Source organism: Neorhizobium huautlense (assembly GCF_002968575.1).
GTDB lineage: Bacteria > Pseudomonadota > Alphaproteobacteria > Rhizobiales > Rhizobiaceae > Neorhizobium > Neorhizobium huautlense.
Map to the genome: position 1 here is coordinate 164,033 of NZ_PVBM01000006.1, position 55,119 is coordinate 219,151.

General features: G+C 60.7%; 59 protein-coding genes (2 of these 59 only partly in view). 18 read left to right on the forward strand and 41 right to left on the reverse strand.

The window, feature by feature from the left end; all coding sequences use genetic code 11:
* From C5L12_RS09325 to C5L12_RS09340, 4 genes are all read right to left on the reverse strand, one after another.
* Window positions 1-912, reverse strand: partial view of a calcium-binding protein gene (locus C5L12_RS09325; RefSeq protein WP_105371759.1) — the 5' portion only. The gene continues 483 nt to the left of window position 1, outside the view; 912 of the gene's 1,395 nt are visible here — the first part of the coding sequence; the start codon lies at window positions 910-912; its stop codon lies beyond the left edge, outside the window.
* A 167-nt stretch (window positions 913-1,079) separates the two neighbouring features.
* The gene (locus tag C5L12_RS09330; RefSeq protein ID WP_245422822.1) at window positions 1,080-2,141 is read right to left on the reverse strand and encodes a magnesium transporter CorA family protein; all 1,062 of its coding nucleotides are present in this window, start codon (window positions 2,139-2,141) and stop codon (window positions 1,080-1,082) included.
* 204 nt (window positions 2,142-2,345) lie between these two features.
* Window positions 2,346-2,735 carry a hypothetical protein gene (locus C5L12_RS09335; protein ID WP_105371760.1) on the reverse strand — a complete coding sequence of 130 codons (390 nt, stop codon included), beginning with the start codon at window positions 2,733-2,735 and terminating at the stop codon, window positions 2,346-2,348.
* Window positions 2,736-2,816: 81 nt separating this feature from the next.
* The gene (locus tag C5L12_RS09340) at window positions 2,817-3,836 is read right to left on the reverse strand and encodes a YihY/virulence factor BrkB family protein (RefSeq protein ID WP_105371856.1); all 1,020 of its coding nucleotides are present in this window, start codon (window positions 3,834-3,836) and stop codon (window positions 2,817-2,819) included.
* A gap of 109 nt (window positions 3,837-3,945) precedes the next feature.
* Between C5L12_RS09340 and C5L12_RS09345 the strand changes: the two genes are divergently transcribed.
* Both C5L12_RS09345 and C5L12_RS09350 read left to right on the forward strand, forming a co-directional pair.
* Window positions 3,946-5,514, forward strand: coding sequence for a helicase HerA-like C-terminal domain-containing protein (locus C5L12_RS09345; protein ID WP_105371761.1), 1,569 nt, complete (start codon window positions 3,946-3,948; stop codon window positions 5,512-5,514).
* Window positions 5,515-5,585: 71 nt separating this feature from the next.
* Window positions 5,586-5,783, forward strand: a complete 198-nt coding sequence (locus C5L12_RS09350) for a hypothetical protein (protein ID WP_105371762.1) — start codon at window positions 5,586-5,588, stop codon at window positions 5,781-5,783.
* Window positions 5,784-5,804: 21 nt separating this feature from the next.
* On the opposite strand, the gene C5L12_RS09355 is transcribed toward C5L12_RS09350, so the two are convergent.
* The 4 genes from C5L12_RS09355 to C5L12_RS09370 form a co-directional block, all read right to left on the reverse strand.
* Window positions 5,805-6,107, reverse strand: coding sequence for an alkylphosphonate utilization protein (locus C5L12_RS09355; protein ID WP_105371763.1), 303 nt, complete (start codon window positions 6,105-6,107; stop codon window positions 5,805-5,807).
* A gap of 181 nt (window positions 6,108-6,288) precedes the next feature.
* Window positions 6,289-7,104: a VOC family protein gene (locus C5L12_RS09360; protein ID WP_105371764.1), complete on the reverse strand. Its 816-nt coding sequence runs from the start codon at window positions 7,102-7,104 to the stop codon at window positions 6,289-6,291.
* Window positions 7,105-7,161: 57 nt separating this feature from the next.
* Window positions 7,162-7,632, reverse strand: a complete 471-nt coding sequence (locus tag C5L12_RS09365) for a DUF1579 domain-containing protein (RefSeq protein WP_105371857.1) — start codon at window positions 7,630-7,632, stop codon at window positions 7,162-7,164.
* 43 nt (window positions 7,633-7,675) lie between these two features.
* Complete coding sequence (locus C5L12_RS09370) at window positions 7,676-8,428, reverse strand: DUF899 domain-containing protein (RefSeq protein ID WP_105371765.1); 753 nt, start codon at window positions 8,426-8,428, stop codon at window positions 7,676-7,678.
* 51 nt (window positions 8,429-8,479) lie between these two features.
* Between C5L12_RS09370 and C5L12_RS09375 the strand changes: the two genes are divergently transcribed.
* Window positions 8,480-8,938: a MarR family winged helix-turn-helix transcriptional regulator gene (locus C5L12_RS09375; protein ID WP_105371766.1), complete on the forward strand. Its 459-nt coding sequence runs from the start codon at window positions 8,480-8,482 to the stop codon at window positions 8,936-8,938.
* Between the two features lie 49 nt (window positions 8,939-8,987).
* Here the strand turns inward: C5L12_RS09375 and C5L12_RS09380 are convergent, their stop codons facing one another.
* Window positions 8,988-9,410, reverse strand: coding sequence for an organic hydroperoxide resistance protein (locus C5L12_RS09380; protein WP_105371767.1), 423 nt, complete (start codon window positions 9,408-9,410; stop codon window positions 8,988-8,990).
* A 137-nt stretch (window positions 9,411-9,547) separates the two neighbouring features.
* Between C5L12_RS09380 and C5L12_RS09385 the strand changes: the two genes are divergently transcribed.
* Window positions 9,548-10,012 (forward strand): MarR family winged helix-turn-helix transcriptional regulator, encoded by a 465-nt coding sequence (locus tag C5L12_RS09385; RefSeq protein ID WP_105371768.1) that lies wholly within the window; start codon window positions 9,548-9,550, stop codon window positions 10,010-10,012.
* Between the two features lie 139 nt (window positions 10,013-10,151).
* Window positions 10,152-11,354 (forward strand): MFS transporter, encoded by a 1,203-nt coding sequence (locus C5L12_RS09390; protein ID WP_105371769.1) that lies wholly within the window; start codon window positions 10,152-10,154, stop codon window positions 11,352-11,354.
* Between the two features lie 7 nt (window positions 11,355-11,361).
* On the opposite strand, the gene C5L12_RS09395 is transcribed toward C5L12_RS09390, so the two are convergent.
* The 4 genes from C5L12_RS09395 to C5L12_RS09410 form a co-directional block, all read right to left on the reverse strand.
* On the reverse strand, window positions 11,362-12,246 hold the full coding sequence (locus C5L12_RS09395) for an aminoglycoside phosphotransferase family protein (RefSeq protein WP_105371770.1): 885 nt from the start codon (window positions 12,244-12,246) through the stop codon (window positions 11,362-11,364).
* Window positions 12,247-12,297: 51 nt separating this feature from the next.
* Window positions 12,298-13,020: a L,D-transpeptidase gene (locus tag C5L12_RS09400; protein WP_105371771.1), complete on the reverse strand. Its 723-nt coding sequence runs from the start codon at window positions 13,018-13,020 to the stop codon at window positions 12,298-12,300.
* A gap of 217 nt (window positions 13,021-13,237) precedes the next feature.
* Window positions 13,238-14,062 carry a L,D-transpeptidase gene (locus tag C5L12_RS09405; RefSeq protein ID WP_105371772.1) on the reverse strand — a complete coding sequence of 275 codons (825 nt, stop codon included), beginning with the start codon at window positions 14,060-14,062 and terminating at the stop codon, window positions 13,238-13,240.
* Between the two features lie 73 nt (window positions 14,063-14,135).
* Window positions 14,136-14,603, reverse strand: a complete 468-nt coding sequence (locus tag C5L12_RS09410) for an Rrf2 family transcriptional regulator (RefSeq protein WP_105371773.1) — start codon at window positions 14,601-14,603, stop codon at window positions 14,136-14,138.
* A gap of 136 nt (window positions 14,604-14,739) precedes the next feature.
* On the opposite strand from C5L12_RS09410, the gene C5L12_RS09415 reads away from it, so the two are divergent.
* On the forward strand, window positions 14,740-15,624 hold the full coding sequence (locus tag C5L12_RS09415; RefSeq protein WP_105371774.1) for an NAD(P)/FAD-dependent oxidoreductase: 885 nt from the start codon (window positions 14,740-14,742) through the stop codon (window positions 15,622-15,624).
* Between the two features lie 7 nt (window positions 15,625-15,631).
* On the opposite strand, the gene C5L12_RS29045 is transcribed toward C5L12_RS09415, so the two are convergent.
* Both C5L12_RS29045 and C5L12_RS29050 read right to left on the reverse strand, forming a co-directional pair.
* Window positions 15,632-15,925 carry a LysR substrate-binding domain-containing protein gene (locus C5L12_RS29045; protein ID WP_280952518.1) on the reverse strand — a complete coding sequence of 98 codons (294 nt, stop codon included), beginning with the start codon at window positions 15,923-15,925 and terminating at the stop codon, window positions 15,632-15,634.
* A gap of 34 nt (window positions 15,926-15,959) precedes the next feature.
* Window positions 15,960-16,238: a LysR substrate-binding domain-containing protein gene (locus C5L12_RS29050; RefSeq protein ID WP_205839323.1), complete on the reverse strand. Its 279-nt coding sequence runs from the start codon at window positions 16,236-16,238 to the stop codon at window positions 15,960-15,962.
* A gap of 124 nt (window positions 16,239-16,362) precedes the next feature.
* Here C5L12_RS29050 and C5L12_RS09425 point away from each other — a divergent pair, with 124 nt between their 5' ends.
* The gene (locus tag C5L12_RS09425) at window positions 16,363-17,016 is read left to right on the forward strand and encodes an outer membrane protein (RefSeq protein WP_105371775.1); all 654 of its coding nucleotides are present in this window, start codon (window positions 16,363-16,365) and stop codon (window positions 17,014-17,016) included.
* 624 nt (window positions 17,017-17,640) lie between these two features.
* Here the strand turns inward: C5L12_RS09425 and C5L12_RS09430 are convergent.
* The 4 genes from C5L12_RS09430 to C5L12_RS09445 all read right to left on the reverse strand — a co-directional run bounded on the left by C5L12_RS09430 (window position 17,641) and on the right by C5L12_RS09445 (window position 22,889).
* On the reverse strand, window positions 17,641-18,594 hold the full coding sequence (locus C5L12_RS09430) for an alpha/beta hydrolase family protein (protein WP_105371776.1): 954 nt from the start codon (window positions 18,592-18,594) through the stop codon (window positions 17,641-17,643).
* An 86-nt stretch (window positions 18,595-18,680) separates the two neighbouring features.
* Window positions 18,681-20,312 (reverse strand): cisplatin damage response ATP-dependent DNA ligase, encoded by a 1,632-nt coding sequence (locus tag C5L12_RS09435; RefSeq protein WP_105371777.1) that lies wholly within the window; start codon window positions 20,310-20,312, stop codon window positions 18,681-18,683.
* Window positions 20,312-21,322, reverse strand: a complete 1,011-nt coding sequence (locus tag C5L12_RS09440) for a ligase-associated DNA damage response exonuclease (RefSeq protein ID WP_105371778.1) — start codon at window positions 21,320-21,322, stop codon at window positions 20,312-20,314. The genes C5L12_RS09435 and C5L12_RS09440 overlap by 1 nt, the downstream gene beginning before the upstream one ends.
* 43 nt (window positions 21,323-21,365) lie before the next feature.
* On the reverse strand, window positions 21,366-22,889 hold the full coding sequence (locus tag C5L12_RS09445) for an MDR family MFS transporter (RefSeq protein ID WP_105371779.1): 1,524 nt from the start codon (window positions 22,887-22,889) through the stop codon (window positions 21,366-21,368).
* A gap of 117 nt (window positions 22,890-23,006) precedes the next feature.
* Between C5L12_RS09445 and C5L12_RS09450 the strand changes: the two genes are divergently transcribed.
* Window positions 23,007-23,546, forward strand: a complete 540-nt coding sequence (locus tag C5L12_RS09450; RefSeq protein ID WP_105371780.1) for a MarR family winged helix-turn-helix transcriptional regulator — start codon at window positions 23,007-23,009, stop codon at window positions 23,544-23,546.
* A gap of 21 nt (window positions 23,547-23,567) precedes the next feature.
* On the opposite strand, the gene C5L12_RS09455 is transcribed toward C5L12_RS09450, so the two are convergent.
* Window positions 23,568-25,085 (reverse strand): sensor domain-containing protein, encoded by a 1,518-nt coding sequence (locus C5L12_RS09455; protein WP_105371781.1) that lies wholly within the window; start codon window positions 25,083-25,085, stop codon window positions 23,568-23,570.
* Window positions 25,086-25,311: 226 nt separating this feature from the next.
* Between C5L12_RS09455 and C5L12_RS09460 the strand changes: the two genes are divergently transcribed.
* Together C5L12_RS09460 and C5L12_RS09465 are read left to right on the forward strand one after the other, a co-directional pair.
* On the forward strand, window positions 25,312-26,679 hold the full coding sequence (locus tag C5L12_RS09460) for a TIGR03808 family TAT-translocated repetitive protein (protein ID WP_105371782.1): 1,368 nt from the start codon (window positions 25,312-25,314) through the stop codon (window positions 26,677-26,679).
* A gap of 103 nt (window positions 26,680-26,782) precedes the next feature.
* A complete protein-coding gene (locus C5L12_RS09465) occupies window positions 26,783-27,430 on the forward strand; it encodes a glutathione S-transferase family protein (RefSeq protein WP_105371783.1) in 648 nt (215 codons plus the stop codon).
* Window positions 27,431-27,436: 6 nt separating this feature from the next.
* Here C5L12_RS09465 and C5L12_RS09470 read toward each other — a convergent pair whose 3' ends face one another.
* Window positions 27,437-28,333 carry a LysR substrate-binding domain-containing protein gene (locus C5L12_RS09470; protein ID WP_105371784.1) on the reverse strand — a complete coding sequence of 299 codons (897 nt, stop codon included), beginning with the start codon at window positions 28,331-28,333 and terminating at the stop codon, window positions 27,437-27,439.
* A 104-nt stretch (window positions 28,334-28,437) separates the two neighbouring features.
* Here C5L12_RS09470 and C5L12_RS09475 point away from each other — a divergent pair, with 104 nt between their 5' ends.
* Window positions 28,438-28,638 (forward strand): hypothetical protein, encoded by a 201-nt coding sequence (locus tag C5L12_RS09475; protein ID WP_105371858.1) that lies wholly within the window; start codon window positions 28,438-28,440, stop codon window positions 28,636-28,638.
* A gap of 1 nt (window position 28,639) precedes the next feature.
* Here C5L12_RS09475 and C5L12_RS09480 read toward each other — a convergent pair whose 3' ends face one another.
* On the reverse strand, window positions 28,640-29,263 hold the full coding sequence (locus C5L12_RS09480) for a glutathione S-transferase family protein (protein ID WP_105371785.1): 624 nt from the start codon (window positions 29,261-29,263) through the stop codon (window positions 28,640-28,642).
* A 69-nt stretch (window positions 29,264-29,332) separates the two neighbouring features.
* Window positions 29,333-29,689: a DUF4406 domain-containing protein gene (locus C5L12_RS09485; protein WP_105371786.1), complete on the reverse strand. Its 357-nt coding sequence runs from the start codon at window positions 29,687-29,689 to the stop codon at window positions 29,333-29,335.
* A gap of 126 nt (window positions 29,690-29,815) precedes the next feature.
* Between C5L12_RS09485 and C5L12_RS09490 the strand changes: the two genes are divergently transcribed.
* The gene (locus tag C5L12_RS09490) at window positions 29,816-30,571 is read left to right on the forward strand and encodes a DeoR/GlpR family DNA-binding transcription regulator (protein ID WP_105371787.1); all 756 of its coding nucleotides are present in this window, start codon (window positions 29,816-29,818) and stop codon (window positions 30,569-30,571) included.
* Here C5L12_RS09490 and C5L12_RS09495 read toward each other — a convergent pair.
* Window positions 30,568-31,575 (reverse strand): asparaginase, encoded by a 1,008-nt coding sequence (locus C5L12_RS09495; protein WP_105371788.1) that lies wholly within the window; start codon window positions 31,573-31,575, stop codon window positions 30,568-30,570. The genes C5L12_RS09490 and C5L12_RS09495 overlap by 4 nt on opposite strands.
* 84 nt (window positions 31,576-31,659) lie before the next feature.
* Here C5L12_RS09495 and C5L12_RS09500 point away from each other — a divergent pair, with 84 nt between their 5' ends.
* The gene (locus C5L12_RS09500) at window positions 31,660-32,397 is read left to right on the forward strand and encodes a DUF3750 domain-containing protein (RefSeq protein WP_105371789.1); all 738 of its coding nucleotides are present in this window, start codon (window positions 31,660-31,662) and stop codon (window positions 32,395-32,397) included.
* Window positions 32,398-32,469: 72 nt separating this feature from the next.
* Here C5L12_RS09500 and C5L12_RS09505 read toward each other — a convergent pair whose 3' ends face one another.
* From C5L12_RS09505 to C5L12_RS09520, 4 genes are all read right to left on the reverse strand, one after another.
* On the reverse strand, window positions 32,470-32,616 hold the full coding sequence (locus C5L12_RS09505; protein WP_105371790.1) for a DUF1127 domain-containing protein: 147 nt from the start codon (window positions 32,614-32,616) through the stop codon (window positions 32,470-32,472).
* A gap of 204 nt (window positions 32,617-32,820) precedes the next feature.
* On the reverse strand, window positions 32,821-33,870 hold the full coding sequence (locus C5L12_RS09510; RefSeq protein ID WP_105371791.1) for a class I SAM-dependent methyltransferase: 1,050 nt from the start codon (window positions 33,868-33,870) through the stop codon (window positions 32,821-32,823).
* A 165-nt stretch (window positions 33,871-34,035) separates the two neighbouring features.
* Complete coding sequence (locus C5L12_RS09515; protein WP_105371859.1) at window positions 34,036-35,103, reverse strand: alpha/beta fold hydrolase; 1,068 nt, start codon at window positions 35,101-35,103, stop codon at window positions 34,036-34,038.
* 134 nt (window positions 35,104-35,237) lie between these two features.
* Window positions 35,238-35,690, reverse strand: a complete 453-nt coding sequence (locus tag C5L12_RS09520; RefSeq protein ID WP_105371792.1) for an Lrp/AsnC family transcriptional regulator — start codon at window positions 35,688-35,690, stop codon at window positions 35,238-35,240.
* Window positions 35,691-35,809: 119 nt separating this feature from the next.
* Here C5L12_RS09520 and C5L12_RS09525 point away from each other — a divergent pair, with 119 nt between their 5' ends.
* Window positions 35,810-36,790 carry a nucleoside recognition protein gene (locus tag C5L12_RS09525; RefSeq protein ID WP_105371793.1) on the forward strand — a complete coding sequence of 327 codons (981 nt, stop codon included), beginning with the start codon at window positions 35,810-35,812 and terminating at the stop codon, window positions 36,788-36,790.
* 366 nt (window positions 36,791-37,156) lie between these two features.
* Here the strand turns inward: C5L12_RS09525 and C5L12_RS09530 are convergent, their stop codons facing one another.
* From C5L12_RS09530 to C5L12_RS09540, 3 genes are all read right to left on the reverse strand, one after another.
* Entirely contained in the window at window positions 37,157-38,161 is a 1,005-nt protein-coding gene (locus tag C5L12_RS09530; RefSeq protein ID WP_105371794.1) for an NAD(P)H-quinone oxidoreductase, read from the reverse strand.
* Window positions 38,162-38,239: 78 nt separating this feature from the next.
* Entirely contained in the window at window positions 38,240-40,045 is a 1,806-nt protein-coding gene (locus C5L12_RS09535) for a bifunctional diguanylate cyclase/phosphodiesterase (protein ID WP_105371795.1), read from the reverse strand.
* A gap of 162 nt (window positions 40,046-40,207) precedes the next feature.
* Window positions 40,208-40,600: a VOC family protein gene (locus C5L12_RS09540; protein ID WP_105371796.1), complete on the reverse strand. Its 393-nt coding sequence runs from the start codon at window positions 40,598-40,600 to the stop codon at window positions 40,208-40,210.
* 251 nt (window positions 40,601-40,851) lie between these two features.
* Between C5L12_RS09540 and betC the strand changes: the two genes are divergently transcribed.
* Genes betC through betA form a run of 3 tightly spaced genes read left to right on the forward strand, consistent with a single transcriptional unit; the run spans window position 40,852 to window position 45,503 of the window.
* Window positions 40,852-42,375, forward strand: a complete 1,524-nt coding sequence (betC, locus tag C5L12_RS09545) for a choline-sulfatase (protein WP_105371797.1) — start codon at window positions 40,852-40,854, stop codon at window positions 42,373-42,375.
* A gap of 1 nt (window position 42,376) precedes the next feature.
* Window positions 42,377-43,840, forward strand: a complete 1,464-nt coding sequence (gene betB, locus C5L12_RS09550; RefSeq protein WP_105371798.1) for a betaine-aldehyde dehydrogenase — start codon at window positions 42,377-42,379, stop codon at window positions 43,838-43,840.
* 10 nt (window positions 43,841-43,850) lie between these two features.
* Window positions 43,851-45,503, forward strand: a complete 1,653-nt coding sequence (gene betA / locus C5L12_RS09555; protein WP_105371799.1) for a choline dehydrogenase — start codon at window positions 43,851-43,853, stop codon at window positions 45,501-45,503.
* A gap of 279 nt (window positions 45,504-45,782) precedes the next feature.
* On the opposite strand, the gene C5L12_RS09560 is transcribed toward betA, so the two are convergent.
* From C5L12_RS09560 to C5L12_RS09605, 10 genes are all read right to left on the reverse strand, one after another.
* Window positions 45,783-46,697: a HEPN domain-containing protein gene (locus tag C5L12_RS09560; RefSeq protein WP_342588629.1), complete on the reverse strand. Its 915-nt coding sequence runs from the start codon at window positions 46,695-46,697 to the stop codon at window positions 45,783-45,785.
* Between the two features lie 394 nt (window positions 46,698-47,091).
* The gene (locus C5L12_RS09565) at window positions 47,092-47,562 is read right to left on the reverse strand and encodes a DUF2214 domain-containing protein (protein WP_105371801.1); all 471 of its coding nucleotides are present in this window, start codon (window positions 47,560-47,562) and stop codon (window positions 47,092-47,094) included.
* 10 nt (window positions 47,563-47,572) lie between these two features.
* Complete coding sequence (locus C5L12_RS09570) at window positions 47,573-47,956, reverse strand: DUF6152 family protein (RefSeq protein ID WP_105371802.1); 384 nt, start codon at window positions 47,954-47,956, stop codon at window positions 47,573-47,575.
* 102 nt (window positions 47,957-48,058) lie between these two features.
* Window positions 48,059-49,420, reverse strand: a complete 1,362-nt coding sequence (locus C5L12_RS09575; protein ID WP_105371803.1) for a virulence factor family protein — start codon at window positions 49,418-49,420, stop codon at window positions 48,059-48,061.
* Window positions 49,417-50,736, reverse strand: coding sequence for a GNAT family N-acetyltransferase (locus C5L12_RS09580; protein WP_105371804.1), 1,320 nt, complete (start codon window positions 50,734-50,736; stop codon window positions 49,417-49,419). The genes C5L12_RS09575 and C5L12_RS09580 overlap by 4 nt, the downstream gene beginning before the upstream one ends.
* Before the next feature lie 205 nt (window positions 50,737-50,941).
* Complete coding sequence (locus C5L12_RS09585) at window positions 50,942-51,982, reverse strand: sulfate/molybdate ABC transporter ATP-binding protein (protein ID WP_105371805.1); 1,041 nt, start codon at window positions 51,980-51,982, stop codon at window positions 50,942-50,944.
* Window positions 51,983-51,997: 15 nt separating this feature from the next.
* Complete coding sequence (gene cysW, locus C5L12_RS09590) at window positions 51,998-52,867, reverse strand: sulfate ABC transporter permease subunit CysW (protein WP_105371806.1); 870 nt, start codon at window positions 52,865-52,867, stop codon at window positions 51,998-52,000.
* Window positions 52,860-53,717: a sulfate ABC transporter permease subunit CysT gene (gene cysT / locus C5L12_RS09595; RefSeq protein WP_105371807.1), complete on the reverse strand. Its 858-nt coding sequence runs from the start codon at window positions 53,715-53,717 to the stop codon at window positions 52,860-52,862. Before cysT ends, cysW begins: the two co-directional genes overlap by 8 nt.
* Before the next feature lie 13 nt (window positions 53,718-53,730).
* A complete protein-coding gene (locus tag C5L12_RS09600; RefSeq protein ID WP_105371808.1) occupies window positions 53,731-54,777 on the reverse strand; it encodes a sulfate ABC transporter substrate-binding protein in 1,047 nt (348 codons plus the stop codon).
* Window positions 54,778-54,825: 48 nt separating this feature from the next.
* Window positions 54,826-55,119 carry a hypothetical protein gene (locus tag C5L12_RS09605; protein ID WP_105371809.1) on the reverse strand — a complete coding sequence of 98 codons (294 nt, stop codon included), beginning with the start codon at window positions 55,117-55,119 and terminating at the stop codon, window positions 54,826-54,828.
* On the forward strand, window positions 55,103-55,119 hold the 5' portion of the coding sequence (gene greA, locus C5L12_RS09610) for a transcription elongation factor GreA (RefSeq protein WP_105371810.1). The gene runs 466 nt beyond the window's last position; 17 of the gene's 483 nt are visible here — the first part of the coding sequence; its start codon is at window positions 55,103-55,105; the stop codon falls past the right edge of the window. The genes C5L12_RS09605 and greA overlap by 17 nt on opposite strands.

Consider the following 55,119-nt stretch of genomic DNA (forward strand, 5'->3'; position numbering starts at 1 on the left):
GGTGATCCGGTCGTCGCCGCCGAGTGCCGCAAGCAGCACCGGATGATCGCTTGCGTCATAGCTGAAGACATTTCTGGCATCGGTGAGCGTGATCTCTTCGGCGGGCGGTTCGATCGTGATCGTGATGGTCGCCATATTGCTGTTGCCCTGGCCATCGGTGGCATAAACCGTGAACGTGTCGGTGCCGATAAAGCCGGCGGCCGGCGTATAGTCGAAGACATTGCCGTTCAGATAGGTGGAATGATGATGCAGGCTGCCGCCATAACTGCCCTGCGGGAAGGGATAATATCCTTCGTCGAATTGCGTCTCCTGCTCCAGCGTGCCGTGATCAGGACCATCCACGACGACGAAAGTCAGGAGATCATAGTCGATATCCGAAGCACTGAAGCGGACGTCGATCAGGGTTTCGCCCGGCGAAAGCTGAAAGTCCATGTCGTTGACGGTCGGTGCATGGTTGACGAAGGTTTCGGGCGCGATCGCGCCGCCTTCCAGAATGATCTGGTGCTCACCATACTGGGTGTTCTGGCCGCCATAATATTCGTTGGCGCCTAGCCAGGTCACCGTGATGTCGTCCGGGCTGGCCGCGGTTACCGAAATGACCTCGGTCGAAAGATAGGCGGCCTGGGCCGAGAGAGCCCGGATGAAATTGCCCTCGTTGTCGAATACGAACGTTTCGAGCGTCGTGAAGAGCTCCGTTCGGCCGTCATTGGTGAAGGTCGTGACGGTAAAGAAGCCTTCGAACACGTCAACGGAGGCGAGATCGACCCAGCCGAAAGGAAAATCCGTGCGGGCGCCGACCGGTCCGAGCACGTCACCATCGGTTTCAGTGATGTTGAAGAGGATCGCGTCCGGGCTCTGATTGTCGGTGTCTTCCCATATCTCAAGCTCACTGCCGTTGCTCAAAGTGGGCATGGTCTCGTCCTTCGCTGTCGGGGAAACGGATCTGCGGATGTCCCAGCCAGAAGCGACATAGGCCGGCGGATGAGGAGATCAAGAAGCGGCAATCACGGCCGGACATTTGTTTCGTCCGGCCGCCACGTCGCTGGCGGTCGACGCTCTCCCCGTTCCGCAAAAGCCGGTCAGAGCCACCCTCTCCGCTTGAAGTAGAGATAGGGCAGCGCCATTGAGACCACCATGGCGACGATTGCCAGGTGGTAGCCGTAGTGCCATTGCAGTTCCGGCTGATAGGCGAAGTTCATGCCGTAGATCGAGGCGACCAGCGTCGGCGGCAGGAAGACCACCGAGGCGACCGAGAAGATCTTGATGATCTGGTTCTGCTCGAGATTGATCAGCCCGAGCGTCGCATCGAGCAGGAAGTTGATCTTTCCCGACAGGAAGGCGGAGTGATCGCCGAGCGAGGTGGCATCCCGCTGCAGGAGTTTCAGCCGCTGGCGCAGTTCCTTGGAAAGCTTCCGGTCGACGCCGTCGAGCGCTGCATAATAGGCGACGGCGCGCGAGACGCTGACGAGGCTTTCCCTGACGACGGTGATGAACTCGCCCTTCTGTCCGACCTCGCGCATCAGATCCTGCAGGTCGCGGGTCTTCTTGTTGGCCTTGGTCGCCTTGGCGCTGAAAACCTCCTGCGAAATCTGGTCGATCTCGGTGCCGAGCCGCTCCAGCGTATCGGCCATGCGGTCGATGATCGCCTCGATCAGCCCGGTCATGATGAGCTCGCCGTTGTTGCAGTGGAGCCCGGTCCCATTCGGCTTGCGGGCACGGGCCATGAACGCGTCGAAGGGGCGCGGCTCGGAATGGCGGACCGTGAGAAGAACCTGGCCCTTGACGATGAATGTGACCGGAACTTTCCGCGGCGTGCCGGCATCCGGCCTGATCAGCACCGTCATGGTCATGAACTCGGCGCCGTCCTCCTGGTAGAGGCGAGCGGACAACTCGATATCTTCCATCTCGTCCATGGTCGGCACGGCGATGCCGAGGATCTCGCCGACGGTGCGCTCTTCTTCTCTCGTGGGATTGACGAGATCGTACCAGACGGGGGCCGGCTGCACTTCGGCCGGCAGATCGGACGCCAGGGCACCGACTGCGACGGGAGTCGGCGCCACAACGGGCACGGAAGCGACCGGAACAAGGCGATCAAGGTCGTAGGCATGGATACGCAGCATGACGGCTCCTTTTTGGACCATCGGTCCCTCCGGAGCGCGTATCCTTGATGAGAAGGATCAGAGCCCCGAAGAAACGGGTCGGTATGTTGACGTCGAACTTCGACTGTCGGGGTTCATCTCTGTTTGTCCTTTGAAAGAGCGACGCCCGGACGGGCATCGCTTTGCGCCTGAAATGGGCCTCAAACCGCCAGAAGTCAATGGCCTACCGGCAGACGCTCATCTGCCTCAGACGAACTGGGAAAGGCCCGGAACGGAGGCGACGACCGTGTCGACCACCTCGTCGCCGGCGTGCTCGCGGGCGACAGCCATAGTCTCCTTGGCGAGCCCCGTGATCTCGCCCATGCCAAGGCCCTGGCTCATCAATTGCTGGCCGAGCGCCATGACGCCGCCGCCGAAGCTTGCCATCAGGCCGCCCAGCAGACCACCGCCTCCGGCGCCTTCGCCGTTGAACTTGGCGACGAGTTCCGGCGCGCCGGGGATCGCTTCGATCATCTTCGCAACCGCGCCGTCATCGGCCTCGCGCTGCAGGAAACCCAGCATCATGCCGATCGCCTTTTCGGCGACATCGGGGGCAATGCCGACATTCTCGGCCACGCGGGAAACCAGTTCGTTCATCAATCTCTCCTCAGGTTTTGACGTTCACGTCAAGGTAATACACAGAGTCCCGGCCGAAGCCAACAGGCCGCCGGACCAATCTCACGCGTCGCTCGCCGGTTCGCCCACGGTATCCGCCATATAAGCGCCGCGTGTTCCCATGGGCTCGGGCGGGCCGGTGGTCGAATCGCGGGCGGTCTGATGCTCCAGCTCCGCATTGATCTCGGCTCCGACGATGACGATGATGACCGAAACCCATGTCCAGACCATGAAGCCGATCAGCGCGCCAAGCGTACCATAGGTCGCGTTGTAGTCGGCAATATTCGCCAGATAATAGGAAACCGCAATTGAGCCCAGCAGCCAGGCAAGGGTCGCAAATGCCGCACCCCAGGTCAGCCATCTCAATTTGGCCGGCTCGCGGCTCGGGCCGAAGCGGTAAAGAACCATGATGCCGCCGCCCACGAACAACATCATGATCGGCCAGCGGGCCAGGCGGATGATGATCTCCGTCCATTGATCGAGCCAGAGATAGCTGAGAAGTGCCGGCACGCCGCCCATGGCACTCAGTACGATGATGGTGAGAACCAGTGCGCCGAGCGTGAAGAGAAGCGAGATGAGGTTGAGCCGGACGAGGCTGCGCTTTTCCTGCTCCGCATAGGCAACGTTCATCGCCTCGAAGAGCGCCTTCATGCCGGCATTGGCGCTCCAGAGCGCCAATGCCAAACCGCCGATCAGCGCGATCGACAGCGTCGTATTGCGCTCCGAGGTCAAGGCACGGAGCTGGTCGAGGAAGATATTCAGCGCGTCGGCGGGCATGACCGAACTCAGGAATGAGATCCTGTCGGCGATCGCCGCCGGATCGGAGACGAAACCATAGACGGAAACGAGAGCGCTGGCTGCCGGAAAGAGGGCCAGCAGGAGATAGTAAGTGACGCCAGCGGCAATCAGCATCACCCGGTCTTCGCCGATCGCTGCGTAAAGGCGCCAGAAAACATCCTTCAGGCCGCGGGCCGGAATGTCGCCGGGGGTCTCGGCCTCCCTGCCCCTCCCGTCGACCGACCGTGAGGAGCCTGCGGCGCGCAGCGCCTTTTCGGTCGAAGCCATGGATTCGCTGATACTCATGTCTGCAGCCTCCCGCGCCATCGTTTGGCGGACGAGTTTCCGTTGCCCGCCGCCGCGGCGCATCCTATAAACAGCTGGCGAACAACGCGGCGAGGGAGCGCATAGTTGCATGGACGAAACGGGAAAGCTCTTCATCGGCGGCAGCCGCAATCCGGACGATTCGCTCAACAAGGCGGAACATCTGGAACTGAAATTCGGCAACCGCCACGGGCTGGTGACCGGCGCCACGGGCACCGGCAAGACCGTCACCCTGCAGATCCTGGCTGAGGGTTTTTCGAAGGCCGGCGTTCCGGTCTTTGCAGCCGACATCAAGGGCGATCTTTCCGGTATCGCCGCCAAGGGCGAGCCTAAGGATTTCCTGCTGAAGCGGGCCGAGCAGATCGGTTTTGCGGATTACGAGTTCGAACAGTTCCCGGTTATCTTCTGGGATCTCTTCGGCGAAAAGGGCCACCGGGTGCGCACCACGATTGCCGAAATGGGGCCCCTTCTCCTTTCCCGGCTGATGGATGCATCCGAGCCGCAGGAAGGCGTTATTAACATCGCCTTCAAGATCGCCGACAAGGCGGGCCTGCCGCTGCTCGACCTCAAGGATTTTTCGTCGCTCCTGAACTACATGGCAGAAAACGCGTCCGAATTGTCCGGTCAGTTCGGCCTTATCTCCAAGGCCTCCGTCGCATCGATCCAGCGAGGCCTGCTGGTGCTCGAACAGCAGGGCGCCGAACACTTCTTCGGCGAACCGGCGCTCAAGATCACCGATGTGATGCGGGTAAACCCGAACAACGGCTATGGCCAGATCTCGGTGCTTGCCGCCGACAAGCTGATGATGAACCCGAGGCTCTACGCTACCTTCCTGCTGTGGCTGCTTTCCGAGCTTTTCGAGGAACTGCCGGAAGTGGGCGATCCGGAAAAGCCGAAGCTGGTCTTCTTCTTCGACGAGGCGCATCTGCTTTTCAACGACGCGCCGAAGGTGCTTGTCGAACGCGTCGAGCAGGTCGTCCGTCTGATCCGCTCCAAGGGCGTCGGCGTCTATTTCGTCACCCAGAACCCGCTGGACGTGCCGGAGACGGTGCTGGCCCAGCTCGGCAACCGGGTGCAGCATGCATTGCGCGCCTATACGCCGCGCGAACAGAAGGCGGTGAAGACGGCGGCGGATACCTTCAGGCCGAATCCGGCCTTCGACTGCGCCACGGCGATCACCAATCTCGGCACCGGCGAAGCGCTGGTCTCGACGCTCGAGGGGAAGGGCGCTCCCTCAATGGTGGAGCGCACGCTGATCCGTCCCCCTTCCGGGCGCATCGGGCCGATCAGCGACCAGGAGCGCCAGCTGGTCATGGACAAGAGCCCCGTGCTCGGCCTTTATGACGAGACCCTGGATCGCGAATCCGCCTTCGAAATGCTCACTGCCCGCGCCAAGGCGGCTGCCGATGCGGCCGCCGCGAAAAAGGCGCAGGACGAACTCGCCCCCTCCCCGCCCGCAGGCTCCGGCGAAACGACCGGCTGGACCCTGCCGGGCTTCGGCACCGACAAGGACGACGAGCAGAGCCGCACCCAGCCGCGCCGCGCCGGCTACCAGCGCGAGACGCTGGTCGAGGCGGCCATGAAAAGCGTCACCCGCACCGTCGCCACCCAGCTCGGCCGGGCACTGGTGCGCGGGATTTTGGGGAGCTTGAAGCGGTAGAGGCAACGGATACAACCGCGATCGAATCTTGTTGCAAATCCCATGTCTTCGAGATCCTGGCGCAGAAGGTCGTGTTCAACCCGTCCGTTCTCGACAAGGCCTATGACGACACCTTCCCGAACCGGCCGCAGAGCCGCAAGCTTAGGCTGTTCTATTGGTCGATCCGCGGCGAACGGCAGCAGGAAGTCTGGCAGCCGCCGACAGATCAACGAAGCGCGCCGGAAGCGAACAAGCCGGAGCCGGCCAATTCTCAGGATCCCAAGCAATGAAGTTTCTGGAAACAGCGGCGCTTACCGCTTACGGACGAATTCCGTTCGCAGGACGAGGCCCTTGATGGCATCGTGGCGGCAGTCGATCTCTTCCGGATTGTCGGTGAGGCGGATCGACCGGATGACCGTGCCCTGCTTCAGGGTTTGCCCCGCGCCCTTGACCTTCAGGTCCTTGATGAGGGTGACGGAATCGCCATCCTTGAGGAGGTTTCCCGAAGCGTCGCGGACTTCCGCCGCCGCCTGCGCGGCCGCAGCTATTTCGGACGCCGGGCGCCATTCGCCTGTCACCTCGTCATAGACGTAGTCGTTGTCATCGCCTGCCATGGCCGTGTGTCCCCGAAACCGGAATTTGCGCTTGATAGCCTGCCGCTTATAGCAGGAGGACTATCTACGCAAGCTCACGGCGACGAGCCTATCCATCCGTCCCCCCCGCAGAACGCGGACGGCGGACAGGTTGGAGCTCCGCCATAAGGCCGAAGCCTGTCCGACAGGCGGCCGATCTATCTCAGCGCCTGGGTGCCACGAGGCAGAAGAAGGCGCCCTGGGGATCGATGCACTGGATGATCCAGCTGCCGCCGGGAACCTCCATCGGACCATTGACAACCTGTCCGCCGCCCAAGGTGACGCGCGAGGCCGCGGCATCGATCGCTTCCACATTGAAATAGTAGCACCAGCAGGGCATGGGCACGCTTTCCGGCCGCGTCATCATGCCGCCGATCGGCGTCCCGTTATGGGCGAAGATCTTGTAGACGCCCATCGGCCCCATATCCATGTCGTGATCGAGGGTCCAGCCGAAGACTTTCGAATAGAAGTCGAAGGCCTGGTTGCCGTCGCCGGCGTAAAGTTCACGCCAGCCGACATTTCCGACAGCCTCCGGTGCCAGTTCCTGCGGCGGGTTTTCCATCGGAAACGGCTTCATGATGCAGATGACGGCGCCATGAGGATCGGCGACGACGGCAAAGCGGCCGATGCCTGGGATATCTTCAGGCTCGCGCTGCACCTGACCGCCGTTGGCGGTGAAATCCTTGGCGGTCTGGTCGCAGTCGTCGACCGCGACATAACCGGTCCAGTTCGGCGGGATCTTTCCTTCAAGTTCAGGCGGGAAATTCATCATGCCGCCGACGCCCGGGCAGTTGTCGCCCTCGCCCATCTCGAACAGGAAATAGGGGGATTCGAGGTCCGGCATTTCGACCGGCTTCACCTTCCAGCCGATCACCGACGAATAGAACCTCCCGGATGCGTCGGTATCTGGCGTCATCAGTTCGCACCAGATGAATTTGCCATGGGTCTGCGAACGCGACCCAGAAACGGACTGCAACATTGTCCTCTCCTCAAACGGTTAGTGCGTCTACCGACGCGGTGTCATTAAGCGCCGGCATCAGCCCTTGCGTGCGTATCGGGCTTGCATGAACTGCTTCCAGGTGCCGTCCGGCTGCTTGACGCTGGAATTGAAGATGCGGTTGTCGCGATCGGTGAAGACGATCTGCTCGCGATATTCGCCGATCTTGCCGGGCTCGGCGAAATCCGGGCCGGTCGTGTAGAGATTGAGGGTCGTGCCGTCATCGGAGACGTCACCTTCATAAACCCACATGTAGTTCATCATGCTGCCGATCCAGCTGCCGACATATTTGCCCCGGGCCGGATCGTATCCCAATGTAAGCACGGTCGTCGCCGGCCCGCCGCCGCCCGGCATCTCGCCATTGCCTTCCGCGACGAACCAGATGCCGTTCAGCGAGCGGACGACTTCCGTCCAGGTCTCGTCGTTACCCATGCTGGACGAGGTGACGTCCCAGGTTCCCACGAGCTTTTCGAGAAAGCCGTGCTCCGCCTGGGGTTTGGCCATTTCCATGCCCATGATCTTTCCTCCCTGTGATCACTGACGATGACGCCCGTTAATGGCAACAGGATGAAGCTTCCGCCTTCGGGGCCGGTTCATATTCGTCATGCCGTTTGACGAAATCCATGGTCGAACCCTCGTTGCGGCCGAAGGGGGCGCGGTCGAGGATCATCAGCGTTCCGATCAGTTCTTCGCCGCCGCGGGCGTAGCTCGAATAGGTATGGAAGATCTCGCCTTTCTCGTTTTTGTAGAATGCCGAAAGACCCGGCAGTTCGTCATGCGCCTGCTCCGGCGGGATGGCCGAGAAATTATAATTGACCTTCTCCTTCGCCAGGTCTTCCTTGGTGAAGGAGACGTGGAAATCGAAATTGAATTCGTTGCCGAAGGACGAGACCCACGGAAATTTCCAGCCCATGCGCTTCTTGTAAGCCTCGATCTTGTCGAGCGGAGCGCGGGAGACGGAGACCCAGGTGACGTCGTGATTGTTCAGGTGCGGCAAAGCTCCGTCGATGTGGTCCGACAGGAAGGAGCAGCCGGGGCAGCCGGCATCCCAATCCGGGCCGAGCATAAAGTGGTAGACGAGGAGCTGGCTGCGGCCGTCGAAGAGATCGGCAAGGCTCTTTTTACCCGCCGGGGTGTCGAAGATGTAGTTCTTGTCCATTTTGACCCAAGGGAGCGTCTGGCGGGCCGCTCGCACCTTGTCGCGCAAGCGGGTTTCTTCCTTTTCCAACGCAAGCAGCTTGCGGCGCGCTTCCAGCCATTCCTCTCGGGATACAATGGGATTTTTAGGCGATGCGGTCACGTCCATTTCAGCCTCCTCCTGATTGACAATTTATGTTGATATCAACATATTAAACTTATGCTGTCAAACTCCGAAACTGTCGAACTGATTCCTTTTTCCACCACGCTGCTTGTCCGCGACACGTGCCTCTGCCTTCACGTACAGCGCGCCGCGCGAGCGCTGGCGCGCCGTTTCGACACGGCAATGAAGCCCATCGGGCTTACAAATGGGCAATTTTCGCTGATGATGGCGCTCAACCGGCCTCAGCCGGCAACCATGGGCCAGGTCGCAAGCGTGCTTGCGATGGATCGCACGACGCTGACGGCGGCCTTGAAGGTGCTGGAAAGGCGCGGTTTGGTGAAGTCCGAAAACGATCCGAAGGACCGGCGCGGCAAGCTGCTGAAACTGACGGCAGACGGCATGAGCATGTTGTCCGCCGCCCTGCCGATCTGGAAGAGGGTGCATGCGGAAATCGATGCCGAACTCGGAGACGGCGGCTCGGAGGGCCTGCGCAAGAGGCTGGTGGCCGTCAAATAACGAAAAAGCCGGCGCAACGGCCGGCTCTTTCTCTGAAAAATTGGTCGGATCAGGCGACGGAGACCGGAACTTCCGTCGAGGTGCGCATCGCGTGGCTATAGGGGCAAACGATATGCGCCTTGGCGACGAGGTCTTCGGCCACCGACTTCTCGACGCCCGGAATGTCGACCAGCAGCGACACCTCAATGCCGAAGCCGGTGCCATCGTCACGCGGGCCAATGCCGACCGTCGCCGTCACCTTGGCGTCGTCCGGAATCTTCACCTTTTCCTTGCCGGCGACGGCTTTCAAAGCCCCGAGGAAGCAAGCGGAATAACCGACCGCAAAGAGCTGTTCCGGATTGGTGCCGGTGGCGCCATCGCCGCCAAGCTCTTTCGGAACCGTCAAGGTCACATCCAAGACGCCATTTTCGGAAGCGCCGTGGCCTGCTCGGCCACCGGTGGCGGAGCCCTTGGTCGTGTAAAGAATAGGCATGCTACATACTCCCTTTATAGTAATTCGTCCGCAATTCAATTGCGCACAATCTAATTACGCGCATTGCAAATTCCCGTCAAGCCTGCGATTATGCAGTCGAGAAAAACATAGAGCACGAAAGCGTGAAGTCAGGACCGATGAAGGAGAAAGTGCCAGCTGCCGCTTCTCAGGGATTCGAGATCAAACTCAATACCCAGCTCTGTTTTGCCATCTATGGGGCAGCTCACGCCTTCACGCGCACCTACAAGCCTTTGCTCGAGCCGCTCGGCCTCACCTATCCGCAATATCTCGTGATGATCGCGCTGTGGGAGGACGACGACCAGCCGGTGAAGGCGATCGGCGACCGTCTGGGGCTCGATTCCGGGACGCTCTCGCCGCTCCTCAAGCGACTGGAACAGAGTGGCCTCGTCTTGCGAAAGCGAGATCGGGACGACGAGCGGCTGGTGAGAATTTCCCTTACCGAAAAGGGTTCCGACCTCAGGCTGCAGGCACTGGACGTGACCGAAGCGATCGGCAAGGCGATCGGTTGCGGCCTGGAAGAGGCCGCAGCGCTGCGGGATGCATTGATTTCGCTTCGCGAACGCATGGACGACAGGGACTGACATCCGCGCGGAGTGATCGGAGGGCCTGGACCCCTCTGTATTCCATGTCTTGATTTCTGCCGAGGCTACCTTTAGCGCATCGTCCTGGTTTTCAAGACAAGCCGCCGACGGGATCGGCGCTGCTTCAAGAGATCTGTTGATGATGTCCAACACGGCGCCTCCCCGGCAATCCATTGCCATCCCCCGCACGGTCTGGGTGCTGGGCGTGGTCAGCCTGCTGATGGATATTTCGTCGGAGATGATCCAGACGCTGTTGCCGCTTTACCTGGTCGCGGGCCTTGGCGCCTCGGCCATAGCGATCGGATTTATCGAAGGTCTGTCGGTTGCGATCGCGACCATCACAAAGCTGTTTTCGGGAATGATCTCGGACTGGACCGGACGGCGAAAACCGCTTGCCGTGCTCGGCTACGGGCTCGGCGCGCTTTCCAAGCCGATCTTTCCGCTCGCGAGTTCGATCGGCTGGATCGTGGTGGCCAAGGCCGTCGATCGCGTCGGCAAGGGCATCCGCGGCACGCCGCGCGACGCGCTGATTGCCGACGTGACGCCGCCGGAGATCCGCGGTGCAAGCTTCGGCCTGCGCAAATCCCTCGACACGGTGGGCGGGTTCGTCGGCCCGCTTGCGGCAATCGGATTGATGCTCGCCACCGATGGCGACATGATCGTCATCTTCTGGATTGCCGCGATCCCGGCTTTCCTGGCGGTCGCCCTGCTGATCATCGGCGTCACGGAGCCGGAGCAGCCGCCCTCCTCCTCCAAGGGCATGCCACGCTTCAGGGATGCGGGGCGCCTCAACCGCGCCGTCTGGATCGTCATCGGGGTCTCGAGCCTGTTGACGCTTGCCCGTTTCAGCGAGGCTTTCCTCCTCCTGAAATCGCAGCAAGCCGGTCTCTCGCTCGCCTGGATCCCGATCACCATGGTGGTCATGCACGCGGTCTACGGCCTGACGGCCTATCCCGTCGGCTATCTTTCGGACCGCATCGGACGCCGAAGCCTGATCGCGCTCAGCCTTGTGTTCCTCGTCGCCGCCGACCTAGCGCTCGCCACGGCGCAGACGCTCCCGATGCTTTTTGCCGGCATCGTCCTTTGGGGCCTGCATATGGGGTTTTCGCAAGGCATTCTTTCGACGCTGATTGCCGACAATGCGCCGCAGAACCTGAAGGGTACGGCGTTCGGCGTGTTCAACCTGGTGACCGGCCTGACCGTGATCCTTGGCAATGTTGCCGCCGGCTTGCTTTGGGAAACCTACGGCTCGACGTCGACGTTCCTCGCCGGCGCGGTGATAGCGCTCGCATCCCTCGCCGCCGTGCCGCTGCTATCAGCTGCGCGCCAGCCGGCACGATAGATCCGGATCAGATTCCGCCCAGAGGATCGGCCACGATCCGGGCGATCCAGCGGCGGTGAATATCGGCCTTTTCGCGGTCTCCATTCCGATGCTCGGCAATGGTGATGAGCGCCTTCCAGAGGCACCAGCCCTGCGCCCTCTCCCATGTCTGCAGATCAAGACCGACACGAGCGCGAAAGGCATTGCGGGCCGGCTCGTCAAACAACGTCCAGGCAATCACCAGATCGGACGACGGGTCGCCGACGCCGGAACTGCCGAAATCGATGACCGCGGAAAGCCGCCCGTCCCGGACGAGCAGATTGCCCTCGGCGATATCGCCATGGACCCAGACCGGTTTCTCCCGCCAGCTCGAACCCAGCGCACGCTCCCAGATTTTTGTCAGCAGAGAGACGTCGAGTTCATCCGCCAAGTCATTAAGCGCCTGCCGGGTTTCCCCATCATAAACGGCAAGCGATCCGCCGCGGTGGAAATTATGCGCTCCGGCAAGCGGGCCATCCGAGGCATCTATTCTCCGGAGAGCGATCAGGAAATCCGCGAGCTCCTCGGCAAACGCCGGGAGATCGGAAATCGCGTGACAGCTCGCGCGGTCGCCCTCGATCCATGCGTAGATCGACCACGCCCACGGATAGCCCGCGTCGGGCTTGCCCAGGGCAAGCGGCGCCGGGATCGGCAGCGGCAATTGCGAGGCCAAGGCGGGAAGCCAGCGATGCTCCTTCTCCACCTGGGCGACATAACGCTCGGCGCTCGGCAGGCGCACCGACATGGCGTCGCCGAGATGGAAGGTGCGGTTGTCCCAGCCGCCCTCCGCTACGGCCCGCACCGGCAGGTCTGCCCATCGGGCGAATTGCCGTGCCACGAGCGTCCTGACGAGAGCGGCATCTATTTCCGGCATGGCAGGGAACCCAATCAGCCGTTCGTTCCGCCACGAGACATAGCGGCGGGCCTACTGCCAGACGACGATGCGAGCCTTATTCGGCACGCGGTCGTAGAGGTCGATGATGTCCTGGTTCATCAGGCGCACGCAGCCGGAAGAGACCGCCCGGCCGATCGAGTTCCATTCAGGGGAGCCATGCAGGCGATAGAGCGTGTCCTGCCCGTTCTGGAAGATGTAGAGCGCGCGGGCACCCAGCGGATTGCTCAACCCCGGCGGCATGCCGCCATTGTCCGCCGAATATTTCGCAAGCTCCGGCTGGCGGGCGATCATCTCGTTCGGCGGCGTCCATTTCGGCCATTTCTGACGCCATTGGATGACTCCATCGCCGGACCAGGAAAAGCCCTCGCGGCCGATGCCGACGCCATAACGCATGGCAGAACCGCCGGGCTCGACCAGATAGAGGAAGCGCGACGGGGTATCCACGACCACGGTGCCGGGCCGTTCGCCGGTCGGATCCACGACCCGCTGGCGATAATAGCGGGGATTGATCTGCTGATAGGGAATGGCAGGGATGACGAAGCCGCCGTCAACCGTGGTTCCGTACATCTGATCCAGTTCGGCCGAGCTGCCCGGCAGGATTTCGGGCCGGCGAACGCTGCCGCCGTCACGATAGGCGACGATCGGATCGCCTCGTCCGGGCGCCGTCGACGCGCAACCGGCCAGAGTCGAGGCTGCACCGGCGCTTAGGAGAGACAGAAAGCTCCGGCGGGAATAGGAATTGTTCAGGATCATGTGCGGCAGGACCGTTCGATAAACACGCTACAGACGACAAAGCATAAATCAATGGAAGGATGTCCGAAAGGTTCCGAATCCCCTGCCGAGGCCGCAACCATAGGCCTGCTGCATTTGGGCAACTATTCACGACCGCCACACGGGATTTCAAACCCGCGGCATCAAAAAACGAAAAGAGCGGCCGAGGCCGCCCTTCAAGTCAAAATGCCGGTCTGTCTCAGAGAACGACGATCGGGGTGCCTGACGGAACCCGGTCGAAAAGATCGATGACATCCTGGTTGAGCATACGGACGCAACCCGAAGAGGTGGCCTTGCCGACCGACTGCCAATCGGGCGTGCCATGGACACGGTAGAGCGTGTCCTCGCCGTCCTTGAAGATGTAGAGCGCTCGAGCCCCCAGCGGATTGTTGAGGCCCGGATCGGCGCCGCCTTCGGAAGCGGCGAACTGGCGGAGTTCCGGCTGACGCGCGACCATGTCCTGCGGCGGCGTCCAGCGCGGCCATTTGGCCTTGCGTTCGATCACGCCGCGGCCCTGCCAGCCGAAGCCGGCCTTTCCGAGACCGACACCGTAGCGGATCGCCTTGCCGCCCGGCTGGACGAGATAAAGGAAACGTTGGCGGGTATCGACGACGATCGTTCCGGGCGCCTCGTTGCTGCGGTATTCGACCTCCTGGCGCAGATACCGGGCGTCGACGCGCGAATAGGGAATGGCCGGAAGCGTGTGCCCCTCGTCGCGAATCACCCCATACATGGTCCGATGCACCGGGTTCGATACCGGCAGGCCATAGGTCTGATGGAAGGTCGACGGGTAGAGCTGGCGCTTGTGCGGAATTCCGCCCGGCATCGGAGGCGGCTGGTTTGTCGGGGGATCTTCATAAGGAGGGATGTAAAAGACCGGCGCCGTCTCCTGAACGAAGACATCCGGGTTCATGCGGCTCGTGTCGGTCACGAAAGGCACCTGGCAGCCAGCCAAGGCGGCAGCTGCGGCAAATACGAATGAGAGGCCGGGGATTCGGCGGAAAGGCTGAGAAAAGAATGGCATGGGACCCGCTTCCGGCAGATGACGTCGAGACCAGGATGGCAGGCCCGGCTGGCGCGAAGCTGGTGAAAAGATTTCAGGACGAGCAGGCGGACCCGGGATGCCCGGCAAGCGCCGGATGCCGCACCATGCGGCTGTCGAAGTCGGCGGCTATATCTGCCAACGTCACATGGGCAAAGCGCTCCAGCAGCAGTTTTTCGGCTTCGGCAAAAGCATCGGCAAGAGCGCCGTTAACCGCCTGCTCCACCAGGCATTCCGGCCTGTCGCAAGCCGGACCTATGGCAAAGAGCGGCGGCTCTCCTACCGCCCGATAGACATCGAGAAGCGTCATCTCCTCCAGCCTCCGGCTCAGTGTCCAGCCCCCTCCATGGCCCTTTTCGGAATGGACATAGCCCTGCTCCCTCAAGCCCGCCATGGTGCGGCGGACAACGACGGGATTGGTGTTCAGCATCTGGGCGATCAGCTCGGATGTGGCAGCTCCTTCATGCCGGGCCATATGGATCAGCACGTGCAGCATGCGCGAAAGACGGCCATCATAGCGCATCGACCTCATCCCTCCTTCAATCGGCAAATCCCATCCTAGCGGATGGAACCTTATGCAACAAGCAAAGTTACAAACTCTTGACGTAGGGACATCATGTAACTTACGATGTAGCGAGAAATTCTCAAGGAGCCAAACGATGTCCTACGATGCGATCATTGTCGGCGGCAGCTATGCCGGACTTTCGGCGGCGCTCCAGCTCGCCCGCGCCCGCAGACGGATCCTGGTGATCGACGAAGGCATGCGCCGAAACCGGTTCGCCGCGACCTCACATGGATTTCTCGGCCAGGACGGACGCGCTCCGGGCGCAATCGCTGCCGATGCCCGCGAACAGCTGCTGCGTTACCCGACGGTCGAATGGCTAGATGCCCGGGCGGAAGAGGCGGAAAAACAGGGCGAAGGCTTTTCCATCCGAACCAGCGACGGGCGGCAGCTTTCCGCCCGGCGGCTGGTGCTGGCAATCGGGGTGACCGACGAGCTTCCCGAGATTCCCGGACTTGCAGAGCGCTGGGGGCGCGCCGCCTTCCACTGCCCCTATTGCCACGGATACGAGCTCGACCAGGGCGAAATCGGCGTGATCGCCAGCTCGGAAGCCTCCATGCACCACGCGCTGATGCTGCCGGATTGGGGCCGGACGACCTTGATGCTCGACGGCTGCTTTTCACCGGACGCAGAACAGCAGGCAAAACTCGATGAGCGAGGCGTCACGATCGAGACGGCAAGGGTCAAGGAGATCAGCGGACATGCCGATGTCGTTTTCGAGGATGGCCGCACCTTCAGCTTTGCCGGGCTTTTCGTCCTGCCGAAACCTCGGCTCGCCAGCACCATCGCCGAACAGCTCGGCTGCGACTTCGAGGAGGATGGCCTCTATCCGTTCATCAAGACCGACCTTACCAAGGAAACGAGCGTGCCGGGCGTCTTCGCCTGCGGGGACGCGGCGAGAGCGGCAGGTTCGGTCGCGCTTGCGGTTGGAGACGGCAATATCGCGGGAGCCGCCACCCACCAGTCATTGATCTTCAGGTAGGAGATCTTCAGGTGTGACTGGCAACCGCTCGCCTGCAACCGGCAAGCGTCGCTGCCCGGATGCCCGCCGGGCGATATCGATGAAGGCGCGCAGTTTTTGGCGCCATGGAAGCTCGGCGCGGATAATAAAGGAACAAGCCGTCTTCTTCGACGGCTGAATCCGGCAGCACCCATTTCAGCCGCCCCTTGCGAATATCGGAACTGACCAACGGTTCGAGGATATAGGCAATGCCGATGCCCGAAAGGGCCAGATCCCGCGCATAGGTAGCGTCGGTCACCACGGCGGTGCCGGCCGCCCGCACCGAAACATCCTTGCCCTGGTCGCTGAGATCCCATTCATAATAGCCCGCCCGAACCCAGCATCCGGAAGCCGCTACAATTGTGGCTCAACAGATCGGCAATCGCTTCGGGTTCCCCCCTCGCCTGCAGGTAGTCGGGCGATGCGGCAAGGATCGCCTTGAAAGCCGGCGTCAGCCGGACGGTCACCATGTCCTGCTGCACGGCCTCGCCCAGCCGAATGCCAGCATCGAAGCCATGCGCGACGATATCCACGAAGGCATCGTTGGTATGGATCTCCACCGTCAGGCGGGGATAGGCCCAGGCCAGTTTTGCCATGATCGGCGTACACAGAACGCCGCGGGTTGTTCTTCAGGCGTTCCCCCAGTCGGTGTGGTTAAAAAGTCACAGCCAATATCCCCTGAATTAGCTATCGTTAAGCATCAAGATGACGGAGTCTCATATGCGTTCTTTACTTTTCACATCTGTTGCTATGCTCGCACTCTCCACCGCAGCGCAGGCAGCCGATGCAGTTGATCAGGTGCCAACCGCACCTGTTGCAGAAGAAGTGCAGGTTTTCACCTGGTCGGGTCCGTACGTTGGTATTCAGGGTGGCTACGCATGGGGCGATGGATCCTTTGATATCTCCGGTGGTGCCGGCACGTTCGACGCAGACCTAGACGGTGGCCTCCTTGGCGCATTCGTCGGCTACAATCATCAGTTTTCCAATAACTTCGTCCTCGGCATCGAAGCTGACCTTGAGCGTAATTGGAACGAAGATGAAATCGTTGCGGGTGCTGAAGCGAAGACGGAATGGCAAGGCTCAGTCCGCGCTCGTGTTGGCTACGCCATTGATCATGCCCTCCTTTACGCCACTGCTGGTTGGACCGGCGCTCGCGGCGAGGTGAGTGTACCTGGATTTGGCACCGAAGAAGAAATGTTTAGTGGTTACACAGTTGGTGCCGGCGTGGATTACGCGTTTACCGACAACATCTTCGCTCGAGTTGAATACCGTTACAGCGACTTCGGTAGCAAGACGTTCGACTTCGGAGCTGGAACTATCGACGCGGACCTCGACCAGCACGCTATTAAGGTCGGCCTAGGTGTGAAGTTCTGACCCCAAAGTTTTGCCGAATCGATGCCGAGATCTCTCGAGGTCTCGGCATTTTTGTTTGAGGGTTAGCTTTCGACGTTTTATGGGCGAAGGTGGCGCAATAGATGGGCACGCTCGGCTTTGAAATCGACATCCTTGCCCGGACTAAAGAGGCTGAGCGTGTCTTCGCTGCGACTCGTCGCTAGCTTCCAGCCCCTGAAAGCCGCTGAAAGCCGCTGGCGCCCCATCCGATCTATCCGCTCCCGAAGTCAAGCAGAATGTCGACCGTCCCGAACTTGATCTGCAGTCCTTCAATTGAAGGATTGTCCTCTGCCCGTACTGGTCGATTCGAAAATCCCTCAGCGTTTTTAGGGGAACCGGGAAAAAGCATTTAGTCCCCGCTGCCTCGCAACGCTGCGCAGCTCCCGATAGCCATCGACCGATGCGCTTAAAAAATCGACATCCAGGGAACGCCGATATTCCCAACTTAAGCACGATTGCTGTTCCGCCGCCAAACCAGCATGGGTTGGAAAACAGATAGGTTGGATCCATCAGCTACAGAGCTTTGGCGATGATCCTGTGCTCTGCGCGCCGCAGTCTCCATCGCCGGAATACAGCATGGAAAACGCAGAAAAGACAGCCCGTGCTTCAGGCCGCGACCTCGTTGAAAAAGCGGATGCTTTCAAGCACAGCGGCGGGGACGACGCCATTGTGGTTTCCCGGCAGGAGCTTGGCGTCGATGGAAACCCCGGCAGAACGGGCCCGATCGATCAGGAGCTGATGATCCTTGTCGAAGGGTCGTTCTTCCGTGCCGCGCAGCAAAAGGGTCGGGCATTTGAGGCTCGGGCCGAAGCAGACCGAAGAACGCATGATGAACTCCCTCGGATCAGCCGCATCGAAGCGGATTTCGCGATCGTAGCGGCTGAAGAAACGCCATGCATTGACGCCGGCCGAAATCGGCGCCGCAGCGCGGAATTTGCGCGTCATCGCGGCAAGGATCGCCAGCGTGCCGCCATTGCTGTGGCCTGCAAGGAAGAGGCGGTCCTTGTCGAATCCCGGTAGGGCCTCCAGATAGCGCGCAGCCGCCAGCGCATCGGCCGTCTCGTCGTAGAAGCCGGAAAAGTTACCCGCCTGGCCGTTTTCGCCACGGAAGGACGGATGCAGCACAACGAAACCTGCTTCCCAATAGGGCTTCATCAGCTCCCAGTGGCCTTCGCCGGTCGCATTGCCGCCGTGAAGGAAGACAACCGCGGGCTTCAATTTGGCCGACGGCTGGTAGTGGGAAAGCCAGGCGATCAGCTCGATCGAGCCATCCGGACCGCCGCGATAGAAGACGCGCCTTGCACCGGGCGGCGTGCCGAGTGGCTCCGACTTTTCCGGGGATGGCCCTTTGTTGACGAGATCGGTCCGAAAGCGCCGGCGGGCGTCCGCATAGTCTTCTCTTTCAAGCGGCAGCATTTCGGGAACGGGAAAAGCGACCGCGCTTGCCGATGCCGGCAGAAGCGCCGCCGCCGACAGGCCGGAGCTTGCAGCAAGAAACGCGCGGCGGGTGAGCACCCCTTGGAAAGAACGCGTGAAGGAAGTCTTCCGGCCGTCTGCCATGTTTTCCGAGTCCTGAAAAATATAACCCCTCAGCGATCTCAGCATTCGGTCACGGCGCTGTCCATTCAACGATTTGAGATCGGCGATCAGCCTTGTCCCGTTTTCGCACCTAACATCGCCGTCAGCGTCGAAAGCCGGTCGGCATCGCGTGGCAGCTTGTCCTGTCTCAGCCGGGCGATGCGCGGGAAGCGCATGGCGACGCCGGATTTGTGGCGGGTGGAGCGGTTGATGCCTTCGAAGGCAACCTCCAGCACGAAGCCGAAACAGGGCTCCGCCCGCACTGCCCTCACCGGCCCGAAGCGGTCGACTGTGTTGTCGCGCACGAACTTGTCGAGCACTTCGAGCTCTGCATCGGTGAAGCCGAAATAGGCCTTTCCGACCGGCACCAGCTCTTCGCCATCCGGCGTCTCGGCCCAGACGCCGAAGGTGAAATCGGAATAATAGCTCGAGCGCTTGCCGTGGCCGCGCTGGGCATACAGCATCACCGCGTCAATGTTGTAGGGATCGCGCTTCCACTTGAACCATGGCCCCTTGAGCCGTCCGGCCTGATAGGGACTGTCCTTCCTTTTGATCATCACGCCTTCGATGACCGGCTCGGGCGGCGCGATCCGCAGGCTGTCCAGTTCCTCCCAGGTGGTGAAAGGTACGAGCTGCGAGAGGTCGAACCGATCATGCGGCGCGCCCTCTATGATACCGGCAAGACGATCGCGGCGTTCGAAGAAGGACCTGGCGCGGATATCCATATCGCCCTGGAAGAGCAGGTCGTAGGCGCGCACGAAGGCCGGATATTCGTCCAGCATCTTGGCCGTTACCGTCTTGCGGTTCAGCCGCTGCTGCAGGTCGGAAAACGTGCGCGTCGGGCTGCTGGAACGCACAGTGCCGCCGACGAGCAATTCGCCGTCGATGACGCCTTCGAAATTGATCGCCGCAACGATATCCGGAAAGGCGCCGGTAATGTCGTCGCCGGAGCGGGAATAGAGTTTCTTCGTGCCGCTGTAGCTGGACATCTGGACTCGAATGCCGTCCCATTTCCATTCGGCGGCATAGTCGAGAGGATCGATCTTTTGGAGGTCGCCCTCTTCGACCGGATTTGCCAGCATGACTGAATGGAAGATGGCGGGGGTTGCGAGCACCGGCTTCTCCGCCCGGCCCTCCAGCCAGGCGAAGAGAGGCTCGTAGGGCGGCGCCAATCCGTGCCAGAGGGTTTCGATTTCAGTCACGTCCTTGCCGCTCATATCGGATAGTGCCTGTTTCGCAAGCCGCGCGGAGACACCGATGCGGAGCGATCCGGTCGCGAGTTTCAGGAATGCGAAGCGGCTCGACGGATCAAGCCTGTCAAGCAGGTCGCGAACGGCCGAGCGCACTTCGGTGCGGCCGAGCGAGTTCATGCGGGTGACGACCTCGCCGAGACGCGGCTGGTGCTCATCATCGATCGTATCCTTGGCGCCACCATCCCAGACCAGCGAAATCGTCTCGGCGAGATCGCCGACATAATCGTAGGAATACTGGAAGAGGATCGGGTCCATGCGCTCCAACACCAGGTCGCGCAGCATCGCGGGTTTGACACCTTTCAAGTCGAGCCCGCCGGCCAGCGCGGCAAGGCCATAACCGCGGTCGGGATCCGGCGTATCGCGGAAATAGTCGGCAAGCAGGGTAAGCTTCCCATTGCGCGAGGGGGTGAAGACCAGCCGGTCGAGGAGTGTCGCGAAGGCTTTCATCAATCCCCCTCGTCTTCGTAGCCGACGAGATGCAGAGGCCGGGCCGGGATGTTCTTCAGCTCGCACCAGCGCACCAGCGCCTCCTCGCGGCCATGGGTGACCCATACCTCGGACGGGCCGATCTCCTCGATCGTCGCCAGTAATTCCGGCCAATCGCAATGGTCGGAAATGACGAGCGGCAACTCGACACCACCCTGTTTCGCCCGCTGGCGTACCATCATCCAGCCTGATGCAAAAGCGATCAACGGCTCGTTGAAACGCCGCGCCCAGCGATCCTGAAATGCGGACGGAGGCCCCACCACGACAGCGCCCCTGAAGGCTGCGGGACTGCTCTTCTCGATCGTTGCCGGACGGATGTCGCCAAGATCTATCCCTTCGCCGACATAATACTCACAGAGCTTGGCAAGCGCGCCGTGAATGAAGATCGGTTCGGAATAGCCGCAATCGCGGATCAGCCGGATGACGCGCTGCGCCTTGCCAAGCGCATAGGCACCGATCAGATGGCTGCGCTCGGGAAACTGCTTCAGCGAGGTCAACAGCTTGGCGATCTCCTCCTTGGGGTCCGGATGATGGAAAACCGGCAGGCCGAAGGTCGCCTCGGTTATGAAGACATCGCAGGCAACCGGCACGAAGGGCGCGCAAGTGGGATCGATGCCGCGCTTGTAATCTCCGGAGACGACGATGCGCAGGCCATCCTTCTCGATGGCGATCTGCGCCGAGCCGAGCACGTGACCGGCAGGGTGGAAGCTTACCCTGACGCCTTCGATATCGATCTCCTCGCCGAAGGCGGCTGCCTGTTCCCCACTACAAAAGTCATCGCCATAGCGCAGCCGCATGATATCGAGCGTCTGGCGTGTCGCCAGGACCTTTGCGTGGCCGGCGCGGGCATGGTCGGAATGGCCGTGGGTGATCAAAGCCCGTTCGACGGGGCGTACTGGATCGACGTGAAAACGGCCGATGGGGCAGAAGAGCCCGGCCGGGGTAGGATGAAGCAGGGCCTCTGGTTTCATGCCCTTGAAGATAGGGCAAAAATGGCACGCCGCCAGATCAGCGTCACTTCACGTCGGGCTTATCCGCATGCCCTGCCGGCGGAAGGCGGACGGGCTTCAGGAAAAGGCCGGCAAGGAGGCCTGCCGCTGCAATTATCGCCGCCGTTGTGAACACGGATGTGAAAGCGCCAGCATAAACATGCTGCACGGCAAGGCGGGCGGCAGCCGGAAGATCCAGGAGCATTTGCGGCGTCAGCGAGCCTATCTCGGCGACACCGGGGATATTGGCCTCCACCCCGCGCAGCCCCGCTGCAACGATCGCGCCATAGAGCGAAATGGCAACCGAAGCCCCGGCCATGCGCGTCAGGGTTACGGCACCGGTGGCGGCGCCGACATCGTCATGCGGCGCGGAATTCTGCACGCCGATGATCGGCGCTTGCTGGCCAAAGCCGATCGCCAGTCCCTGCAGGAACATCAGCGCGAAAATGATCGAAAGGGGTGTTCCCGCGGCCAATTGCGAAAAGAGGAAGAGTGCCGCGATGTTCAATGTCATTCCCGCGATCGCGAACGGCTTGTAGCGCCCCGTAATCGAGATCAGCCGGCCCGCCGACAGGGAGCCGATAACGATGCCGGAGGTCGCGCCGATGAAGAACAATCCCGCGCTCGAGGGCGAGAGCCCGGTTGTCGTCTGCAGGAAGAGCGCGAAATAATTGACCATGCCGATCGCGACGCCACCCGAACAAAAGGCGATGATCAGGAACAAGGAAAAGGTGGAATCACGGAAAAGCTTCAATGGCACGATCGGCTCGGGCACGCGGGCCTCGACGACTATCCAGAGAGCCGCCCACAGCATGCCCGACGCCACGATCATCAAGGACTGCCAGGCAAACAGCGAGCCGAACAAAGTGACGCTGTCTGCCCATGCCACAAAGCTGGTGACCGTCGCTGCCAACAGGATCGCGCCCACATAATCGATCTTCGGCCGGCGGACGGGACGGCGGTAGGGCAGAAGCAGCAGGATGCCGGTCAAGGCGATGATGCCGATCGGCAGGTTGATCAGGAATATCGAACGCCAACCGAAGAGCTCGCTCATCGTGCCGCCGAGCAGCGGTCCCACGCTTCCCGAGGCCATGATCACCAGGCTGGAATAACTCTGGTATTTCGCCCGCTCGCGCGCTTCGAAAAGATCTGCGTTGATGGAGAAGATCGAGACCATGATGCCGCCGCCGCCCATGCCTTGAAGCACTCGGGAGGCGATTAACGAATCCATTGACCATGCAAGGCCGCAGGTCAGCGAGCCGACGGTGAAAATCACGATCGCTGCGATCATCACGTATTTTCGCCCGAACAGATCCCCCAGCTTGCCGTAGACGGGCATTGTCGCACTGGTGGCGAGAAGATAGGCCGATCCGACCCAGCCGAAACGTTCCAGCTGTCCGAATTCAGCAGCGATGGTCGGCAGAGCCGTCGAAACGATCTGGTTGTCCAGCGTCGCCATAAAGAGCGCCGTCAGGAGAAAACAGAAGATCGCCAAGCGCTGGCGGTGGCTGGCAACGAGCGGCGCGCCGGCCGGCCGGGTCATATCCATGAGACAATCCACATGGAGGAAATTTTATCTGCCTTTAGCATATAATTGTCAATCGCACCTTGATGTAAACAGCAAGGAACTATTGGCCGGACGAAAACGCTCTGATATCTTCAGGCAATGACGACCCAAAACGACCAAAGACAGGACATTGCGGCCTCTCCATCACCCGAGGACGTGGCACGTATCGGCGAAACGCTTGCGCGCATGCGTCTCCTGATCGGCCGGCGGATCATCGGGCGAACAGCTATCGCCCGGATCGTTCCCGGTCTGGAAATCTCCCATCTCGACGTGCTGGACGTGATCCGCCGCATAGAGGGGGAAGCGACAGTGGGAGCGATCGCTGAAGCCATGCGCATCGACCCCTCTCGCGGCAGCCGGCTGGTCGCAGACCTCGTCGCCCGCGGCATCCTGCGCCGCGACGCCTCGCAGGCCGACGGGCGACGTTCGCTGCTGGTGGCGACGGAACTGGGGGAAAGTCTTTTTGCGGAAATCCGCTCCGTCAAGCGCTCGCTTCTCGCCCATGTGCTCAAAGGCTGGCCGGACGACGAGATCAACGCATTTTCCGTCCTTTTCGAGAAGTTCGTTTCCGGTTTCGAAGCGATCTATATGGCGGCGGAGAGGGTTCGCGATCCCACGGCGACTACGAGTGCCGAATAATCCGCACCACGGTGGCGGAGGCTAAATTCCCTCGCCGCCGGCTACGCGCAGTTTGTCGCGGCCCATGTCCTTGGCTTCGTACATGGCGCGGTCCGCACGGGCGAGCAGAGCCTCCGGCGTATCGCCGTCCTGCGGGAAGAAGGCGACGCCCATGCTGCAGGTCGCAACCACGGAGTGCTCTTCGATGAAGAATGGCCGGGAAATCCCGGCCCGCAGTTCCTGCAGGCGGCGCAGCACGCCGAGATCATCGTGATTTGGATTGCTGAAGACGATCGCAAATTCGTCGCCGCCGAGACGGACCAGGAGGTCGCTCGCCCTGATGCAGCGGGCCATGCGGGATGACAAGGTCTTCAGAACTTCGTCGCCGGCGGCATGACCGAGCGTATCGTTGATCTGCTTGAAATTGTCGAGGTCGATATAGGCGACGGTGACCTTGCGGTTTTCCCGACGCGCCTCATGCAATGCACGGCCGAACTGCGTCCAGAACAGCGTCCGGTTCGGCAGGCCGGTCAGCGGATCATGGTGCGCCATATGCCGGATACGGTCTTCGTTGCGGGCGCGCTCGATGGCGATGCCGGCGATATCGGTCGCCATGGCCGTCAACTCCCACTCGAGTTCCGTCGGTTCGCGGCCGGCCTCTGAATAAAGTCCGAAAGTGCCGAGGACGACGCCGTCGGGGGCCATGATCGGCGTCGACCAGCAGGAACCCAGGGAAAATGCCTTCGCAAGCTCGCGATAATCCTCCCACAGCGGATCGGTCATCACATCCTTGACCACCACAGGGGCGCGTCTCCAGGCGGCGGTGCCGCAGGAGCCGACCTTCGGTCCGATCTGAATGCCGTCGATGAGTTTGGTATAGGCGGGCGGCAGATTTGTCGCCGCGCCGTGCCGCAGCCGGTCCGTTCCTTCCTCCAGAAGAAGGACCGAGGCGGTGACGCCGTCGAGTTCCTCCTCGACGGTGCGGACCAACGCGTCCAGCACCGCCCGCAGCGGCTGGCCGCGGGCGATCATTTCCAGGAGGCGCGCATGGCCATGCCGGCGATCGTCCTGACGTTTGCGCTCGGTGATGTCCCTGGAAATGCCGACAAGGCCGACGATATATCCATCCGCGTTGCGTAGCGGCATCTTCGAGGTAGTGAGCCACAATAGCCGGCCGTCCGGCAGCGTGATGCGCTCCTCGCGCCCTTCCACCGGCGTGCCAGTGGACATCACCTCCTGCTCGATCGCAAAGAGCTCACGGGCGGTCCCATGATCCAGGATGTCGAAATCGGTCTTGCCGATGAGGTCAGAGCCGTCGTGAAACCTGCTGTTGCGACCGGCCGCGGCATTGGCAAAAACGAAGCGGCTACGGCGGTCTTTCACGTAGATGAATTCTGGCAGTTGGTCGAGCAGGGTGCGCGTCTCGAGCTCGCGGGTCACCAAGGCAACGTCCAAATCGATATCGCTGTCGGTAGAAATACGCAGGAGGCGGCTGCAGAGTTCATCGAGCGGATCGGCCGCGTCGCTCCCAGCGACGCTATGCAACAGGGTTCCCACCATCCCTGTATCTCCTTTCAATCCGCTTCAAAATGCACAAGACCCAACGCCCCACTGCGGTACAGAATGGCGGGAAAATCCTTAGCGGTGCTTAAGAACATTATGAAATTGCCATTCTTTAAGCCTCTAAAAAAGCCTTTTCGCCCCACTCTTCCAAGTCTATTTCGTAGTAAATCTATGCAAAGAACGCGCATGGCAAATGCTTTGCTAACGACGGGGAGCACGCCGGATGATTTCAAGACGCGCGGCATTGACCTTGATAGGCGCAGCCAGCGCCGGAATGGCGCCAAAAACCTTCGCAAATTCGTCGGGCCTGTCGCCCGTCGACCTGCGTGGTTCGATCGATGTCAGCAAGCATGGCATCACGCCAGGTGGCGGCGACAGGCAGAGCCGCAAGCTCAACGAGATCATCGCCACGGCGGCCCGCCAGAACATGGCGGTCTTCCTGCCACCCGGAGACTACCAGGTCTCCAATCTCGATCTGCCCGATGGCACCCGCATCGCCGGCATGGCCGGTGCATCCCGCCTCGTCTATTCGGGCGGAGGGTATCTCATCAGGAGCGACGGCGCGCGGCGGATCGAACTTTCCAATATCGTCATCGACGGTGCGAACGGCCGGCTCGACGACCAGAGCCCGGCGCTCGTTCGGCTGACCGGTGTCGAAAACGCGATCATAGACAGTTGTGAGATCATCGGATCAGGCAAGACGGCCATCTATCTCGAACGTTCCGGCGGCAGGATCGAAAGATGTCGTATCTCGGGCGCTGCGGAATACGGTCTTTTCGCAGTCGAAAGCAGCGGCCTTTCGGTCACCGGCAATACGATCTTCGACTGCGGCAACGGCGGCATCCTGATCCACCGCTGGAACAAGGGCAAAGACGGAACCATGGTCACCGGCAACCGTCTCTACCGGATCGGCGCCACCAATGGCGGCACCGGGCAATATGGTAATGCCATCAATCTCTTTCGCGCTGACAACGTGATGGTGGCGGGCAACCACATCTCGGAGTCCGCCTTCTCCGCCATACGCGCCAATAGCGCCTCGAATGCGCAGATCGTCAACAATCAGTGCTTCGGCTCCGGAGAGACTGCCATCTATGCCGAGTTCGCCTTCGAAGGCGCGATGATTTCGGGCAATGTCGTCGACGGTGCGGCAAACGGCATCTCCGTCGTGAATTTCAATGAGGGCGGCCGACTGGCAACCATCGCCGGCAACATCGTCCGTAATCTCAAACCCATTGGTCCCTATGTACTGGACGAGGCGATCTTCGGCGTCGGCATCAGCGCCGAGGCGGATACGGCCATGACCGGCAATGTCATCGAGAATGTCCCGCTGTGGGGATTGGCGATCGGTTTCGGCCCTTACCTGCGCAACGTGCTCGCCAGCGGCAACATCGTGCGGCAGGCGAAGGTCGGCTGCGCCGTGACCGTCGTCGAGGGCGCGGGCAACGCCCTGATCGCCGGCAATCTCTTCGAACAGGTCAGGGACGGGGCGGTGGTCGGTCATCGCTGGAAACAAGCCGCCACAGCCGAACTCGGTCGTGGCGGTAATACTGGATTTAAACATCTGACGATCGAGGGAAACAGGATCCTCTGAATTTCCATCGATCTAAAACTTTCATGACTGTCCAACGCGGATTGATCTTTTGTTTTTCGCAAGCGCGCCATAGCTTGCGCCGACATTTCAAAGAGGGACGATCATGCTGAAAATCTATGGGGTCTATCGCTCGCGGGCCACCCGCCCGCTCTGGCTTGTCGAGGAACTGGGCATCCCGTTCGAGCATGTGCCGGTGATCCAGGCCTACCGCCTGCCGGAGCCGATGGCCTCGGAGGCGCCGGTCAACACGCTCTCGGCCGATTTCCTGGGCCTCAACCCGATGGGCTCAATCCCTTCCATGGATGATGACGGTTTCGTGCTGCATGAATCGCTCGCGATTTCACTCTATCTCGCCCGCAAATACGGCGGGGATATCGGTCCGAAGGACATCAATGAAGAGGCGCTGATGATCCAGTGGTCGCTTTTCGCCGCCACCAGCATCGAGACACCGGCGCTCAAAATCCAGCAAACGAAAGCGGATACAAACGACGGCAAATCGGAGATCGAGGTCGCAGCCCGCCAGCTCAAGCGGCCGCTCGATGTGCTGGAAAAGCACTTCTCCCAAAACAGCCATATGGTGGGCGGCCGATTCACCGTGGCCGACATCAATGTCGCGGAAATCGTTCGCTATGCCCAGGGACACTCGGCGCTCTTCGACAGCCGCCCTGCGCTGAAGAGGTGGCTTGAAACGTGCCAGGCCCGCCCGGCCTTCAAGGCAATGTGGGAGAAGCGTCTCGCCGAACCGGCGTAAGACCAATCATCCTTGCGTTTCCAAGGGGGACGGCAGTTCGTTCTTCAGCCACGCCCTGAACGCCTTCACCTTCGCCGGCAATCGTGCGCCGGCGCGGGTGACGAGATAGTGCCCCATGCCAGTGCGGGCGCGCACGGAAAAAGGCTCGACCAGCCGGCCCTGCTCCAGCGCGTAGGTGGCAAGCGTATGCCAGGCGAGCATGACGCCCTGCCCCGCAATCGTCGCGTCGAGGCAAAGCGAAGCATCGTTGAAGACGTGGCGGGTGGCCATGCTTGACCCGTCAAGCCCGGCCTCCTTCAGCCATATGTCCCAGGAAAACATCGAGGGGCCGTCGATGATTGCCGGCAATTGCAGGATATCCCGCGGCTCTTTCAGTCTCTCGGCCAATGCCGGCGCACAGACCGGAAACACCGTCTGCTCGATCAAGAGCTCGGCATCGACACCGGGCCAGGTGCCGGGCCCGACGCGGATGGCGAGATCGATATCGTCGGTGCCGAGGTCAGCAAGTCTTGTGGTGGCATCAATTCGAAGACGGATATCCGGATGCAGCGTGGAGAACCGGTCGAGCCGATGGACCAGGAAACGGGCCGCAAAGACCGGCGCAACCGAGATCGTCAGCAGCGTATCGTCTCGCCGCCTCCCGAGCCCGACCGCCTCTGACAAGGAGTGAAACCCGTCCGTCAGGCGGGCGAGCATGGGGCGTGCCCCGTCCACCGCCACCATGCCCCTCGGCAGGCGCTGAAACACCGGCTGGCCCAGCTGCGCTTCGGCCTTGATGACCTGCTGGCTGACGGCACCGATCGAAACGCCTAGCTCTTCCGCAGCCGCCTGCAACGAGCCGAGGCGGCCGACCGCTTCCAGAGCCCTCAATCCGTTCAGATGCATGAGGTTCAGGTTCTTCATATAGATTTTCTATATCGCTTGGTTTAAGAACTCAATTGCAAGCCATGCCTGCGGCGAGGATACTCCACCTGCAAATGATTACAAATTTGCGAAAGGTGACGATCATGACACCCCTGAAGATTTTCTTGAAGCTGAGGACCTGGTTGGAAACGACAGAAGCGTTTGCGGAGACGCAGACCTGCGACCCGCTCCGCCACCCGGATATCCAGACCATGGATCTCAGGCAGCTTGCGGACCTGCCCTTCCCTGGGACCTATCACGCCGAACCGGCAACTGAGAGACCGCAATTGGCCAAATGCGCCTGAACTAGGCCGCAGTTTCTTCCGCCAGCGCCTTCTGAACGGCAGGCCGCGCCTTTATCCGCTCGAAATGCCTCTGGACGCGCGGAAATTCGGCGATATCGACCTTATCGCCCTCAAGCCAGCCGGCTATCGTGAAAAGATAGGGATCGGCGACCGAATACTGCTCGCCCAGCACATAGGGGCCGGCAAGAAAGTCGTTCTCGATCAGGCGGAAGCACTCCGCCATGGTCTGCGGAACCTTGCGCAGCATGTCGGCATGCGAGGACGGTTCATCGGCCCAGCGGGCGCTGCGCCGCCCGTGCGCATGGGCGACGTGAACGGTCGAGGAGAGATAGGCGTTGAAGGCCTGCATGCGGGCAAACAGGAACGGATCGTCGAGCGGGGCCAATCCGGCCTCCGGCACAATCTGCGCGATGAAGGCGAGGATCGCAACGGTTTCGGTCAGCACCCCCTTGTCCGTGACCAGCGCCGGCACGCGCCCCTTCGGATTGATCTTCAGATAGGCCTCGGAGCGCTGCTCGTTTTCGGCAAACCTTATCCGCTTGACCTCATAGGGCAGGCCGGATTCGGCAAGGGCGATATGGCTTGCGAGCGCACAGGTGCCGGGAGCGACATAGAGCGTGTACATGGCATCCTCCGTTGGGGGCATCCTACGTTTGAGGATGCCCTTTTAGCACGCCCCGACCTGACGGAAAGGTCAGATCACGCCCGGAACGTCTTCCAGCCGGTACCAGACGGGAATCCCCCGCTCTGTCGCGATCCGCACGTCGTTGTCGGCACCCTTGGATTCGCCCGGCAGACGCAGCACGCCCTCGCAAAGCTGCAGCAGGCGTCCCGCCGTCGGGTGGAAAATCTCCTCGTAGAGATCATCGCCCACCCGCTTACCGCCCGCTGCATGCCAGACCGGTAGCGCCACCCATTCGCCGATCATCGGCAGGTGACCCGCCTGGAACAGGGCGTAGGACGGGGCTTCCAGCCGCTTCAGATTCTCCGCCATCTTTGCCGGATCGTCACCCGTTCCAGAACGGTAGGGGCCGGCAATCAAAATCAACATCTTCGTTTCTCCACCTTATCCGCTCGCATCGCGGAACTGCACGAAATTGCCTGATGAGCTTTACTTTTTGCCCACAATCAGGCATTCTTGCGCTTATTCATGCAATATCGTGCAGAGTCAAGAACCATGCTGACCAGCCAACGCAAAAGCCTCATCCTCGACATGCTGCGCCGGGAGGGGCAGGTCGTCGCCAAACGGGCAGCGGAAGAATTCTCACTGTCGGAGGATACGATCCGCCGCGATCTGAGGGAAATGGCGGCCGAAGGCCTGCTCCGGCGCGTGCATGGCGGCGCCATGCCGGTATCGCCGGACCTGCCGGATTTTTCTGCCCGGCGAACGGTCTCATCCGACGTGAAGCAACGGCTCGGGGTCCGGGCGGCCGGATTGGTGCGACAAGGCCAGATGGTCTTTCTCGATGGCGGCACGTCGACTGCAGAAATTGCGCGGGCTCTCCCACGCAACATCCCCTTCACCGTCGCCACCCACAGCCCGACGATCGCAGCCGATCTCGAACATCATCCGTCGGCGGAAGTGATCCTGATCGGAGGCCGGCTCTACAAACATTCCATGGTCGCAACGGGTGCTGCGGCGATGGCGCAGATCACGCAACTGCGGCCGGACATCTTCTTCCTCGGAGCCACCGCCGTCCATCCGGCGCGCGGCCTTTCGACGGGCGATTTCGAAGAGGCTGCGATCAAGCGGCACATCGCCGCCTCGTCCGCGGAAACCTACGTCCTGATCACCGCGGAAAAGCTCGACGCCTCCTCACCCTGCACGATCATGCCAGTCTCCGATCTCGCGGGCATGATCGTGGAAAAGGGGATCCAGGAGGAGCGCCTGGCGCCCTATCGCGCGCAGGGCGTCAACATCATCGAAGCTTAGGCGAACAGCGCATCGGTGACGCGGATGTCGCCGACATGCATGCCGTTCCAGTTGCTCATGGATTTGTTCGCCATCGCCAGCAGCTTGGTCTCGACCTCGCCGCCCTTTTCGAAATAGCGGGAGACCAAAGCAAAGATCATGGCCTCGGCGGCGCGCGTCGTGCCGTCCTCGCATTTGACCGCCATGGCGATCCCGTGCTCCGGCAGGGCCGCAACGAACACACCTTCTGCACCGGTCTTTGCGAAGATCCTGCCGGGCGCGACCTGCATCAGCTTGGTGCAGGCCCGGCCGGTGCCGGCGACATAGAACGGCTCGGCCATACAGGCTTCGATCAGACGGCGCGACGCCCTGGCTCGTTCGACCGAGAGCGCGGCGCCCGTCGTCATCTTTGCAAAACCGTGGGCGAGCCCCTTCAGCGGCACCGCATAGCTCGGGATCGAACAGCCGTCGATGCCGCAATTGTCGTGACCGAGCACGGTGCCGGTCAGGCTTTCCATGACGTTGCGGATCTCCCGCTGCAGCGGATGATCGTAGCCGACATAACCCTTCACGTCCGTGCCGGCGTGGACGCAGGTGCAGACAAAACCGGAATGCTTTCCAGAACAATTGTTGTGGAGCGCGCTCGGCTTGTCGAGCGAGCGAGCCTGGTGGATCAGCACATTCTGGTCGAATGCCCAGTGCGCGCCGCATTCCAGGGCGGAGTGATCCCGGCCGGCTTTGGCAAGCATGGCGGCAGCGGTCGCCACATGGGCGTCCTCGCCCGAATGGGAAGAACAGGCAAGCGCCAGCTCGACATTGCCGAAGCCGTAAGCGTCCGCCGCGCCGCTTTCGATGAGAGGCAGAGCCTGCATCGCCTTGCAGGCCGAGCGCGGAAAGACACCCGCATCCGCATCTCCGAAGGAAAAGAGGATCTTGCCCTCCCCATCCACGACCACGCCGAGGCCACGGTGGCGGCTTTCGACCAGGTTGCCTCTGGTAACTTCGACGGTAACGGGGTTTTGCATGGCCTGTCCTGAAATTGCTGTTTTCAATGATCCATATCACCGGCTCATAAACCAGTCCGGCGGGTCTTGCACGGGGCGCTTAGCATGAAATCCGTTAAACGGTTGTTTCTGATCATCTTCATCGTCTACCTGCTGCCGACCTTCGCCTCGGGGGGCTTGTGGGCGATCAAGGAAAGGCCGGCCCGCTGGAGCGAGGCGAGATGGTCGTCGGCGGGCATATTGCCGGAGGCGGGCTTGAGCGAAGACGCGGCGATCTACGTGTTTTCCGCCATGACCGGCGGATTGAAGGGTGCCGTCGCAAGCCATGCCTGGATCGTCACCAAGGCGAAGGGCGCGAAAACCTATACCCGCTACGACAAGGTGGGCTGGGGCTCGCCGATCCGCAAAAACCACCGGCCAGCGGACGCCTACTGGTATTCTAACGCGCCACAGCTCGTGGCCTCGGTCAAAGGCGCGAAAGCGGAACTGCTGATTCCGAAGATCGAGGGTGCGATTGCCGCCTATCCCTATGCGGAGCCGGGAGGCTACACGATCTGGCCAGGGCCGAACTCCAACACCTTTGTCGCCTATGTGCTGCGAACGGTACCGGAACTCGGCGCGGTATTACCGCCGCATGCGGTCGGCCGCGACTATCTCCCGGACGGGGAATTCGTCCATCTCGACGATGACTGGCGGGACCTGCATGTCACGCTGCGCGGTCTCGTCGGCTTTTCCGCCGGTGTGCGCAGCGGTTTGGAAGTGCACTTTCTGGGATTGGTGGCGGGGCTGGATTTCTCGCGGCCGGGCATCAAGGTGCCGGCCCTCGGGCGTATCGGAATTTGAAGACAGCTATGCGCAACATGCAAAACGCCCGCGGTCGAGCGGGCGTTTGACATACATGCAGTCAGATGGCGATCAGAAGCCGACGGCTTGGCGAGCAACGCGGCGGATATCGCTCTGTGCGATGCCGAGGTCGTTGAGTTCGCGCGGGGTCATACGGCCCAGTTCGGCAACCGTCTGACGGTACTTGCGCCAATTGTTGAGAGTGCGTGCGACGTTCATGATGGTTCCCCTTTCCTGGGATTTTCGAAGCTTGAGCGCCAGTCCTTGGCGCTTTCGTTTGCTTCGATGGCTGTTATATAGGCCCTCCCCGGTTGAACTGAAAGCGCACACTTGACACGTCACCCATGCGTTTTGCGCATGGGTCCTCAGATCGGGATGAAGCACCCGCCTTTCCATAATCGAAGGCGGGCGCCCCATCTCGTCTCAGGTCGCTTCAAGCACCATGTTGAGCGGCGTTTGAGCGGCCCGCCGGACATGCGTGAAGCCGCCCGACCGGATCACCTCGGTCAACCGGCGTTCGCCCGCTTGAGCGCCAAGTGCCAGTCCGGTCTCCTGGGCCAGCGAGGTGGGGACGCAGATCATCGTCGAGGCGGAGTAGTAGAGCCGGCCCACCGGATTGAGGTTTTCCTCAAGCGTGTCTCCGGCGGCAGGCTCAACGACCATCCACGTCCCGCCCTCCTTGAGGGCCTTACGGATATGAATCGCCGCAGCCTCCGGGTCGCCCATGTCGTGCAGGCAGTCGAAGCAGGTGATCAGATCGAAGTCGCGCCCTTCGAAGTCCTGGGCCCTCGCGACCTCGAAGTGCAGGTTCGCCAACCCGTGCGCCCGCGCATGGGCGGTCGCAGCAGCAATCGAGCCCGGATGGAAGTCGTAGCCCGTAAACTGCGAGCGGGGAAATGCCTGCGCCATCAGAATCGTCGACAGCCCATGGCCGCATCCGACGTCGGCGACCGTCGCACCCGCTTCGAGCTTGTCGATCACGCCGTTCAGCGCCGGCAGCCAGTCCTGCACCAGGGCATTGATATATCCCGGCCGGAACAGCCGCGCCACGGCACAGAACATGCAACTGGCCTGATCGCCCCAGGCGACGCCCCGGCCGGTCTTGAAGGCGGACTGCACCTTCGGCTGGTTCTCCACCATGGCGGCGGCGGTATCGAAAGCGCCGATCAGGTTGACCGGACTGTCCGGTTCTGCAAACACCAACGACTGCTCAGGCGTCAGCGAGAACCGCCCGCGCTCGTGATGCACATAGCCCGAGGCTGTTTGCGCCCCCAGCCATTCGCGCACGTAGCGAGGCGCACAACCGGCAGCCTCGGCAAGCTCGTCGGGTTTCGCCGGCCCGATCTCCTTGAGCGTCTTGTAGAGACCGAGCGCATCGCCGATCCGCACCAGCGGCACGCTGACTGCTCCGCCAAGGTCGCCAAGGACGCGGCCCACGAGTTCATTCAGCGTGGTTTCGTTGAGTTCTGTCATGTCGAATTCCCTCCCGGTTTTCGAGCGGCGTCCTGCTGCCCGTGGCCGGAGGATGCGCCCCGCCGCGACGGCGGGCATGAGGCGGCTGTCCCTTGCCGGCTGGAAAGTTCCCGGCTTGCAGGGACAGATGTCCCGTCGGCGCCGGGTAGCGACGGCAACCCTCGATCAGCCGGACGAACCGGACAGTGCTATGACGATCGCCTGGGAGCGGTTGTGCACCCCAAGTTTGCTGAAGATCACCGACAGCTGGTTGCGCACGGTCTTTTCGCTCTTGCCGAGGCGTTCCGCGATCGCATGGTTGTCTAGCCCTTCTGAAACGAGGTCGAGGAGCGCCGCCTCGGCCGGTGTCAGCCCAGCCTCGCGAATGGCGCGCGGCCGCACGGGGCGGTCCTGTCCGAGGAAGGCTGCAAGTTCGGCCCGAAACACGGCCCAGGCCGGCTCGTCCGGCAACAGCACATGGTTCTTGCTCTCAAGCGGCACGAAGCGTGCATCCGGGATCGCGGTTGCGAGTTTGCAGCCCTGATCGAACGGAACGCGTAAGTCGCCACGGCTATGGGCGATCAGCGTCGGGACGCGAAGCGTCGCCGCAAGATCCAGCACATCGATCCCTTGCATCTGCCAAAGCAGCTCCGCGGCGACCTCGGCCGTTGCCGTTACCCGCTCGAGGTCGCCCCACCAGCGATGCTGTTCGGGCGTTCCGTCAGGGATGAAGAGATTGGTGAAGAACTGACAGAACGCCGGGTTGTCGCGTCCCCAGCCGATGCGGATAAAATTGACAAGGGTTTCGGCTTCAAGTCGCTCAGCGTCGCTCTGAGCCCTGGTCCTTGCGCCCTGAGCGTAGGCATTCAGCAGCACCAGATGCGATACGCGTTCGGGATGCCGCCGGGCATAGGCGATCGCAAGGGCGCCGCCCTGCGAAAGACCGAGGAGGACAAAGCGCGGATCATCGATCGAGGCCGCAACGGCGTCCAGATCAGCGTGCCAGGTTTCGATCGAGAGGTCGGCGACATGACGGTCCGAGAGGCCGCAACCACGCGGGTCGTAACGCACAAACCGGTTGTTGGCCGAAAGCGCCTGGACCCAGGGCCGCCACACCGGGCTTTCGAGATCGTAATCGACATGGCTTAACCAGTGCGCGGCGCGCAGGATCACCTGCCCCTTCCCACATGACGCGACGGCGATCCGCGTGCCATCCGCCGAGGTACAGAACCTTATGGTCTGGCTGAGCTTCATGGGCCGAGAATATCGCAGCGCAAAGGTGCGGAACAGGCCCATCTCCCGAGCCAGATCGAAACGGTGCCCTGTGGCGGACAGTCTAGATCGAAACGATGAGCCTTGTCGGCCGGATAACCCCACCTCTGCCCGGGCTACAAAGGAATTGCGGTTTCATTCTTTGCAGTACGAATGATCATCATCGTGAAGAACCTTGCCACATTTGTCTCGTCCCGAAAGAGACGATCACAAAGCGCATCATATTCCTCCATATCGCGAAGATGCAGCATCAGGACGACGTCAACCTCCCCCGTTACCGCATAAGCCTGCGCCACCGCATCCTCTCTGGTTGCCCGATCGAAAAACTGGCGCATCTGCTGCTCGCCGTGCAGCTTCAATTCGACCGTCACCATTGCTTTCAACGCACGCCCGGCGCGGGCGGGATTGAGGATTGCGACAACCCTATCGATGACGCCCGTCTGGCGCAGCCGCCGAATGCGGCGCAGGCAGCTCGACGGTGAGAGCCAGACCTCGTCGGCCATATCCGCGTTCGTTCGCGATGCATCGCGCTGCAGAAGATTGAGGAGTTTCCTGTCGATCCGGTCCATACGCTTCTCCAAGGGGGCGCGAGAAGAATGCAATAAAATTGCATAACAGCGCAATATTTGACCGCAAATGCGAACGGCTCCGGTTTACACGATGGTCATCGCAGCATCGGGAAAGAGTCATGTCAGCGCTCGAATTCACCTTCCAAAAGACCAGGGAAACTTTGCAGATCTACTGGGAACTCGTTCGTATCATCGTGCCGGTTACGATCGTGACCGAAGTGATGTTACGCCTCGGCCTGATCGAGGCCATTTCGCCTGCCTTGGCGCCGGTCATGGAGGTTTTCGGCTTGCCCCCGGAACTGGGACTGGCCTGGCTGACAGGGATGCTCGTCGGTCTGTGGGGAGCGATTCCAATGATCTTCGCGCTGGTGCCGGCGTCCGCGATGACGGTAGCGGACATCACCGTTTTCTCCGCGCTTTTGCTTTTCGCGCATGGTCTGCCGATCGAGCAGAAGATCATACAAAAGGCCGGGCCGGGATTTGGCGTTACCACGCTGATCCGCGTCGCCGGCAGCATCCTCTACGCCATCATGCTTCACCATCTTCTTGCCGCAACCGGCTGGCTATCGCAGACCTTGGATCCGACCTGGATCCCGACATCCGCCTCGACCGACTGGTGGGGATTCCTTAAAGGACTGATCGAGGCGCTCGTCTTCATGTTCCTCATCCTGACGGCGCTCGCCTTTGGACTGGAGATCCTGAAATTGTCCGGGCTCATGGCTTTGCTGATGAGAACGCTCGCACCCTTTCTGCGCCTCGCCGGAATAAATGCCGAAACCGGGCAGTTCACCGCCGTCGGCCTGTTTCTGGGCATTTCCTATGGCGGCGGGCTGCTCATTCGCGAAGCGCGGTCAGGCCAGGTTTCGCCTCGCCAGGTCTTTATCTCATGCGTCTTCATGGGATTTGCCCACAGTATCATCGAAGACACTTTGATCGTCATGGCTTTGGGCGCGGATGCCATAGGCGTGTTTGTCGGAAGGATTGTTTTCGCAATCTCTGCGACCGCCCTGATTGCCTATGTCGTTCGGTCAATTCCGGATCAAAGCTTTTTTGCATGGGCATTTCGGCGAGCGGACTGCCAGACGGCAGCAGGTCTTTAGAGGGGATTAAGCCTCCGCGGACGTTCCTCTATCGCCCAGAAATGGAAAAGGGCCGCTGCTGGCGACCCTTCCATGAGTTTTGGTCCGGTTGAACGAACCCGGGCGCTTTGTAAGCCGCCCGAAGGAAGATGAAGTTCAGGCCGAGGGCTGCCCCGTCAAAACCATCACCTTTCCATTGCCCGTTACGCAGACCGAAATCTCATTAGACATTGGATCACCTTCCTTTCATTACGTTGACGATGGGATGAAGGTAGGGGCCAGGCCCTGAGTCTGCAAGGCAAGTTATGTGAACGATTGCGTATATAATTGAGTTGCCAAACGATTTTCTGGCGCTATCATTCGCGAGCTTTCAGTCGAGAGCCCCTCTCAGCCGTCCAGGTTCAACACGATCTTGCCGATATGGCTGCTGCTTTCCATCAGCCGGTGCGCCTCTACGACGTCTGCGAACGGCAAGGCAGCGTGGATGACCGGCGCGACCGTCCCCGCCTCCAGCAGCGGCCAGACCTGTCCTGAGAGATCGTCGCGAATCGCCCGCTTTTCTTCCGCCGTTCGCGGCCGCATTGTCGAGCCGGTGACCGTCAGGCGCTTCACCATGATCGGGCTGAGGTTGACCTTTTCTGCCACATTGCCGCCGAGGAAAGCGATGATCGACAGGCAACCATCCTTGGCGAGCACGGAAAGGTTCTTTTCGAAATAGGCAGCGCCGATCATGTCGAGGACGACGTCGACGCCCTTGCCGCCGGTTTCCGCCTTGACGACCTCGGCAAAGTCTTCGGTTCTGTAATCGATACCCCTGACGGCACCGAGCCTTTCGCAGGCCTGGCACTTTTCCTTCGAACCCGCGGTGGCGTACACAGTTGCGCCAAAAGCGCGGGCGAGCTGGATCGCCGTGGTGCCGATGCCGCTCGTGCCGCCATGGATCAACACGCTTTCACCTTCGGTGAGGCCGGCCATCTGGAAAAGGTTTGCCCAGACGGTAAAGAAGGTCTCGCAGAGGGCTGCGGCCATGACGGCGTCATATCCCTTTGGCCAGGGCAAAGCTTGGCCGGCCGGCACGGCGCAGAATTCCGCATAACCGCCGCCATTTGCGAGCGCGCAAACCTTGTCGCCGATCCCGAAATCGCTCACACCTTCACCCAGCGCGACCACTTCGCCGGCAATCTCCAGCCCAAGAACGGGGCTGGCATCCTTCGGCGCCGGATAATTGCCGCTGCGCTGCGCTACATCCGGCCGGTTGACGCCCGCCGCCCCTACCCTCACCAGGATCTCTCCGGGCCGCACCGCCGGCAGAGGTCCGGTCGCAAGCACCATCACTTCAGGCCCGCCGAAAGTCGGCAGATCGACGAAACGCATTTGCGCGGGAAGCGGCATGGCGGAACTCCTCTCAGTGGCTTGCCACTGACTTAGGACAGTCTGCCACCGACGGGAAGGCGACGTTCCGCCGCGCGGCTACTTTGCATCGCCGAAAATTGCGAAAACGAGGCCGCCGTCGTTGTCCTTGGCCTCCGCCTTGACGGCGGCAATCTCGGCGCCGATGCGGCTGACATCATCAAGCAGCAGGCCCTGCGGCAGTTCGAGCACGCCGATCGAGCAGCGAAGCAGGGGGAAGTCGCGTTCCTCGCCGAAACGGTCGTGCCCGCGGATTTTTCCGGCAGCCCGTTCTTCCGAGGAATAAAGCTCGATCACATCGTCATGGAAATCGGACAGAAGGCGCTCGAGGATCTCCGTCAGTTCGTCCCGCGTCCAGTCGCGCACGCCGATGAAGAAATCGTCGCCGCCCACATGGCCGAGGAAATCGTCATCCGAGAAAAAGTAGCGCCTCACCAGCGCCGCAAACAGCGAGATCGCGTGATCGCCCATATGGAAGCCGTAGTGATCGTTGAACGGCTTGAAATGGTCGAAGTCACAATAGCAGAAGAAGCGGGTCTGTTCGTCGTCGCGGCCGGCTTCCTGCATGAAGTCGCGGATGGCGCGGTTGCCCGGCAGGCTCGTCAGCGGGTTCTGGTCCTGCGCGATCTTCAACTGCTTTTCGTTGACGACCTTGATGAGCGAGGCAGCCGAAACGACCCCGGCGTAACGCATGTTCTCCGTCAGGATGACGCAGGCGCTGTTGTCCATATTGGCAAACAGGCTCATTAATTCCTCGGCTTCCGCGTCGAGCCCGATGATTGGCGCGCGGTCGACGAAATGGGCGATGGTGCGCTCGTAGACCTTATTCTTCAAAAGGTCGCGGCCGAACGGCTGATAGATATATTCCTTGAGGTGATATTCGTTGATGACGCCGCGCGGCTCGCCATTGGCATTGAGGACGGGGAAAAAGGCCTGGCGGGGATTGCGGCGGAAAAGTTCGAAAACGCTGTCAATGCTTTCGTTCTCGTAGACGGTCGGCAGGTGCTCGATCTGCTTGCGGATGAGGATCTCGTCGAGCGACTGGCTGGAGCGGCGGGAACGGCCGATATCGGCAAGATAGGGAAACGACGGCTGTAACTCGCTGACAAAGGTGGTCGGTCGGGCGATGAACCAGCCCTGGACGAGGTCGACGCCATATTCGCGACACGCAAGGAATTCCGCCTCAGTCTCGATGCCCTCGGCAATCACCCGGATGCCGAGTACATGCGCAATGTTGACGATGTTCTTCACCAGGTGCCGCTTACGCGGATTGCGGTCGATGCCGGCGACGAAATGGCGGTCGATCTTGAGATAGTCGACCGGATAGTCGCAAAGCAGCTTCATCTCGCCATGGCCGACACCGAAATCGTCGATCGCAAGCTTGAAACCCTCCTTGCGCATCTGCGTCACCAGATCGGCAAATTCGGGTACGCTGGTATTGTCGAACCGTTCGGAAAACTCGAAACAAACCGAAGACGGCGCGATATTGGCCATCCGCAGGTGCTGGACGACCTTTTCGAGGAAGAGCTGGCCGTGCGGGATCAGCCGGACATCGAGATTGAGGAAAAGCGTTGCGGAGGAATAGTCGGGAACGCTTGCAAATTTTGCAAGAGCCCGGGTCGCCATCATCTGCTCCAATGCCAGAAGCTGGCCGATCTCATGCGCCTGGTCGAGAAGTTCGGGCGGAGAAGAAAAGCCGATCCGCTCCTGGCCCCGCAGCAGGGATTCATGACCAAAGACGGAGCCCGTGCCGATCTCGACGATCGGCTGGAAAGCATTTTCCAGAACCAGCTTCCCCAGCGCGACCAGCTGATCGCTTGCGTATCGACGGAAAACGCCCGGTTCCAAAATGGCCGCAGACGACATTACTCATTACCCCACGCGCAATGGCCTAAAATTGCAGGTGAAGCTCCCACCAATTCCTCAAGAATCCCTTTCCCGAGGATGAAAGTTTTGTGACGATGAAAGATGTTTTTATTCAATATTTTGGGGAGTTTGGCAAGCGTGGCATCCGGCTATGGGCGGTTGCTAAGCGCCCGACGTAATATCGTCAGATGCAGGCTGCTCCTTCGTCGGTTCCCAAAGCTCGACCGGATTGCCTTCGGGGTCGTGAATGCGAGCAAAGCGACCAACTTCCGAATCCCACTCGGTGCGAGTTTCCACCGTGATCCCGCTCGCCGTCAGGCTTGTTATGAACCCATCAAGGTCATCAACCCGAAAGTTGATCATCCATTGCTGTCCTGCTCGTCCAAAATAGTCGGTATTTTCAGAGAACGGACCAAAAATTGTTGCTCCTGCCTGTTGTTGCCATACGGACTTGTGCAGGTCGTCAATTCCAAGATGTTTCTCGTACCATTCGGCAAGCCCTACCGGGTCGGCCGCTTTGAAAAACACACCACCAATTCCAACGATCTTCGGCACGCAATTTCTCCCCTAACGTGGGAAGACAATGCCGCCGAGGGCATTCACATGCAACTCCAGATCGACCAAGGCGGCCTTCTGAGGCGGGTGGAGCGACCTTCTTCCTTGGGCATTTCGATTTCAGCAACTTCCCAATCACCCCCATCCGCGCTTTTGGGACAGGATGGTTCGCAATCCCTTCTTGATTGGCGACGGGATCAAAAATAACTCAATCTGGTGAGAAGACCGTCGCCAGAGAGTCGATTCCGCCAATGACCAAACCCAATATTCTGATCATCATGGTCGACCAACTGAACGGGACCTTGTTTCCGGACGGTCCGGCGGAGTGGCTGCATGCGCCGCATCTCAAAAGCCTGGCGGCGCGTTCGGCCCGATTTGTCAACAACTATACCTCTTCGCCGCTCTGCGCGCCGGCGCGGGCTTCCTTCATGGCCGGGCAATTGCCGAGCCGAACCCGCGTCTACGACAATGCTGCGGAATATGTTTCCTCGATCCCGACCTATGCGCATCACCTGCGCCGCGCCGGATATTACACCGCGCTGTCGGGCAAGATGCATTTCGTCGGGCCAGACCAGTTGCACGGCTTTGAGGAGCGGCTGACGACGGACATCTATCCGGCCGATTTCGGCTGGACCCCGGACTACCGAAAGCCTGGAGAGCGGATCGACTGGTGGTATCACAATCTCGGCTCGGTGACCGGCGCGGGCGTTGCCGAAATCACCAACCAGATGGAATATGACGACGAAGTCGCGTTCCTCGCCAACCAGAAGCTTTATCACCTCGCCCGCGAGCGTGACGATGCAGCCCGTCGGCCCTGGTGCCTGACCGTTTCCTTCACCCATCCGCACGACCCCTATGTGGCACGCAGAATATTCTGGGACCTCTATGAGGATTGCGAGCACCTTCTGCCGGAAGTTGGCGAGATCCCGCTCGCCGAACAGGACCCGCATTCCCAGCGCATCATCTTCTCCTGCGATTACAAAAACTTCGACGTGACGGACGAACATATCCGCCGGGCGCGCCAGGGCTATTTTGCCAACATTTCCTATATCGACGAGAAGGTCGGCGAACTGATCGATACGTTGACCCGCACACGGATGCTTAACGATACCTTCATCCTGTTCTGCTCCGACCACGGTGACATGCTGGGCGAGCGGGGGCTGTGGTTCAAGATGAATTTCTTCGAAGGATCGGCGCGCGTGCCGCTGATGATTGCCGGGCCGGGTATCTCCCCTGCCCTCCTTGCAGCGCCGGTTTCCAACCTCGACGTCACGCCGACACTCTGCGATCTGGCCGGAATTTCGATGGACGAGATCAAGCCCTGGACGGATGGCGAAAGCCTGAAGCCGGTCATCGATGGAGGCATCCGCTCCGCACCGGTGCTGATGGAATATGCGGCAGAAGGCTCCTACGCGCCGCTGGTCGCCATCCGCGAGGGGAAATGGAAATATGTCCATTGCGAGCTCGATCCGGAGCAGCTTTTCGATCTCGATGCAGACCCGAAAGAGCTGAACAACCTTGCCGCCGATCCGGCCTATGCGAACGTGCTGGAAGATTTCAGAGCCAAGCGGAGGGCCAAGTGGGACATGGGCGCATTCGATGCGGCCGTGCGGGAAAGCCAGGCACGGCGCTGGGTGGTCTACGAGGCGCTTCGCAACGGAGCCTATTATCCTTGGGACCATCAGCCATTACAAAAGGCATCCGAGCGCTACATGCGCAACCATATGAACCTCGACAATCTCGAGGAAGCCAAACGCTACCCGCGCGGAGAATGAGATGAAAGCCCAGCCGATCGCCAGCCATTTCATCGATGGCGAATATGTCGAGGATACCGAGGGCACTCTCATCGAAAGCCTCTACCCGGCAACCGGGGAGGTGATTGCCCGGCTGCACGCGGCAACGCCTGCCATCGTCGAACGGGCGATCGCCGCGGCCAAACGCGCCCAGCCGGAATGGGGGGCAATGAGCCCGACGGCGCGCGGGCGTATCCTCAAACGCGCCGCGGAGATCATGCGGGAGAGGAACCGCGAGCTTTCCGAACTTGAAACGCTCGACACCGGCAAGCCGATCCAGGAGACGATCGTTGCCGACCCGACCTCCGGTGCGGACAGTTTCGAGTTCTTCGGCGGGGTGATCGCCGCGGGCATGAACGGCAGCTATATCCCTCTCGGCGGCGATTTTGCCTATACCAAGCGTGTGCCGCTCGGCGTCTGCGTTGGTATCGGCGCCTGGAACTACCCACAGCAGATTGCGTGCTGGAAAGGTGCGCCGGCACTTGCGGCCGGCAATGCCATGGTCTTCAAGCCGTCTGAGAACACGCCGCTCGGGGCGCTGAAGATCGCCGAGATTTTGCATGAAGCGGGCCTTCCCAAGGGACTCTACAACGTCATCCAGGGCGACCGGAATACCGGGCCGCTGCTGGTCAACCACCCGGATGTGGCGAAGGTTTCGCTGACCGGTTCTGTGCCGACCGGGCGCAAGGTGGCGGCAGCGGCTGCCGGGAGCCTGAAACACGTGACGATGGAACTTGGGGGTAAGTCGCCGCTGATCGTTTTTGACGATGCCGATATCGAGAGCGCCATCGGCGGCGCCATGCTCGGCAATTTCTATTCGACCGGGCAGGTCTGCTCCAACGGCACGCGCGTCTTCGTGCAGCGGAATATCAAGGACGAGTTCCTGTCGCGACTCAAAGAGCGGACGGAGAAGATCGTGATAGGCGACCCGATGGATGAGGCGACCCAGCTTGGACCAATGGTCTCGTTCGACCAGCGCCAGAAGGTGCTTTCCTATATCGACAAGGGCAAGGCTGAGGGCGCGACGCTTCTGACGGGAGGCGGCATTCCCAACCACGTCACCGGCGAGGGTTATTACGTGCAGCCGACCGTGTTTGCGGACGTCACCGACGATATGACTATCGCCCGCGAAGAGATTTTCGGGCCTGTGATGTGTGTGCTCGATTTCGACGACGAAGAAGAGGTGATCGCCCGCGCCAATGCGACCGAATTCGGCCTGTCGGCCGGCGTTTTCACCGCCAACCTTTCTCGCGGCCATCGCGTGGCGGATCAGCTTGAAGCCGGCACATTGTGGATCAACACCTACAATCTCTGCCCGGTAGAAATTCCCTTCGGCGGCTCCAAGCAGTCCGGCTTCGGGCGCGAGAATTCGCTTGCGGCGCTGGAACACTATTCGGAATTGAAGACGGTCTATGTCGGCATGGGCAATGTCGAGGCGCCGTATTGAGGTTGACGGAATGAAAAGCGCAGATTTCGTCATTGTCGGTTCCGGCTCGGCGGGCTCGGCGCTCGCCTATCGTCTGTCGGAGGACAGCAAGAACTCGGTGATCGTCATCGAGGCGGGCGGATCGGATTTCGGGCCATTCATCCAGATGCCGGCGGCGCTTGCCTGGCCGATGAGCATGAAGCGCTACAACTGGGGTTATCTTTCAGAACCCGAGCCGAACCTCAACAACCGACGCATCACTGCGCCGCGCGGAAAGGTGATCGGCGGGTCATCCTCAATCAACGGCCTCGTTTATGTCCGCGGCCATGCGGAAGACTTCAATCGCTGGGACGAGCTTGGGGCGACCGGCTGGGCCTATGCGGACGTGCTTCCCTATTTCAAGCGCATGGAGACGTCCGAGGGTGGCGAAGAAGGCTGGCGGGGCACCGACGGACCGCTGCATGTCAAGCGAGGGCCGGTGAAGAACCCGCTCTTCCACGCCTTCATCGAAGCCGGAAAACAGGCCGGCTTTGAGCTCACCGACGATTACAACGGCTCGAAGCAGGAAGGCTTCGGGCTGATGGAACAAACAATCCACAATGGCCGGCGCTGGTCTGCCGCCAACGCCTATCTGAAGCCGGCGCTGAAACGGCCGAATGTCGAAATCGTCTATGGCTTCGCCAACAGGGTCGTCATCGAGAATGGCCGCGCGGTGGGCGTGGAGATCGAGCGCCGGGGGGGCGCCGAAACCATCATGGCCGATCGCGAGGTGATCATTTCGGCCTCCTCCTTCAATTCGCCGAAACTGCTGATGCTTTCCGGCATCGGTCCGGCGGAGCATCTGAAGGCTATGGGTATCGAGGTGAAGGCGGATCGGACTGGCGTCGGTGCCAACCTGCAGGACCATATGGAATTTTATTTCCAACAGGTCTCCACGAAGCCGGTGTCGCTTTATTCCTGGCTTCCCTGGTTCTGGCAGGGAGTGGTAGGCGCGCAATGGCTGCTTTCCAAAGGAGGGCTCGGCGCTTCCAACCAGTTCGAGGCATGCGCCTTCCTGCGCTCGGCACCCGGCTTGAAGCAGCCGGACATCCAGTACCATTTCCTGCCAGTGGCGATTTCCTACGACGGCAAGGCAGCAGCAAAAAGCCACGGCTTCCAGGTCCATGTCGGCTATAATCTGTCGAAATCACGTGGAAACGTGACGCTTCGCTCGCCCGACCCCAAGGTGGATCCGGTTATCCGGTTCAACTATATGAGCCATGCGGAAGACTGGGAAAAATTCCGCCACTGCGTGCGGTTGACCCGTGAAATCTTCGGCCAGAAGGCCTTCGACCAGTATCGTGGTCCGGAGATCCAGCCCGGCGAGCACGTCCGGACCGACGAGCAGATCGACGCCTTCTTGCGCGAGCATCTGGAGAGCGCCTACCACCCCTGCGGCACATGCCGCATGGGCCGCGCCGACGATCCGCTTGCCGTCGTCGACCCGGAATGCCGGGTGATCGGCGTGGAACGATTACGCGTTGCCGACAGTTCGATCTTCCCGCATGTCACCTACGGCAATCTCAACGGTCCTTCGATCATGACGGGGGAGAAGGCCGCCGACCATATTCTTGGCAAGCAGCCCCTGCCCCGCAGCAATCAGGAGCCCTGGGTCAATCCACGGGCCGCGGTAAGCGACCGGTAGTCAGTTGGCCAAGAATATAGGGAATGCAAATTCTGGGAAGATTTGCCCGAAACCGTTGATTTTCGCGCGACCAGCAACATGGAATGAACACCGGCACTCGCTCAGTCTGTCGAGATAAGATGAATACTATCGAAAAAATTTCGGGTGGCTGTCAGCAGCTCAGGCCAGGGGCGAGAAAGAAGTCTGCGGCAGCGATCCGGGATTTCTGTCTCAAACGTTTCCCGACAATGCAACCTGTCGGTGCTGGGCCGGTCCTTCGGCGCGCCGCTCAGCTCCCGCCTACGAGGATGCCTTGGTCGCTAGTGCCTCCTTGCAGATTTGCTCGACAAGCCCCTGAAGAACCTGAATACGCTCCACCAGCCATTGCAGTTCTTCCACCGTGATTTCGTAGTGGGGAGAATAGCGTGCATCGACATAAGCCCGATCGAGGCGTTCAAAACACCGACGCGCAAACTTCATGTCGCGCGGCCATGCCTCGATCAGCCGCGGCTCAAGCCGCTCTGCTGATGATCGAAGAGATTTCAACCGGTGCGATTTTGGGCTGTAGAGCGTGAGCACGAGGAGAACACAGTGGTAGAGGCGTTCTGTGGCCTGATGGAAGTTGAACGCCGCTTCTGTCGGGTTGCCTCGTCTCAGAAGGAAATCTGCTGAATCCCGGAACGCCAGTGCGCTTGGAAACCACCGCTCGTAGTAGCCCTTGGCCTCCTCCAAGGCCTCGTCTTCATCTAGCGGCTTCGGCGGCACAAACGGATGCCCTTCCTTCTCATAGAGCATGATGCCATCACGGATAATGTCTATGAAGAAGGGACGCCCGCGGGCCAGCTGGTCGTTCACATCCTGCAACGTGTGGACGATGATGTTCACCGGCGTCTCAATCGTCTTCGTCACCAATAGCTCGCGCAAAAAATGATCGGAGACGTCGTGCCAGAGCTCGTTCTCTTCCCCGACACTGTGCATGTTGACGACAACGAGAATATCGTAGTCGGAGCGGTAACCGCTCTTGTGATCCTCCACCCAGCCGCCGCGGCTATACGAACCGAACAGGATCACTTTCAGGATCCGGCCAGCCTTCTGTTTTTCCGAAAGCTTTGACTGCTGCGCGGCATCGAACTCTTCGAAGATGATCTTTAGGGCGCGCGAAAGCTCCCGCCGCTTGCGCTCCGGAAGATGGCCTAAAGCCTCGTTGTCAGTCACACCAACACCTGTGTCCATTGTCGTACAGCGGCCTCGCAAATTTACTGAAGCAAGCCGCGCTTGAAATCGTGGCTACCACTTGATCATTGCACATAGCTCACTCGTCAAGATATACAACCTAAAGGCTTTCCCCGCCACTCGTTGCACATACCGACAACGTCAGTGACGATGGTCTGCGTGCCGCGGACTCGCCAGTTCTGCAGATGACCTTGGTCAACCTGAACGGCTCTTCCAGCGGGACAGATGCCACGGCGGCGGCTCGTGATCAGACGTTGAACATGTCGATGCCCTGACGCGATCGTCCGTCAAAACAGCTGATCACACGCGTCCAGTTCGACATCATCCAAAGATAGGGCCGCGTAAGAAGTACCTCCTTCAGATAGCGATCCTCCACCTATAAAAACCCGATCCAGCGCCCAGCAATCACGGCACCGATCCAGAAAAGAACCGAAAGTGTTGCACCAACACGCAAGGCCACGCCTGGCGTCTCCCCCGAAAGCACCGCTCGCCATCCGCTTCCCAGGTGCACGACCGCAACGTTGACAAGAGCGAGCGCGACAAGAGCGAGCTTGGCCAGGAAGGCGGTGTTTCGCACATATTCCGTTGGTCGGACAGAAAACAGACAGAGACCGGTGAGGACGGCGAGAAAGACGCCTGCGGCAGCGATCCGCGAAAGATAGCGAGCAATCGCGGCCAAGGGGACAGCCGGGGCAAAACCCAGCAATCGCAGGTCGAGCGCGAGGATCGCCCCGAAAAGCGTACCGATGCCGAGGATATGTGCGGCGTTGACCAAGAGATAGAGTGTCGAAGAGGCAATCAGGGCCCGTGCAAGCGGTGTCTCGGCAAGCGACGCAAGCCACTCCATGGATACCGCCTCAATTGGTCTTGATCCGCTCGGGATAAATGTCGAAAGTTTTGCCAGCGACGACGATCCGGACCGCCTTCATGCGCTTTTCGTTGCGGTCTTCAGAACGATTGCCGGTGGCGACGATCTCGTCGCCGACTTTTGCTTGTCCCTCCACAAAGCCGGAGCGCTGGGTCTGATTTGGGTTGCCGAGTTCGACACGCCAGACGCCATCTTCGGCCCTGACCTCTAAAGTAGGATGCGGCGGCGCGAAGGAAATCGACTGGATCGTGCCCTTAAGATCGATCTGGTCGGCTTCGGCCCAGGACCAGCCATGGTGGGCCGCAGCCGAGCCCGCCAAGGCGGCGGCAAGGGCGGCTCCGGCAAAAATGCTTGTGCTTGGGTATCGGATCATGGAGCACTCCTCCTGGTTTCGGAATTCATCCGGAAAGATGTGGGCGTGCTCGCGATTGGCCAGAGGGTTTCACCTCTTCTTGAATGACCGGTGAGACGCCGGTCAGTTCGCCGCCGTCACCGCAATCGCCCGATCAAGGATCAGCCGGCTGAGCGCGTGGTAATCACCATCGAAATGGTGGCCGCCCTGACGCGCCAGAACCTGAACGCCCGGCATTTCCGCAAGTGCGGGGCAGGCGCTGTCTTCCTCCGCAAGACCATAGATGCACTGGATCTTGAAGGGCTCGATCGCCCGGAGGTCATCGATCGGATCGCCATATTTGCCGGCGCCGGAAAAGCCGAGCCAGCCGGCGACATCGATTTCAAAATCGGCCTGATGCGACAATGCCAGCAGCGAGACAAGCGAAACCGCCTGCCTGTCTGCCTCGGGCAGAAGCCGGTAGGTGGCCGGCAGAATGTTCGCACCGAAGGAATAGCCGATCAGCAGCACGTCTTCGACCTGCCAGCGGTTGCGATAAGCTCTGATGATCCGGGAAAGATCGGCGGCGGTTTGTTCCGGCGTCTTTTCGCTCCAGAAATAGCGCAACGCGTCCACGCCGACGACCGGGATGCCATCCGCCTTGAGATAGGCACCCAGTTGCTGATCGATATCGCGCCAGCCGCCGTCGCCGGAATAGATGATCGCCATGGCGTCGTGTCGGGGTATCGCCTCGATTGGCACGATCGGTAGATTAAGTGGGGAACTGGAGCGGGCCAACCCTTTCGTGATCGACGCGGTGTTGAGCGCCAGCGCCACAGCGGCATTGTCCGCCGTCTCGTGCAGTTCGACCGCCGGATGTGTTTCCTTCAGGGCTTCCGCATGCACGCGGCCGGCCGCGTCCGCGGTTCGCGTAAAGAGGATTCTCACCGGATTGGGCAGATCGCCCGGCGTCAATCCGTAGACGACCCCCTCCGGGACGGGCGTCTTCGGCGCAGGAGTGCAGAGCACCTTGGAGAGCGGAATCGTGGTCTTGGGGTCCACTGAAATAGTTTCGGCAATGGTGGAGACGGGCGTCTGGGCTGCAATCGCCAGTGCGAGCGTCGCCCCGTCGCCGATGCCGGCGACCACAGGTGGGCGATAGTCGGAAATCTCGGCCGACCGATGCAGTTGGCGGCTCAGATCCTCGATATCGGCGACGAGATAGAGGCAGTCATCCTGCTCCGCCTCCAGTGCAGCGTAATATTCCGGCAGATCGACGCCCACCACCAGCGCGCCCTCCCTGGTAAGGGTGGCAGCAATCTCCGCTTCCCTCTCCGACCAGCCTTCGCCATCGGAAAGCAATACCACGATGCCGGCTGCCGGGCTGTCGGGATAGGAAATCCGGCTGGTTGGCAGACTTCTGGTCTGAAGTTCGGGACCGGATACGAGATGGAAGACTGTCGCAGCAGCCGTGATGCTTGCGACGATGATCGGCAAAAGCCTCATCGGCGCAAAAGTCCCTTCAGGCCGCCCCCAATGAGCATGGTGATGTCGAAAACCGAGAGGACGGGCATGCCGGTGCCGGAGACCGCCAGATAGCGCGGATGCCAATCCGGATCGAATTTTGACTTGAAAGCCTGTACCCCGCGAAAATTATAAAAACGCTCGCCGTTGCGGAAGATGCGCTCGCCGACATGGTTCCAGAGCGGAGCCTTGCTGTGGGTCGAAAGGCCGGCAAGCGGCGCCATGCCCAGGTTCAGCGTCTGATATCCCTCGGCCTTCATGTGCTCCATGATACGCACGAAGAGAAGATCCATCATGCCGCGATGGGTCTCGGGGAGATGCCGCATCAGGTCGATGAAGGCATCGCCGCCGGACGCCGTGGAGAGAATGCTGGCAAAGGCAACAATGCGGCCTTTCAACCGGATGACTGCCACCGGTCCGGCAGCGACATATTGCGACTGGAATGTCCCGAGCGAAAACCTTTTTTCCGCTGCATTCTGCGCGGCAAGCCATGTGCGGGAAACGGAAAGCAGTTCATCAAGAACGGCCGGCACCTCCTCCGGCTTCAGCATCGAGAACTCGAGCCCGTCGCGGACCGCCCGGTTGATCGAACGGCGGAGCTTCAGCCAAGCGCCGCCCTTGAGATCGAACCTGGTGAGATCGACGACCGCCTGTTCGCCGAGCTTGTAAGGCTTCAACCCGGCCTCGACGGTCAGCGGCAGAAATTCCGGCGAGACCTGATAGAACACCGCCCGGCAACCTGCCTTTCGGGCCGTCTCCATGAATTTCAGCACCAGATCGGGCCAGGCCTTGCGGCAGCCGATCGGATCGAACAACGCCACCCATGAGCGGCCTTGCTGGGCATACATGATGAAGGCCTTGCCGCAGCTGGAGAAGAGGATCTTCTTGTCGCCGAGGCGCACCAGGCCCGCGCTCGCATTCGGCTGCGTGGCGAGGATCTCCACGGCCCGGTTCATCTCCTCGTCGGATGGGGGCTTGCGGCAGGGAGCCGCGCGCCGCAGTCGGTTGGTGGCGACCGTGCCGATCAGAAGCGTCAATGCAAGGCCGGAGGGCGCGTGCATCGGGTTGCCCGAAAGAAACAGCGTCCAACCCAATCTCGCCAGGCTTTCCTCGAGAAAGAGATTGGCGGCGAATGCGATCGTAAAGAGGATCAGGCTGAAGAAGAGGATGATACCGCTGCCGGGGGTAAGCCGGCGGATCAACACCTTCGCCAGCGATACAGCGAGAGGAGCAGGCCGGCTTTCCGGCCAACCCGTATGCGGCTCGGAAGTGTCGTCAATTTGGGCAGTCTCTGCCATGGAATACCTGTCGGGATTAAAGATTGCGCGGCACATTAGATGTCGCGCATGGACCGAAGCTTGCGACGACGGCTATTTACCCGCACTCCGTGAAGCAGAAAATGACATGTATCAATTTTTTCGCGCTTTTAATGTGGGTGGGAACGGCGTTGCAAGGCCGGCCGCGATGCGGCAGTCGGGGCAGATAACCGAGCCAGAGGCATTGTCAGGCGTTTTCGAAAACCTTCCACCGCGTCGGGCGAAAGCGCACTTCGCTCCCGAGCGCCACCGGCGCATGCAGCGGCACCTCGACCTCGACGTGATAGGGCGCATGCCCATCATTAGCAATGTCGATCTCGGCGATGCGCGTGCCTGCCAACCGACGGCAGGCGGTAACCTTTCCGAAGAGCGCATCCTGAGCTTCGACAAGTGAGATATCCTCCGGCCGGAAGAAGAGTTCCCCCCCGCCCGCTGCTGCTTCTGAAATACCGATAGGCTGCCCTTGGAAGAAGACTGTCTTCTCTTTCACCTCGACCGGCAAATGGGAGGATTCCCCGATGAAGGAAAAGACGAAGGGCGAACCGGGGCGGTCGTAGACATCGTCAGCGGACCCCACCTGCTCGATCTTGCCCTGGCTCATGACCACGACCCGGTCGGCAAGCTCGAGAGCCTCTTCCTGGTCATGGGTCACGAAAACCGTGGTATGGCCGGTTCGGTCGTGAAACTCCCGCAGCCAGCGCCGCAACTCCTTGCGGACCTTGGCATCGAGGGCGCCGAACGGTTCGTCGAGCAGCAGAATGCGAGGCTCGATCGCCATAGCGCGGGCGAGCGCCACGCGCTGGCGCTGACCGCCGGAAAGCTGGTTGGGGTAACGCTTCTCAAGACCCCCAAGCTGAACCATGTCCAGCAAATCCGAGACGCGGCGGCGTATTTCGGATTTCGGCGGGCGGGATGACGACGGGCGGACCTTCAGGCCGAAACCGATGTTCTCGGCGACCGTCATGTGACGGAACAACGCGTAGTGCTGAAAGACGAAACCGACATTGCGCTCCTGAACCGAATGGTGGGACGCGTCCTCGTCGCCGAAGAAGATCTGGCCCCCGGTCGGAAAATCCAGACCGGCGATCAGGCGCAGAAGCGTCGTCTTGCCGGAGCCGGAAGGCCCGAGAAGCGCGATCAGTTCGCCGGAAGCGATTTTCAGCGAAACGTCGTTCAGCGCCGGAAAGCGTTCAAATTCCTTACGGATATTGTTGATGGTGACTTCCATCGATGCGTAAACCTTTCAATGCCTGCCGCCGGCATTGCCGGCACCGAACCGAAGTTCGAGAAGTGTCTTGAGGGCAAGGGTGACGAGTGCAAGCAGCGCAAGCAGCGATGCCACCGCGAAGGCCGCTACCATGTTGTACTCATTATAAAGTATCTCGACATGCAGCGGCATGGTGTTGGTGAGCCCGCGAATGCGGCCTGAAACCACCGACACGGCGCCGAACTCGCCCATGGCGCGCGCATTGCAGAGCAACACCCCATAGAGCAGGCCCCATTTGATGTTCGGGAGCGTGACAAACCGGAAGGTCTGCCAGCCGGATGCGCCAAGCGACAGTGCCGCCTCTTCGTCGCCGCTTCCCTGGTCCTGCATCAGCGGGATCAGTTCGCGCGCCACGAAGGGAAACGTCACGAATACGGTCGCCAATACGATTCCAGGCACCGCGAAGAGGATCTCTATACCCCAGCTTTTCAGAAGCGGTCCGAGCAGGCTGCCCGAGCCGAAAAGCAGGACGTAGACGAGACCCGAAATTACCGGGGAGATCGAAAACGGCAGGTCGATGAGGGTGATCAGGAAGGCCTTCCCCTTGAACTCGAACTTCGCGATCGCCCAGGATGCACAGAGCCCGAAGACGAGATTGAGCGGCACGGCGATAGCAGCGACCAGAAGCGTCAACCGGATAGCCGCCGCCGCATCCGGCTCGGCCAAAGCTTCGTAATAGGCGCCCCAGCCTTCGCGGAAAGCCTCCACGAAGACCGAAAGGAGCGGCAGGAAAAGAAAGAAGATGAGAAAAGCGAGCGAAAGCAGGAGCAGCGCGACCTTCGTCGCGAACCCCTCGTCTGCTGGATCGCGGAAGGCAGGGTTGGAAGTGCGAGCCTTGTCAGACATTACCGTACCTCCTGCGGCTCCAGGCCTGAATGAGATTGATGACAAGCAACATCAGGAAGGAGATGAGCAGCATGATCGTGGCGATCGCCGTTGCGCCCGCATAGTTGAACTCCTCCAGCCGGATGACGATCAGCAGCGGCGCGATCTCCGAAACATAGGGAATATTGCCGGCAATGAAGATGACCGAACCGTATTCACCAACGCCTCTGGCAAAGGCGAGCGCAAAGCCGGTCAATATTGCCGGCGTCAGTCCGGGCAGGATGACCCTCAAGATCGTCTGGAACCGGTTGGCACCGAGCGTTGCAGCTGCCTCCTCAACCTCCCGATCGATCTCTTCCATGATCGGCTGAACGGTGCGAACCACGAAAGGGAGCCCGATGAAGACGAGTGCGATGACGATACCAAGCGGCGTGAAGGCGATGCGGAAGGGCATGAAGAGTGAGCCGATCCAGCCGTTCGGGGCGTAGAGCGAGGCAAGCGCAATGCCTGCGACAGCCGTCGGCAACGCGAAGGGCAGGTCCACCATGGCGTCAACCAGCTGCCGGCCGGGGAAGTTGTAGCGGGTGAGCACCCAGGCGAGGATCGTGCCGAAGACGACATTGACGAGCGCGGCCAGAAAGGCCGTGCCGAAGGATATATAAAGAGCGTCGAGCGTGCGTCGGTCGGCAAAGACGGAAAAAAAGCCGCTCCAGCCAAGCTCGGCGGTGCGCCAGAGCAGGCCGGCAACGGGGATGAGAATGATCAGCGACAGGTAGGCGAGCGAAAAGCCGAGCGTCAACCCGAAACCCGGAATGATGCTCGGCTGCTTCAGTCGCCACTTCGCCGGTGAGGCAGTGGCGGTTTGGGTCATAAAGGATTCCGAACTACTTCCCGGGCTTATAGATCTGGTCGAAGATGCCGCCGTCACCGAAGTGTTCCGGCTGCGCCTTCTTCCATCCGCCGAAGATCGGATCGTCGATCGTGACGAGCTTGATGTCCGGCAGAGCCTTCAGCAGATCCGGCTTTACCACATCACGCTTCGAAGGACGATAGAAGTGCTTGGCGGCGAGGTTCTGGCCCTCGTCGGAATAGAGATATTGCAGATAAGCCTCGGCCTGCTTGCGGGTGCCCTTGGCGTCGACATTGGCATCGACGACGGCGACGGGCGGTTCGGCGAGGATGGAAATCGGCGGCACGACGATATCAAAAGCGCCCTTGCCGAATTCCTCGCCGGCGAGATAAGCCTCGTTTTCCCAGGCAAGCAGCACATCGCCGATCTGGCGCTGAGCGAAGGTGACCGTTGCGCCACGCGCACCGGTATCGAGGACGGGCGCCCGTTTATAAAGATCGGCGATATAGCCCTTGATCTTTGCCTGGTCGCCTTTGAATTCCTCGTTGGCCCAGGCCCAGGCAGCGAGATAATTCCAGCGCGCACCACCTGACGTTTTCGGGTTCGGTGTGACGATCTGGACGTCGCCCTTCACTAGGTCGCCCCAGTTCTTGATGTCTTTCGGATTGCCCTTGCGGACAAGGAAGACGATGGTCGACGTATAGGGCGCAGAATTGTTGGGAAGGCGTGCGCGCCAGCCGGCCTTGATCTTGCCGGTCTTCTCGATCGCATTGATATCGCTTTCAAGCGCCAGCGTCACCACATCCGCCTCAAGGCCATCGATCACCGAGCGAGCCTGCGCGCCGGAGCCGCCATGCGATTGCCTGATCGACACGTCTTCTCCCGTCTGAGCCTTCCAGGACTTGGCAAAGCCGGCATTGACGTCCTTGTAGAGTTCACGGGTCGGATCGTAGGAGACGTTGAGAAGCTGGGTATCGGCGAAGGCGGGCGTGAAAACTCCCACCGTCAGAGAAAGGCCGAGTGCGACGGCCCCCAATCTTCTTCCAAGTCCCCGGCCAAGTCCTCGGATAAAACTAGGCATACAGTTCCCTCCTGTGTGGTTTACTAAAACTCTATCGGGTAAGTCGACTTAGTCAATCGAAGGCAAAAAGAAGGCAAAACTGTTTCCCTCGCCGTATTCGGGGGGCAAAGAATGGGTTAATCTTTCTGGCAACGGCAGAACGTGCGCATTGGGAAAAGTGCCTTCGGGAAAATCACAATCCAGCCGCAAGGGAGGTTTTGAGGCATTCGAAGAAAGATTTTTCGCCTGTTCCGCAACATGACCGGTTGCGGCCATATATGATCCGACGGATGCAAAACCGTTGCTGCCGATCCAAAGATCACCCGCGCCGAACGGAGTTGAAAGATTGAGCGTCGCTTTCAC

Coding starts and splice junctions, on each gene's coding strand:
- cysW (WP_105371806.1), bottom strand. CDS start 52,867: ATGTCTGACAAGGCTCGCACTTCCAACCCTGCCTTCCGCGATCCAGCA.
- C5L12_RS09525 (WP_105371793.1), top strand. CDS start 35,810: ATGTCAGCGCTCGAATTCACCTTCCAAAAGACCAGGGAAACTTTGCAG.
- C5L12_RS09580 (WP_105371804.1), bottom strand. CDS start 50,736: ATGGCAGAGACTGCCCAAATTGACGACACTTCCGAGCCGCATACGGGT.
- C5L12_RS09500 (WP_105371789.1), top strand. CDS start 31,660: ATGAAATCCGTTAAACGGTTGTTTCTGATCATCTTCATCGTCTACCTG.
- C5L12_RS09600 (WP_105371808.1), bottom strand. CDS start 54,777: ATGCCTAGTTTTATCCGAGGACTTGGCCGGGGACTTGGAAGAAGATTG.
- C5L12_RS09330 (WP_245422822.1), bottom strand. CDS start 2,141: ATGGTCCAAAAAGGAGCCGTCATGCTGCGTATCCATGCCTACGACCTT.
- C5L12_RS09565 (WP_105371801.1), bottom strand. CDS start 47,562: ATGGAGTGGCTTGCGTCGCTTGCCGAGACACCGCTTGCACGGGCCCTG.
- C5L12_RS09335 (WP_105371760.1), bottom strand. CDS start 2,735: ATGAACGAACTGGTTTCCCGCGTGGCCGAGAATGTCGGCATTGCCCCC.
- C5L12_RS09460 (WP_105371782.1), top strand. CDS start 25,312: ATGATTTCAAGACGCGCGGCATTGACCTTGATAGGCGCAGCCAGCGCC.
- C5L12_RS09430 (WP_105371776.1), bottom strand. CDS start 18,594: ATGGCAGACGGCCGGAAGACTTCCTTCACGCGTTCTTTCCAAGGGGTG.
- betA (WP_105371799.1), top strand. CDS start 43,851: ATGAAAAGCGCAGATTTCGTCATTGTCGGTTCCGGCTCGGCGGGCTCG.
- betB (WP_105371798.1), top strand. CDS start 42,377: ATGAAAGCCCAGCCGATCGCCAGCCATTTCATCGATGGCGAATATGTC.
- C5L12_RS09345 (WP_105371761.1), top strand. CDS start 3,946: ATGGACGAAACGGGAAAGCTCTTCATCGGCGGCAGCCGCAATCCGGAC.
- C5L12_RS09440 (WP_105371778.1), bottom strand. CDS start 21,322: ATGAAACCAGAGGCCCTGCTTCATCCTACCCCGGCCGGGCTCTTCTGC.
- C5L12_RS09510 (WP_105371791.1), bottom strand. CDS start 33,870: ATGACAGAACTCAACGAAACCACGCTGAATGAACTCGTGGGCCGCGTC.
- C5L12_RS09355 (WP_105371763.1), bottom strand. CDS start 6,107: ATGGCAGGCGATGACAACGACTACGTCTATGACGAGGTGACAGGCGAA.
- C5L12_RS09340 (WP_105371856.1), bottom strand. CDS start 3,836: ATGAGTATCAGCGAATCCATGGCTTCGACCGAAAAGGCGCTGCGCGCC.
- cysT (WP_105371807.1), bottom strand. CDS start 53,717: ATGACCCAAACCGCCACTGCCTCACCGGCGAAGTGGCGACTGAAGCAG.
- C5L12_RS09585 (WP_105371805.1), bottom strand. CDS start 51,982: ATGGAAGTCACCATCAACAATATCCGTAAGGAATTTGAACGCTTTCCG.
- C5L12_RS09450 (WP_105371780.1), top strand. CDS start 23,007: ATGACGACCCAAAACGACCAAAGACAGGACATTGCGGCCTCTCCATCA.
- C5L12_RS09570 (WP_105371802.1), bottom strand. CDS start 47,956: ATGATCCGATACCCAAGCACAAGCATTTTTGCCGGAGCCGCCCTTGCC.
- C5L12_RS09395 (WP_105371770.1), bottom strand. CDS start 12,246: ATGCCGGAAATAGATGCCGCTCTCGTCAGGACGCTCGTGGCACGGCAA.
- C5L12_RS09380 (WP_105371767.1), bottom strand. CDS start 9,410: ATGCCTATTCTTTACACGACCAAGGGCTCCGCCACCGGTGGCCGAGCA.
- C5L12_RS09575 (WP_105371803.1), bottom strand. CDS start 49,420: ATGAGGCTTTTGCCGATCATCGTCGCAAGCATCACGGCTGCTGCGACA.
- C5L12_RS09485 (WP_105371786.1), bottom strand. CDS start 29,689: ATGTTGATTTTGATTGCCGGCCCCTACCGTTCTGGAACGGGTGACGAT.
- C5L12_RS09455 (WP_105371781.1), bottom strand. CDS start 25,085: ATGGTGGGAACCCTGTTGCATAGCGTCGCTGGGAGCGACGCGGCCGAT.
- C5L12_RS09465 (WP_105371783.1), top strand. CDS start 26,783: ATGCTGAAAATCTATGGGGTCTATCGCTCGCGGGCCACCCGCCCGCTC.
- C5L12_RS29050 (WP_205839323.1), bottom strand. CDS start 16,238: ATGGCAAAACTGGCCTGGGCCTATCCCCGCCTGACGGTGGAGATCCAT.
- C5L12_RS09400 (WP_105371771.1), bottom strand. CDS start 13,020: ATGATCCTGAACAATTCCTATTCCCGCCGGAGCTTTCTGTCTCTCCTA.
- C5L12_RS09480 (WP_105371785.1), bottom strand. CDS start 29,263: ATGTACACGCTCTATGTCGCTCCCGGCACCTGTGCGCTCGCAAGCCAT.
- C5L12_RS09360 (WP_105371764.1), bottom strand. CDS start 7,104: ATGTTGCAGTCCGTTTCTGGGTCGCGTTCGCAGACCCATGGCAAATTC.
- C5L12_RS09490 (WP_105371787.1), top strand. CDS start 29,816: ATGCTGACCAGCCAACGCAAAAGCCTCATCCTCGACATGCTGCGCCGG.
- betC (WP_105371797.1), top strand. CDS start 40,852: ATGACCAAACCCAATATTCTGATCATCATGGTCGACCAACTGAACGGG.
- C5L12_RS09375 (WP_105371766.1), top strand. CDS start 8,480: ATGCTGTCAAACTCCGAAACTGTCGAACTGATTCCTTTTTCCACCACG.
- C5L12_RS09405 (WP_105371772.1), bottom strand. CDS start 14,062: ATGCCATTCTTTTCTCAGCCTTTCCGCCGAATCCCCGGCCTCTCATTC.
- C5L12_RS09385 (WP_105371768.1), top strand. CDS start 9,548: ATGAAGGAGAAAGTGCCAGCTGCCGCTTCTCAGGGATTCGAGATCAAA.
- C5L12_RS09505 (WP_105371790.1), bottom strand. CDS start 32,616: ATGAACGTCGCACGCACTCTCAACAATTGGCGCAAGTACCGTCAGACG.
- C5L12_RS09410 (WP_105371773.1), bottom strand. CDS start 14,603: ATGCGCTATGATGGCCGTCTTTCGCGCATGCTGCACGTGCTGATCCAT.
- C5L12_RS09535 (WP_105371795.1), bottom strand. CDS start 40,045: ATGTCGTCTGCGGCCATTTTGGAACCGGGCGTTTTCCGTCGATACGCA.
- C5L12_RS09365 (WP_105371857.1), bottom strand. CDS start 7,632: ATGGAAATGGCCAAACCCCAGGCGGAGCACGGCTTTCTCGAAAAGCTC.
- C5L12_RS09415 (WP_105371774.1), top strand. CDS start 14,740: ATGTCCTACGATGCGATCATTGTCGGCGGCAGCTATGCCGGACTTTCG.
- C5L12_RS09515 (WP_105371859.1), bottom strand. CDS start 35,103: ATGAAGCTCAGCCAGACCATAAGGTTCTGTACCTCGGCGGATGGCACG.
- C5L12_RS09475 (WP_105371858.1), top strand. CDS start 28,438: ATGACACCCCTGAAGATTTTCTTGAAGCTGAGGACCTGGTTGGAAACG.
- C5L12_RS09370 (WP_105371765.1), bottom strand. CDS start 8,428: ATGGACGTGACCGCATCGCCTAAAAATCCCATTGTATCCCGAGAGGAA.
- C5L12_RS09530 (WP_105371794.1), bottom strand. CDS start 38,161: ATGCCGCTTCCCGCGCAAATGCGTTTCGTCGATCTGCCGACTTTCGGC.
- C5L12_RS09445 (WP_105371779.1), bottom strand. CDS start 22,889: ATGGATATGACCCGGCCGGCCGGCGCGCCGCTCGTTGCCAGCCACCGC.
- C5L12_RS09470 (WP_105371784.1), bottom strand. CDS start 28,333: ATGAAGAACCTGAACCTCATGCATCTGAACGGATTGAGGGCTCTGGAA.
- C5L12_RS09390 (WP_105371769.1), top strand. CDS start 10,152: ATGATGTCCAACACGGCGCCTCCCCGGCAATCCATTGCCATCCCCCGC.
- C5L12_RS09495 (WP_105371788.1), bottom strand. CDS start 31,575: ATGCAAAACCCCGTTACCGTCGAAGTTACCAGAGGCAACCTGGTCGAA.
- C5L12_RS09520 (WP_105371792.1), bottom strand. CDS start 35,690: ATGGACCGGATCGACAGGAAACTCCTCAATCTTCTGCAGCGCGATGCA.
- C5L12_RS09425 (WP_105371775.1), top strand. CDS start 16,363: ATGCGTTCTTTACTTTTCACATCTGTTGCTATGCTCGCACTCTCCACC.
- C5L12_RS09435 (WP_105371777.1), bottom strand. CDS start 20,312: ATGAAAGCCTTCGCGACACTCCTCGACCGGCTGGTCTTCACCCCCTCG.